Origin of the sequence: Domibacillus aminovorans (genome assembly GCF_001643235.1) — a bacterium.
Classification (GTDB): domain Bacteria; phylum Bacillota; class Bacilli; order Bacillales; family Domibacillaceae; genus Domibacillus; species Domibacillus aminovorans.
On record NZ_LQWY01000009.1, the window covers coordinates 1 to 47153 of the forward strand.

A 47153-nucleotide genomic window follows, 5' to 3' on the forward strand; every position below is an offset into this window, starting at 1 on the left:
GAAAAGGGATTCCGTCATTTACACAAAATTCTTGACGCTCCCTAAAATAGACTTCAATATCTAATAATAATTAATAAATATTATTAGATATTTATTAATTATTATTTATAAAGTTCTTTTACATTTTATTATTTATGTTGTACTTTATTGAACTAACACATCCGTTAGTTCAATAAGAAAATCAACAATAGTCGCTAACAGAGGCTTTGTTTAAAGAAGAGCATCCCGTCTCATTTTTTCTTGAATTGCCTCGATAATCCACGAACTTTTTGAAATTTTTCGGTCTTTTTTCGTTACAGCATCGTATTTTGTTACGCCCTGACGCTTTAGCTGAATGACGATATCCTCGACTTTTTCATTGAGCGATGAAGGCAGGCTGATGCTTATATTTGTATGCGTTTCTTCTTTTTCTTCCTTGATAGATGAAATTCCCTGTTTGGCTAGTTGCAGTGTTTCTTTTGCCGTTAGCGCCTTCTGAACATCTTCAAAGGCAGGCTTCTTTGCTGTTTTCATTCCCTCTTTGTTCATGACCATCATACGCCCACTCCTTGTTTTATTAATTGAAAGACTTCTTCTAATTGTGCCATGACTGCTTTTGCATATCGACTATTGCTTTCATCAAGGTTTTTTTCTGTGAAATCAGAGTCTTCGACCAGTACAGACCGTTGAATCGTAGGAGCAGAAACGATATTCAGCTCTTTCAAATATTGTTTCAGTTCTTCGAGTCGCTCTTTTCGTTTCGTCATATCGACGTTCATAATGACGACTTGATAGTTTCCTTTCATACCGATTTGCTCGGTTTCTTTCACCAGTGCAATCGTTCTTTCCATTGCTGCAACAGAACTATAATCCAACTCCACCGGAATCAACACCAATTCCGATGCGACCAACGCCATGCTCAGCATTGAATTCGCTTCACTTGGATGTGTATCGATGAAGATATAATCGTATAAATGTTCAATCGTTTTGATTTTTTCTGCTAGTGCCAGGTAAAACGTGTATCTCGATTTCTCCTTCACATAAGGTATAAACGACTCGATTTTATCATTGGCTGCCACGAAATGAATCCCTGTGCGTTCATCGCTTAATACAACATCCTGAAAACTGCATTCATCTTTCATCCAGTCCTGAACGTAATATTCAAAAGAATTGTACTGGTAACCCAACCTGACAGCTACGTCTCCGTTCTGACAGTAATCCACAATGAGAACTTTCGCGTCTTCTTTCCGGGCAAGTATTGCCATGTACTTTACCAGCGTGGTTTTCCCAACCCCGCCTTTCGTAGATGCGGCAGTGATGATTTTTGCCATTGTTTTCCCTCCTCTTCGTCGTCTTATTCATTTTTTTATGTATTCTGCACAAACATTCAAGATCCTTTTTTATTATTTATTTTTTATTAACTATTATTTCTTATTGAAAAAATCCTTTTAAAACGTACTTAAATACCAAATAATAATTAATAAATATTATTTAGTATTTATTAATTATTATTTATTAGGTTTTTTTACATCTTATTATTGATTTTCATCCGAAAAAAAGACCGATTTTTATCTCGATCTTTTTTGTATGGTTTCTTAAACTAATACACCCATTAGTTCAAGATCAAAGTCTGTAAATAAACTCCCTTGAAACAAGTGAGGTTTAAATAAGTCAAATATGAGCAATCGAAAAAACGCTCCAGATTCTAAAAATCTGGGACGTTTCCAATACAACATATTTTCTATTATGTTGCGTTAAACAGGCAGACGATCAAAATTAAAATTAATTTGGAGATATAGTTAACCGTTACCTTACCTGCATATTTATCCTTTACAGAATAATTATTCCGAATATTACAATATATACAAAATTAGATCGAATATAATCAAGATACATCATAGGACTAATGACAACTTATTATTTTGTAAAATGTAAGAGACTATAGCTATATTGAAATATACCAAAGTCAATTGAAAGCGTTTTCGAAAAAGATAAGAAATGAGGAATTTATGATGGAAACACAGGAACTAGTAGTAACTGGTATTCAAATTAGAAAAATAGAAGAGAAAGACATACCACAGTTATTGCCACACATGTATGAATACATTGTTGATTTTTATAAGCAACCTCGCCCTAGTGAAAGCTCATTAAAAGGATTAATAAATTATATATTGGAAAACCCCCATGAAGGCATCCAGTTTGTTGCAGAAACAACAGATACGAAAGAAATAGTAGGATTTGCAATTCTATATTTTTCTTTTAATACATTGGCGGTTAAACGAAACGTTCATTTACATGACTTATTTGTTGCCCCAAGTAGGAGAGGGAAAAATATTGGTGAATTACTTATCAATCATTGTATAGCCCATACTAGAGAAAATGATTATTCTCACATGTTTTGGGAAACGGCTCATGATAATTTAGTTGGTCAATCCTTATACGATAAAATCGGTGGAAAACGGAATGTATGGGTAAACTATGAAATAAGTTAAGTATATCAATTTCCATGTAAGATCTTTGTTCATGGTTAGATACAAATATACTATAAAAACAAAAGAGCCCCCTCAATTATGTGATGGGGGCTTGTTTTGTTTGTCCTGATTAAAGCAACCAAGGGTTATTATAGATAAGTAACGATACTACTACTTTCCCAAAAAGCAAGGTACATAAATCTATATCCCACCATATCAAACTATCTTGTCCACTTTTTAATGTAGGGGTAGCGTCACATGCCCATCAAGGGAAAATTGTCAGCGATCTGCGTTAAAATATTGCTGAATTGGAAATTCAACTGCCGGTTTACACTCCCGTTTACTCAAAACAACTAACGTTACCGTGCTCTTTTTCCAAACTTCATTTATATTTTAAACAAAGGAAGTGAGACAATTGGAATTAGGTGACAAATTAAAAAAGCTTCGTCAGGAAAATGGATATTCCCAAAACCAATTAGCAGACAAACTCCATGTCACTGCTCAAGCCGTTTCTAAATGGGAAAATAATAAGTCCGTCCCAGATGTAAATTTGTAATAAAGTTTGATTAAACTAACGATATTAACCTTGATATGAGAACAAATTTAAAGAGCATGTTTTGAAAAAAAATTGATCAAAGCATGCTCTTATTGTATTTAATGGGACATTCTTTTATAAAAAAGTTCGCTCAATTTGAAACTCCCTAGTTTTTCTTTCATTGATTCGAAGATGTTCCGTATTCCTTGCGTCCTAGACCCGGAGTGACACGATATCGCTGATCCCAGGCCCAAATTGATGCCGAATATAAACAAAAAGGAATCCCGATACGACTGATGCAGCAAATATTCTTTCATCGTCCGGATCTGTTCCGGATCACGAATCGGTTCTACACTGTTTTGTCCCTGGTTTGCTGCCATAAGAAGTCCCCTTCATTCTATAACAGCTTCAGTGGTTTGAATGACAGGGCAAACAGGAGTTGAATTTAAAGCTAACTTACCATGATGATTTAAAGGAGTACTTGAAAAATGAAGATATGAAACCGTTGAGAAAATTACCTTTTAGCAATCGTTTGTACACATCTTTTCATAACAACAACATATACATCACTTGTATGTTTTGAAAGGAGGAGTACAGCATGAGTGATTATTCTAGTGATTGTTCTAGTGATAATAAGCATGATTCTATGAGTAAAAGACACAAGCAGGGGTGCCTTGAAGGTCTTAAAGAACGTTTAAAGGAGCACAGAGGTGATTTTGTAGGTATCTATGAAAAAAACGGCCACGCTGTTTTTGGGAAATTAGCAAAAGTCGATGATAACGTTGTTAAAATAGTAGGAATACCTTATTTTATTCCCGAACCTTTGAAATTTTGGGCTTCAGGTGAATGTGCTATGATTCAAGAAGCAGACGTTTATTTTATCTCTCTGTGTGCTATCACAGAATTTGCCATTAATCCTGATTTTCCAGAAGCTTCCGATGTATGTAATGGCGGTGGCGGCACTCCTACGCCAGGCGGTAGTAACACTGCTTGGGTTACTGGGGCTAAAAAACCATCTGACGATTGAAAATAAACTAACTATTAAGATAAGAAAGATACCATAAGAATTACTACTAAAAACGGCTTAGCTGATACTACACCGTTTTAGATTTTGGATAAAAAACACCTAAATTCACTGAAATCTAGGTGTTTTTCGTTTTTTTACAGTCTTTCTTATCTTTATTACCTTCTTGATGTCCTTTATGACTCGATTTAATCACTCCCTTTCCAACCTTAATCCCTAACTTTATTGTTAGGACACTGATTTGATGACATAAATATCCTGCTTGTTAAGAAGCAAAAGTCCTTTGGGAAACCTTCATATCTCACTAATGATCAAGTACAATCGCCCACATCTTTTTCTTACTCACCTTTGCACTAAAAGAATGTAGAAACATAGAATGAAACAAAGAGATTCACTTTTCTCGTCCTATTAAAGAGACTTCTTTTAACCACAACAAGCCCCAGTCCTTGATACTAAAGGGCTGGGGCTTGTTTTATCCATTCCCAATACAACATAATTATATTTATGTTGCATTGGGTACTGAATTTTATGTTTCATTTTCTTGAACTAACGCAGCTGCTAGCCATGCATTCAGCATCTTAGTCCACGTAGAATGTTTTACTGCTCTTCTTTATGCTTACCATCTCCATACCAAGAACTTTGACTAACTTCTCCGTTTTAACATCTCGACTAGGGTTACCGCCAACATTTCGCTTTTGCTCTTCTTGTTTATTCGTCTATGTTTTTTCGTATTATTCTTCGTTTTGAATATAATTTTATAACTTAAATTTTCCAGTAAGTAATTTTAACTTGGCTGACATTTCAGAAAGACGTTCAATTGAATGAGACATATCGAGAATAAGGCCCTCTTGTCTATCTGTAATGGAAACAGTCTCACGTGTACCAATTACAGCTTGTTCTGCAATCTGTGCGGTTTCTAAAACATCAGAAGTAATCTCTTCTGCAGCAGCTGACATTTCTTCTGATGTAGAAGTGACTTCCTGAATCTGACTTGCAACTTCCTCAATTGAAGACAAAATAGACCTAAAGACTTTTCCTGTCTCCGATACATCTAACATTCCTTGTTTTACATCACCAAGAACAACATCCATCGCATTAGTTGTATTGACTGTATCCTCATTAATTCTTTCTATAAGCCCTTGAATATTTTCTGTTGATTTTCTAGACTGCTCAGCAAGCTTACGAATTTCGTCAGCCACTACTGCAAACCCTTTGCCTGCTTCACCAGCACGTGCTGCTTCAATAGCAGCATTCAATGCTAGTAAATTGGTTTGTGAAGAAACCGCCCTAATCATTTCCACAATGTTTGATATTTTATCGGAATGCCCTTTTAGCGTCACGATTAATGATGAAGAATGATTGACAGAATCACTAATAGTCTCCATTTGGTTAATCACTTTTTTCAACTTTTGATTTCCCAGATTTACTTCCTTTAAATTAAGAACAGATAATTCAGAAGCAGTTGAAGATGATTCTGCAATATGATTGACCCCTTTTGCCATTTCCTCCATAACATTTACACTTTCATCTAAGCTTTGATGTTGTAATGATGAGTTTCCAGATAACTCTTCCATTGCACTTGCAATCTTTCTACTTGCAGAATTTGTTTCATCTGCATTTGACAAAAGCGTGGAAGCTGCTTCGTTTAACTCTAAACTGTATTGATTTATAGTTTGAATAATTCCTCTCAAATCCTGCAACATTTTGTTAAACGATTTTGTTAGTTTTCCAATTTCATCTTGTCGCTTAGATACGATGCTGATAGATAAATTTCCTTCTCCTATGGCTTCAGCATTTTGGGATAATTGTTGGATAGGCTTTGTAATTGAAAAAGTTGCTAAGATCGTAACAATAAAGCCAATTATTAAAATAACAGCAATAATGAGAAGTAGTTTAATTTTATTAGATGCAAGTGATTCATAAACGTCAGTTACATCGGAATCTGAGCCTACAATCCCAATAATTTCTCCTGATTTTGATTTTATTGGGATGTAAGTAGAAACAAGACCACCGTATTCTTCTGTATCAGACATTTCTGTTTCTATTTTTCCTGTTTCAAAAGCACGAGCGATTGCTGGAAAATCACCTTTCTCTTCTTCGCCAAATTGTGAAGCATCCTCTGAACCTTCAGGCATACCGTCTACTATGTAGTAATATTTATATCCTTCATCTGTTTTTTCCCTTTTCATCGTATATAAATAAATTAGACCATTAGATTCCCTCATCTCATTTAATTGCTTACGGAGATCCTTATAATAAGTCGTTTTCCCCTTTTCTAACATATCCTGATAATCGTCCACATTTATGATACTTACTGCACGATTAACAATCTCTACATCCTGTTTGCTAACTGTCTCCTTAATCAAATCCTCTGAATTTCTACTAGATACAAAACCTATTAATGCCCCCGAAAGCAAGATTAATCCTGAAAAAATCAATAGCATTTTAAACTTGATGCTCTTTACCATATTGTATCTTCTCCTTTACATTACGAAAACTCATGTTATACCCAAGTACCATCTCACTGTTAGCAAAATACTGTCAGGTTGATAATGTTTTGCTTTGAATAAGTTTGGGTTTTCCATACCGATTACACACCTTTTTTGATCAAACATAATAACATTTATTTTGTATTTGAATTTAAACTTTATATTTCACTTTCTTGAACTACACACCCATTACCATTAGTTCAAGAAAGTGAATCTAGATTTTCGGCAATCTTTTTTAGTTCCTTTGCACGAGAAACAATAAAGGTCCTCATGTACTTCTCCAAAATCAATTTATCTATCATGATGGTTCCATCTGCTTCTTCGATAAATTCATGTGTATGAACAAAGGAATGGAATGCTCCCTTCACCATAATATCTATAAACTTATCGGGTTTTTCCATCTCTGTCACTCTTGCTGTCAGCCTTTGCTTAATACCAAAGTGAACGGCTTCCCAAGTAACTGTATCCCCTTTCTCTAATAACCCTTCTGTGACTCCGCCAACAACTTTTTCCTTTGTTTTAGAAGTCGTTTGAGTATGAATATCTACGTTTCTTGCAAGGTCAAAACATACTTCAATAGGTGCTTTAATAAATTGTTGATGCTCAATGATAGGCATTTCATAATCTCCCTTTATAAGCATTTTCTAACACCCTATTAATCAAACCATTTACGTGGATAATCTTACAAAAAAACAGCCAAGAGATTTAGTCCTCTTGGCTGTTTGCACTAAATGCTGCATCTTTCTAGAATCAACTAAATAAACGTGCAAAGAAGCCTTTTTTCTTTTCTTCCTTCTCTTCTTTTTCTGCCAGCATTATTTTTTTAATTTCTTGTGTTTCATTTAAAGCCTGCATTAAATTACGATCCCTTGCTTCTAGCTTATCGTTGATATATTTCTGTTGATCTTCCATTTTTGTCACCATGGCTTGATTAAATTGCTCTTGCTTCTCTGCATTTTCCCTTAAAAAATAAAGTTCTTCCCTCATTTCTCTGAGTTCTTGGGCCAGTAGTTCATCGGGACCTTTCTCAGGAAGTGGCTGAAAAGCTTCTCCACCCGTTGCAAATTAATGTTTGATCTGTTTCATCGAATAATTTTGCTGCCGATGCATCATTTTGATAGACTTCATCTTTTCTAAAGCCTCATGGTCAAATACGTTGTAGCCACTTTCATTTTTCTTTAAGGGAATATATTCACGAAGCTCTTTTACCCAGTTACGAATGACATTTGGTGATTCATCTAGCCAATTTGCTACTTCTTTTATAGTGAATTCACCTGATACTTGATCATCACCTAGCATTTCCTCACCTTGATAATTACTTTTATCCATGTTTATACCCGCCTTATAAACGTATATAAAAATCTAAGTAATTTAAATACTTAGGGTTAGTATTCACTATTATGAAGGAAAATACTTAGGTTTGAAACCTAGATATTTATCAATGCCTGATTTATACACCTTTTCATTTTAATCTAAGATCGAAAAGCAACATATTGAACGTATGTATATAAAAAATTCCCGATTAAACTTTTGCGAAAACACAAGCAAAATAAACGATCAAATTGAGATTAGGCAAGCAAACGGAAAAGGATTTTTTCTGCACGTCTTGAAAAATGAGGTTCCTATCTTGAGTGGTTGTAAGTTATGCTTCGACCAAATAAAGAGGTTAAAACTAAAAAAGGTATAAGACTTTGCAAAAAAGCGAGAATCGCTTAGATGCGTAAATAAATCGAATCTAAGAGTGCAGAAAAGAAAGAGTACCATGCATTTTTTCCTCATGCTGATCCTTCTCTTTTAAAAAAACGAATCAATTTTTTATTTTTTGAAATCAAGAATGTAAGGCTTTATTTCCATTTAACGTTTAAACTGAAAAGTCGAACCATCATTATACATACAGTCCTGTGACGTAGACAGACGTGATAGTTTTAGCGACCTCTTCAACAGAAACAGTATGTTCGTCCCGGACAATTTCCCATAGGTACATTTCATTCGTAAAAAACCAGCCTCGTGCCACAATCTCATGATTTAATTCAGCTCTGGCTAGCCCATTTTGTTGTGCGTAGGCAACGTCCTTTGAAATTCGCTGAATAAATTTTTCCCGAATCGCTTTCCATTTATCTGAAACTAAAGAAGAAACCCCAATTGCCTGTTCAAAGACTTGCAACATATCCCGTTCAGCTTCTGCCATTAATATAAAAGCATTCGCTTGTTTACTAATGATATCCTCTGCTTCTTGTTTTGATTTTGGTAGGAAGGAGATCTCGGCAATTTCATAAAATCGCTCCATGACATCCTCCATCAATACAATTAAAAGATCTTCTTTTCCTTCAAAATGAACATAGGCAGTTCCATATCCGATGTTCGCTTTTTTAATCATTTGCGAGATCGTTGCTTTTTGAAAACCTTCTTGAAGAAAAACTTCCTTTGCAGCTTCTAATAATTTTTGCCGTGTCATCATCGAGCGTAAATGTCGTTTATCTTCTACTTTACTTTGATTCATTTTTATTCCTCCACTACTCATTATCTCTAGAATATATGGATTTTTATAAAAATGGAAGGGATGTCTCAAGGTATTAACATTAATAATACTCTGAAAAAATAATGTTGACATCATGTCATATTCAATGGATAATGATGTTGACATCATGTCATATTCATTAAAGAAAGCGCTTTAAAATAATTTTATTAATCGTAAAGGGGAGAATCATGATGCTTTTAAATAACTTTCAAGCAACTTTAGAATACGCAAAAGAATTGGATAAGGAAGATTCTCTTAAGCATTTTCGAGAAGAGTTTTATTTAAAACCTGGATCTATTTATATGGATGGAAATTCATTAGGACTTCTTTCGAAAAGAGCAGAAAGGACACTCTTAGAATCCTTAGAGGATTGGAAAGAATATGGGATCGATGGCTGGACACAGGGGAATCATCCATGGTTCTTTATGGCAGATGAATTAGGTAAGAAGCTTGCGCCGTTAGTAGGAGGTTCTGCTGAAGAAGTAATTGTAACTGGTTCTACAACCGTTAATCTGCATCAGCTTGTATCTACGTTTTACAAGCCAGATGGAATACGCTCAAAAATTTTAGCAGACGAACTAACATTTCCATCCGATATTTATGCTCTTCAAAGCCAGGTAAGAATTCATGGATTTGATCCGGATACACATCTTATCCGTGTGAAAAGCCGCGATGGCCGCTTTTTAGAAGAGGATGATATTATTGCAGCAATGACCGATGAAATTGCCTTAATCGTTTTGCCAACTGTCCTTTATCGCAGCGGTCAAATATTAGACATTAAACGATTAACCGATGAAGCACATAAAAGAGGTATTTTAATTGGATTTGACGGTTGCCACTCAGTTGGTTCGATGCCGCATTCCTTCAGTGAATGGGATGTTGATTTTGCGTTTTGGTGTAATTATAAACATTTAAACGGCGGTCCTGGCGGTGTTGGAGGCTTATTTGTCAATCGTAAACTTTTTGGAAAGATGCCTGGACTCGCTGGATGGTTTAGTTCTAATAAAGAGAAACAATTCGATATGGAGCATACATTAACACCTGCTCATTCAGCAGGAGCATTCCAAATTGGAACACCTCATGTACTTAGCGCTGCCCCTTTGATTGGGTCTTTAGAAATTTTCACAGAAGCTGGCATTGAAAATATTCGCCAAAAATCACTTAAAATCAATCAATATTTAATGGATTTAATTGACAATGAACTAGCAGATATGGGCTTTGTCATTGGAACGCCAAGAGAAGATGCACGTCGCGGCGGGCATGTGAGCCTTGAACATAAAGAAGCAGCACGAATTTGTAAGTCATTGAAGGAAAACGGAATCATTCCAGATTTTCGGGCACCAAACATCATTCGTCTTGCACCTGTTGCCCTTTATACTTCCTACGAGGATGTTTGGGAAGTGGTTCAAATTCTTAAAAAAATCATCATTGAAAAACAGTATGAGAAATTTAAGAATGAACGTGAAGTAGTGGCTTAATGTGAAACTCCATTAGAGGGGTTTTTCCTCTAATGGTTGCAGATTGGCAGGCATTGATTATGGAATGGTCGGACAAAGCCTTATGGTTAAAGAAGGGGATGAAATAGATGAAGAATAATAATAGCGGAGAGGGATTAAAACGAGAATTAACAACAAGTCAGCTTTCAATGATCGCGATGGGTATGGCGATTGGGACGGGGTTATTCCTTGGAAGTGGACTAGCTATTGGTGCTGCAGGACCTAGTGTATTGCTTAGCTATACAATAGGTGCTTTCATCGTTTTATTATTAATGGGATGTTTGGCAGAAATGACGGTTGCCTATCCAACTTCGGGATCTTTTGGAACGATTGCTGATAAATATCTTCATCCCATGGCAGGCTTTCTTGTCCGATACTCATATTGGATTGCTCAAGTTCTTGCTATTGGGGTTGAAATTAGTGCAATCGCAATCTATATGAAATATTGGTTTCCAGGGGTTCCTGGGGTCGTTTGGATCATCGTTTTTGCAGCAGTCCTCATTTATGTAAACGCTACCAGTGTTAATGCGTTTGCAACATTTGAGTATTGGTTCTCCATGATAAAGGTTAGTGCAATTGTTGCTTTTATTCTTCTTGGAGCGTATGTTCTATTTGGAACTTCTGGTCATGAAAATGTGGGTGCTAAGAACCTAGTTGATCATGGAGGTTTTCTGCCGTTTGGTTTAAAAGGTATGTGGATTGCCGTCTTTATTTCGCTTTTTAGCTTTATAGGTACAGAATTGATAGCGGTTACGGCAGGTGAAGCAAAAGAGCCGGATGTAGCTGTACCGAAAGCATTGAAAGCAACTGTATTCCGTTTGACTGCTTTCTATGTGTTGACTATGGCGATCATGTTGATGATTGTGCCATGGCAATCGGCAGGAATTGAAGAAAGTCCGTTTGTAAAAGTAATGGAAATCTTAAATATACCTGGTGCCTCTGGAGTAATGAATTTTATCGTTTTAACAGCTGCTTTATCATCCATGAACGGACAGCTATATGCTTCATCACGAACCATGTTTTCATTATCAAGTGAAAGGTTTGCACCAGCAGTTCTAGGTAAACTTAATAAAAAAGGTGTTCCAACAACTGCTCTTACCGTTTCAACAATTGGAATTGTTCTTGCTGCAGTTGTCAATGCACTGCTGCCTGAATCATCCTATGCATTCATGATGGGTATTTCCATGTTTGGTTCACTTTTTACCTGGTTAATAATCTTTATTTCTCATTTATTTTTCCGAAGGGAATGGGAGAAAATGGGCGGGCGCAAATTACCCGTAAGAATGATTGGCTTTCCCTATTTAACGATATTGGGAGGACTTCTTCTGCTAAGTTTAATGATCACAGCATGGTTCACTGATTTTAAAATTATGCTCCAATTTGGTATCCCTTGGCTGCTGTTTTTATCTATTGCTTATTTTGTTATAAAAAAAAAGAATCCAAATAGGGCAGAAAAATCTGATGTTTTGCAGGATAAAGAGACTATCTAGAATGTTAGTTAGATTTTTTCGAAAAACAGATTGAGAAAAATATGAGAGTTTAAAGACCATAAAAATAATAAAAGGAGAGATCATATCATGATCATCGGTATACCTAAAGAAATTAAAAATAACGAAAATCGTGTTGCTTTAACTCCAGCTGGAGTCGTTTCATTCGTAAATGCCGGGCATAAAGTGTTAGTTGAGAAAAGCGCTGGTGTAGGCAGTGGTTTTACAAATGAAGATTACTTAAATACTGGTGCAGAAATTATTGAAGATGTGACAGAGGTATGGGCTAAATCAGATATGATTATGAAAGTGAAAGAGCCGCTTCCAAGTGAGTATGGTTATTTCCGTAAAGGCTTAATTTTATTTACTTATTTACATTTGGCCGCTGAACCTGCTTTAGCTCAGGCGCTTAAAGAAAAGGGAGTTCTTGCTATTGCCTATGAAACAGTTTCAGTGAACCGCACTTTACCGCTGCTTACTCCAATGAGTGAGGTTGCTGGCCGGATGGCAGCACAAATCGGCGCACAATATTTACAAAATTCGAACGGTGGTAAAGGAATTCTCCTTGGCGGTGTTCCTGGTGTGAACCGTGGGAAAGTGACTATTATTGGCGGCGGTATCGTAGGTATGAATGCAGCGAAAATGGCAGTAGGACTAGGTGCTGATGTAACAATTATCGACTTAAGTACTGATCGGTTACGTCAATTAGATGATATCTTTGGCAATCAAATTAAAACACTAATGTCCAACCAATTCAATATCGCAGAGGCAGTAGCAGAAGCTGACCTTTTAGTTGGTGCCGTATTGATTCCTGGTGCAAAAGCTCCTAAACTGGTAACAGAAGAAATGATAAAGGCAATGAAGTCTGGTTCTGTTGTCGTTGATGTGGCAATTGACCAAGGTGGTATCATTGAAACGATCGATCATATTACAACACATGACAGTCCGACATATGAAAAGCATGGCGTTGTTCATTACGCTGTAGCCAACATGCCAGGTGCGGTTCCAAGAACCTCTACCATTGCTTTAACGAACGTTACTCTTCCATATGCATTACAGATGGCAAACAAAGGTGTATATAAAGCAATCGCTGAAAACGAAGCATTAAAACTTGGAGTAAACGTAGCAAATGGTGAAATTACGTTTGAAGTAGTTGCCAAAGACCTTGGTTACGACTATGTAAGAGTCGAAGATGCTTTAGAAAAAGAACTGGTTGCACGATAAAGCTATTATTTTATATGAATTAAAATAGAGTGAAAAAACTCCCGAAAATAATTTCGGGAGTTTTCTTAATGAGCCATGTAAATACGTGTTACCTCATCTCGTTCATGCCCAAGAAGCCGTGAGACCTCCAGCCGTGCATCCCGGTCTCTCAGTCCTCTTTCTTTCGCTTCTGCATACCGATCCTGCGCATAGGCATGCCGTAACCCATGAAAGGTTATATTCTCCTTGATCGGATCTCCAGCTGCATATTGTTCAGTCCTGCTTTCATCCTGGAACTTCTCCCGGTGACGATTAATAAAGTTCTGGCACGATTTAATCACCAAATGCGTTTTTTCTCCTTCAGCCACAAATAGTTTCTGTCCACGCTCCACATCTTCAATCCACCGGCTCAATAATTGCTTTGATTCGCTTGAAATTGGCACAAGGCGGACTTTACCACCCTTTCCCTTAGTTGTTATCTCGCCAGTCTTAATTGCCTTCTCAGCAGCATTACGGTCGATTTTAAGAGTTTCGTGGATTCGTAGTCCTTCATTCCGAGCTAGCGTCGTGATCGCTGCCATCCGTTTATTCCCCATTTGCCCGCAAACCTCTTGGAATCTATCAACTTCCTGGTGGCTCCACGCCTTGTTTATTCCGCCATTCTTGACTTTCTCGGTCCCGAAAATTTTGTTTCTATCTGAAAGACGATTCCTTGTCCGTTCTGTTTTGTCATGAAAAAAACGAATTGCCGATAAGTCCGTATTAATCGTTTTCGCAGCCAATCCTTGATTCTGCAAGTGTTTCACATATGCTTTTAAGTGCTTATCACCTATGTTTGCAAATTTCTGTAAAGAAAATTCTTTTGATAAAAACCGGCAAAATCGATCGGTCGCTTCAAAATAGCGTGTCTTTGTTTTAAAAGCACCCTGCCGGTTATGCCGTGCTGTTTTTGATATCTGATTTCGCAAGTTTAGATATACATTTTGCTGCCGATCATCCAGTTCAATTCCTTTTCTGGCCATGTATTCATTCCTCCTAAAAAGTGCATAGCAAAGCTGCGGTATCGCCTCATCCGATACCGCATTTCTGCCTGTTTTCCCCGTACTGACGGGGAAAATCAAAACCAAAACCCTATAACAACGCCTTTTCATGGTGCAAAGTAGATGGCTTAGCTAGCCGTCTCCGTATAGTCGAAAAAAACGCAAAGCGTTTCGGCAATACGGAGACGGCTCACGTTCTGCCCCGCATTCTGCGTGTTTAGTTCTTATCCGGGCATTACCAGTTTCGCTGGCGAAATGCTTTGCATTTCATGCCCACGCCCCAACCTGCTTCGCAGGTGATCCAGCTAAATAAGCTGAATCCGATGCGTTAGTGTTGCACTCTTCCCGTCCGCGCTGCGCGCAGCACGCGTCCGGACAGCCGTGCCAGCTGTTTCCTGTATCAAAGGATTTCACATGACCCTACGCCCCGCGTCTGGTTCACTAAAACTGCTTTCATACGTATCCATTGACTGACCTTATCAACTGCTGAAAACACAAAAAAGACATGAACCCTTACGGGCCTGCCTTTTCGCACATTTTGATCCTGCTTCATCTTAAAAATTTTCGCAAAAGTTCTCCATTCATTTCGCCATGTTGATGTTCATTTCATTCTCTTTTTTTGATATTCAACCTCTCCTCTTTTTAATTTTAGACACAAAAAATAGCCTATTCACTTTGTGGAATACGCTTTTCGTTTTGATCTTGCTGCTTATGTAATTTTTCGACGTCCCAAAAAATCGAGACTTATCCCTCTGCTCTGATATCGTCTCTCGTAAGGCTCCGTGCCAGTTCAGAATATCTCCGACCCACATTTTAAACTCTCATAAGGCTATATTGCTTTGTTTCACCAGTTCAGAGGGTATTCAACATTAGTGTCCATCTTTTGCTCGTTATCTCTTAAAAAAGGGAAGGTTGGCACGCTACGGACTTTCAAGGATAATTTAAAATACTAGGTACAGTGTACCATAAATTGTACCAAATGGATAATGCTTTATAATTTATTCATTGTTTTAGATACGATCTAAGACCAGCGTTGCAAGGGTTACAGCGTTTAACTATCACATTTTTGATTCCAACTATCACATCTTCCAAATGATACTTAAATCTTCGTTATATCCTCATTTTTTGCTTTTTCTGCGAGAAACATTTCGTCATGGTCGATGTCAGATTCCAGTTGTTCCTTGCCTTGCTTTTGCTGCACAAACCATTCCGGTAGTTGTTCTGTCCGAATAGATTTTTTACACGTCATAAAAACAGGATACTCTTAACACTTTCTGTTCTTTGTTCGAATGCAAGCAAAACCAGTACCCTTTGTTGGCCAGCATCGACTAATCGACTAAGATGCATTTTCATTATATAGAGAATGTTCTTAGCAAAACGTGTAGCAAAACTCAGTAAATTTCCTGCTGGTTTAATAAAAGAATGAAAACTACATCTCAAGTTTTTCAGAAGCTGTATATGAGTTGACAAGTTCCGTTAGACAATTTTTTTCAATCCCCCATGCTTTAACCTGTGCAAAGATATCTTCTAAATTCATTTATAATGTCTTCAAAATAGGTAATCTCCCAATCTTTCTAAAAAAATTTGAATAATAATAGGTTTAGAATTGGTATTATCATGAGTACTAATATTGATGACCAAGTCAAAATTAGTAAAGACATTAAGATCAACGTTGAAATTTAATTTCATATGAATATTGTTGCTTACTCTCTAATATCATATATTAGTATTTTTTTTAAATAAGAAAATGATTTAGTAAAACAGTCTTATTTCTTCCTTAATTAGAATTAGTCATATCTATTTTCACCTAAAAGCTATTCAACGAGATTGTTAGTTAAAGTCTTGGGAACAATATATGATTTTAAACACAATTTAATCCTTTTTTAAAGGGATTGGGGGGCAATAAAGACGATGGATAATAATAAAATTGATAATGAAACTAGCGACAATCATGATATTCATGTAAATAGTAGTCTTAATGACATTCTTGACTCAGTTACGAATAAACCAAAGGCCATAAAAAAGGAAAAATTAGTGCTTATATAGATGAAGATGTTGCTCAGAAATTAGATGAGTTTGGAAAAACACACGGAAAAGGGGCTAAGTCGGAGCTGATCAACAAATTTTTAAAGAGCATTTTAAAATGACTATCCATTTTTTGTTTAAAAAAAGAACAAAAGGCTATACCTGTTAATAATATTTATCGAATATAACGAATGGAGACAATTAAATGCCCTACTTAACAGTCAATGGATATGGAACGTTTGAAATTGAAAAAGGAAAAAAGCTCGTATTAGCACTAGAAGACAGCGGCGTTAACATTCTTCACAGATGTGGAGGTAAAGCGAGATGTACAACCTGTCGAGTAGAAATATTAGAAGGGGACTATTGTGAACCAACTAATACAGAAAGCCATGCATTTTTAGAAAAAGGGATTATTGACGATAACTTGCGTTTATCCTGTCAAATCCGTGTGGACGGAGATATAAACGTTCGCCCCATTATGACAGTGGAAAATTCCAGTATAGGCGTAGGACCAAGACCAATAAATTAATACTGCTCCCTGTCGATGCTCCTATAGCTATAGTAGTTGTACTGTCCTATAGTAGTTGTACTGTCCTATCGAAGCTGATCCATCTATTTATCAAAGCAAAATGCACCTTTAATAGAATTTCTAAGCAACAAATCTGTATTATCGTGTGCTTTAAGAAATTGATAAAAAACGCCTGAAATTAGGTCCTAAGCCACAAGTTTGAAGGCGTGGTTCATCAAAATGAATAAAGAGGAACAGAGTAGAATAGAATGAAGCATAATAGAGTAGACTTCTTTCAATCTTTAAGCTTCGTGTTTACTGATCGTATAAAATAAACTGTCTATGGCCATCTTTACTATAAAAAATAATTTTTTATAAAAAGGAGCGATGATGAGTGAAACAGCGTCAAGATGCTTGGTCTAAAGAAGATGATCTATTGCTTGCTGAAACTGTATTACGGCATGTTCGTGAAGGAAGCACACAGCTAAATGCGTTTGAAGAAGTTGGGGACCAACTAAACAGAACTTCTGCAGCTTGCGGTTTTCGATGGAATGCGGTCGTGCGGCAGCAATACGAGAAGGCGCTGGACTTAGCTAAAAAACAACGAAAACAACGCAATCGTCTGCTTAAGACTGAACAAAAGAAAGAAAAGGAAGAGTTATATAAGATACCAGAGCTGACTGAAACAGTAACTGCACAATCTATTCGACTTCATCAAGATCAAACACCGCTCACAATCGACGAAGTGATTAGTTTTTTACGTAGTATGGACGCAACGTATGATATAAAAAAAGAGAATGACAAGCTGCGCAGTGAGTTAGAAGCAGTAAAAAATGAAAAGATTGTTTTGGAAAAGAAGCTATGTCATCTTGAAAAATCGGCCTTAACCATGCAAGAAGACTATGAAACAATGATGAAAATTATGAATCGCGCACGCAAACTCGTTGTATTAGATGAAGATGATTCATCACGTGCAACTTTTAAAATGGAGAGTAATGGAAATCTAGAAAAAATAGCTGAATAAAAGCGCTTAACAAGTGTTCATAGTAAACTCTTTTTTTCTTTCCCTGCCCTTTTTAACAACTTTTTGAAAGAAGACCCCCCATCCACAAGGAATATGAAGGGCATAGCTCGATGAGTAGGGTGGGGATGAATTTTGAGTAGGCGTTAGCCTAAATTTGTAGTACAATATATATGTATAGATTGCTCTTTGAAAACCGATTTTTTAATGTGAAATCAGGTGATTTCAATAAATGAAAGCGTTTCCAAATATAGAGATTATTGATCATTGCTCCAAGAAGTTTCAATGGAAAATAGGAGATTATTCATAGTGATGGATAAGTCCTTGTTTTAACTAGTACAGCCAAATAAAGAATTGACAGGTGACATAGAGTAAATGTAGGAAGGAGCCAGTAACATGTTGAAAAATGGAGATTGGATTATTACTCAGATCGATAATTATCACGTGATTGGTTTTATTGAGAATATTTCTGTAGCACGCAATGAAGTGTTTATCACAAAAGTAGCGAATTATGTTGATGGTGTGACGCAATCGATAAAACCAACACCGAGACTATTTACCGTAGATCGTGTTGAAAAATTCAATTTAACACTTGAAAAAGAAGATTGGGATTGTTTGATTGACCTGGCCATTCAGACCGGTGACGAGAAATGGTTCGATCAACTAGCTGAGAGAATGTTGCTCGATGTACAAGAAAAAATAAAAACACCGTCAACTCCCTCTAAACCTAATAGCTTTTGAAGTAAGAGCTTGTAAATGGTTTGCTAGTACATGATTCGTCATGCTCGGTTAGAAAAAATAATTACAAAAAATCCGCTTTTATCAATTTTTAAGATAAAAGCGGATTTTTTATTTCTATTCTCATGCAATTTTATATGGAATACGGATCAGCTGGCCATATCATTTATCATTATGCTCGATGACTTTCTGGAAGAGCATGGTCTGTCAGTCGATATTTATGAAACTTATCAAGTGGTGGAAAAACAATGGATTGATATTTTCCAAAATTCATCTGCTTACTATAGTGAATAGTACAAAGAGGTAGAAGAACACTACTCAGATACTAAGTGGAAAGAGAATGTTCGTGAATGGGCATCCACTAATCTATTTAATCAATCAGAAGCATCTTATATTTTGTAAGGTATGTGCAAGTCATAGAAAACAAAAACAGTCTGATCGTCGAAAATTAACGGATCAGATTGTTTTTTTAAGGGAACTTGCTCAATCGTTTTTTCCCACATTAATACTTCGTTGATTATCTGCCGTCAAGGGTTTCATATCAGGACCCAACCCGACATCGGAAATCACGCTCTTTCGTGTTCTCTCTTTGCTTGCCTCATCAGCATAAGCGTGCATCGAGCTTACATAAGTGGATGGGCCAAGTAAGCCAAGCAGCGTATCACGCTCTTTCATCCATTCTCGGAGAAGATGGGCAATCTCACTCTCCTTCACCTCACCGGCAAGTATCATCCGCTGGGCGTTTGCCAGTACTTTCTCATACGTCTGAATCGCGCCGTAAATAAATTTGTCGGACTTTCCTTCCAATTTTAAATACTTCTTGTCCTTTTTCATCTGTGAGCACCTCTTTTTTGTAGAGTGGAAAAGAAATAAATCGCCCCGTAAGCTGAAGGCTTTTATCTTTTGGTATAATACTGCCGTTTATTTATAAGTCAGCACGGGTTTAAAAGTGCCTTAGTTAGATTATGGCCATAAATCAAGCAAATCTTACAATTTAAACAGATATATGTCGGAATTTGATGATCGATAATTCTTTATTTGTAAGCGCTTTCCGTTTATAATAATAGTGGGTTGGATGGCACGTGTGGCCGTCACGGTATCGAGCGTAGGCGGGGCTCATACTATGTTATTAGGTAGACCAGTGATGTTCTGATTTCTATTTCAGTAGTAAGATTTGTTTGTTCAGCTACTGGCGGAAAGAGTTCGTCCATCTTCACATATTCTATCGAGCGATTAGAACATGTGAAGATGGATGAGCGCTCCATAGACACTTAATAAGCATATAAAATATTTTTAAAAAGGAGCAAACAAAATGAATATTAAAGATGGTTTAATATGTTCTACTTGTAGAAAGCGGATTTTAGAAAAAGATTTGGTCGCTTGGACTGAGAAAAACGATGTTGTGCACCTCATATGTGATACCATCCAAATAAGAGAAGGTGTAAAATTTATGGGGCGAGCAGAAAAGCTAAAAGAACAAATCGCCTTACATGAGAATATCGCATAATCATAAAAACTCCCTTGAGGAGCTTTTTTTATTTACTAAAAAAGAACAATTATGGTCTTTCTTTGACCCTTTCCCAGTGCCCAATTATGTAAAATAAGCAAAAAAGCGATATAGCGGTTATCAATGTTCTTGTCACGGAATAAATTAATGACAAAGAGTTAATAAGAGAACAAATCGAATGATTAAAAGTACGCTGCCGAGCGCTTTCAATGATCAAGTACGGATGGAAACGAAATAGAATTTCAAAAAAAGAAAACTAACTTTGAAAAAAATGTCTATTCTAGAAAGCTTCAAATGACCATGAACTTTTTGAAATAAAAAGATATTCCAATACTAACTGAATGGATAAAATTTTCGTAGCTCCTGGATACAGCTGCAAAGAGGGCGACATTCCGTATGGGCGAGCAATCCATAAAAATGAAAGCGTTTCCATAAAAGATTGTTATTGTTGTTAGCGGAATTGAGTGTGTTTTATTTTTAAGTAATTTAAGAGACAACGTACAGATAGGGAGGTTGCTGATTGGACTTCACCGTTTAAGGCGGAGAAATTTCTATTTAAGCAATTGGAAAAGTATTCATCTAAGGGGAAAACTTGTCGTCGATAAATAGACAAATGATGTACTAGTTATTCATATAATCACAGAAGGCGCACTTCATGGAGAGTGACTAAAATGATTCATTCACAATCTTCCTTATCAGAAATGTTCGGGGAAGATGGACTTTCGTTGAAAAAGTCGTTATTCATTCATAAATCCTCACATTAAAAACGCGGGAGGTCTTAGTATGGGAGACTCACGTACTAGTCAAGTCGAAAACAAGCATAAAAAACTTGGGCTGTCAGATGAGCAAGTTCTAAGCATGTATCAAGATATGCTTTTGGTACGAAAAATTGATGAACGGACGTGGATTTTAAATCGAGCTGGAAAGATTCCTTTTGTACTTTCTTGTCAAGGACAGGAAGCAGCACAAATTGGAGCAGCCTATGCCCTCGATAAAAACAAAGACTACTTATGCCCCTATTACCGTGACGCGGGCGTTGTCATTGTCTTTGGAATGACGGCAAAGGATTTAATGCTTAGTTCGTTTGCTAGAGCAGAAGATCCAAATAGCGGCGGCCGTCAAATGCCAGGGCATTTTGGTGGAAAAAAATACCGGATTTTATCGGGGTCAAGTCCAGTAACGACCCAAGTTCCACATGCAGTCGGTCTGGCTCTGGCAGGAAGGTTAGAAGGAAAAGACCTTGTAACTTTCGTTTCTTTTGGAGAAGGATCAAGCAATCAAGGGGACTTTCATGAAGGGGCCAATTTTGCCGGTGTCCACAAGCTTCCTGTTATCTTTTTCTGCGAAAACAATAAATATGCGATTTCAGTGCCTTACTCAAAACAAGTCGCATGTAACAGCATCGCTGATCGAGCTTTAGGTTATGGTTTCCCCGGCATCAGTGTAGATGGAAGTGACGTTCTTGAAGTATACAAAGTGACAAAAGAGGCAGCCGATAGAGCAAGAAGAGGTGAAGGAGCTACGTTGATTGAGGCTCGTTGCTTTCGCTATATGCCGCACTCCTCAGATGACGATGACCGGACATACCGACCAGAAGGAGAAGTGGCTGAAGAGAAGAAGCAAGATCCCATTCACCAATTCAATCATTACTTAAAAGAGGTTGGCGTGTTAAACGAAGAAAAAGAAAAAGAGATTCTCGAATGGGTAACCAAAGAAATCGATGAAGCGACTGAATATGCTGAAAACGCACCGTCTCCAGCACCAGAAGATACATTAAAGCACATATATGCAGAATAGGAGGCATAACCAATGACAATCATTACTTATATTGAGGCCATCAATCAGGCCATGCGTGAAGAGATGGCACGTGACCAAAAAGTCTTTGTACTGGGAGAAGATGTTGGATTAAAAGGAGGCGTCTTTAAGGCAACACAGGGTCTGTATGAAGAGTTTGGAGAAGCACGAGTCATGGACACACCCCTTGCCGAATCAGCGATTGCCGGTGTAGCAATAGGCGCAGCAGCATATGGATTGAGGCCGATCGCTGAAATGCAGTTTGCCGATTTTATTATGCCGGCCGTCAATCAAATTGTCAGTGAAGCCGCCAAAATGAGATACCGTTCGAACGGAGACTGGAACTGTCCGCTCGTGATTCGTGCTCCCTATGGTGGAGGCGTTCACGGGGGGCTTTATCATTCCCAATGCGTTGAAGCGATGTTTTGTAATATTCCAGGTTTAAAAGTCGTCACACCGTCAACACCCTATGATGCAAAAGGATTATTGATATCAGCTATTCGTGATGAAGATCCTGTCTTGTTTTTTGAACATAAACGTTGTTACCGGTTCATTAAAGGAGAAGTACCAGACATAGAATACACTGTTCCAATCGGAAAGGCGGATGTGAAAAGAGAGGGCGAGGACATTACAGTCATTACGTACGGACTCACGTTGCACTTTGCTCTACAAGCCGCCGATAAATTGGAGAAAGACGGGTACAGTGCCCATATTTTAGATTTGCGAACTCTTTATCCACTGGATAAAGAATCGATTGTGCAAGCGGCCCGCAAAACGGGCAAAGTTTTAATCGTTCATGAAGATAACAAAGAAGGCGGTGTTGGAGGAGAAGTAGCGGGTATTATTGCGGAAGAGTGTTTATATGAGCTTGATGCACCTGTGAAGCGACTTTGCGGTCCTGATGTCCCGGCTACTCCTTATAACGGAGTAATGGAAAAATTCTTCATGCTAAATCCGGATAAAGTATACAAGGCAATGGCAGAATTAGCCGCATTTTAAATAGATTGAGGTGGGGATCATAGTGGAGAAGTTAATCATGCCCCAGCTTGGGGAAAGTGTAACGGAAGGCACTGTGTCCAAATGGTTAGTTAGTATAGGAGATACTATTAAAAAATATGAACCGGTTTGTGAAGTGACGACTGACAAAGTGACGGCAGAAGTGCCCTCCTCTTTTAACGGAACCATTTTGGAAATTGTAGCAGAAGAGGGTGAGACCATTCCAGTAGGGGGATTAATTTGTTACATTCTTTCTGAAGATGCAGGCAGTACACTTAAGGCACCTGCACCTGACTCCGTCCAACAAACTGAACATTCAAGTCATTTGGCTATTCCTATGGATGACAAACAACGCTATTCACCTGCCGTTTTGAGGCTGGCACAAGAACATAATGTAGACCTTTCTACTATCAATGGAACGGGAAATGGCGGACGTATTACTAGAAAAGACATCTTGCACGCAGTGACAATCAAACAGCAAACAGTGGCTCCAGCTGTTCCAGAACCCTCCAATATTCCTTTCTCAAAACCAATAGTTAATGAAAAGAAGAAACGAACAGGAGAAACACATATAGAAAAAGAACTCCAACAGTATAAAGAAGACCAAAGGGTTCCAATTACGGCCATTCGAAAAGCGATTGCTAGACGTATGGTAACAAGTAAACATGAAGCCCCGCATGCATGGTTCACGATCGAATGTGATGTGACAAATCTTGTCCGCTATCGTAATCAGGTAAAAGATGAATTTAAGCAAAAAGAAAACATGAACCTTACCTACTTACCTTTTTTTATTAAGTCAGTAGTCGAATCGTTAAAAGAATTCCCCATTCTCAATTCACAATGGACCGATGAAGAAATTATCATCAAAAAAGCGATCAATATCTCAATCGCTGTTGCAACAGATCGTGCGCTATTTGTCCCAGTTATCAAAGATGCCGATCACAAAAGCATTTTTGGTCTCGGAAAAGAAGTCGATAAAATGGCGAAGAAAACGCGAGATGGGAAGTTAACAGTGGAAGATATGTCTGGCGGTACGTTTACTGTTAACAATACAGGCTCTTTCGGCTCCGTGCTATCTAACCCGATTATAAACCATCCACAAGCAGCTATTTTAAGCATTGAAGCGATTGTAAAACGTCCAGTTGTTATCAATGATATGATCGCCATCCGGGATATGATGAACATTTGTCTATCCTTTGATCATCGGATTATAGATGGATTGGTTAGTGGGCGTTTTCTTCGAGCGGTTAAAAACAAAATTGAAGCTTACGGTTCTGAAACAACTATTTATTAACTACCCCATGTCTTTTATTTACTCTTATTCCATAATCATTATAAAAATAATTTTTTGATACTCTTAAAAAAGGATAAAAACTAACTTTTTTTTATCCTTTCTCTCTCTCTTAGATTAAAAACTATTCATGTTTTGTAGGGTCTACGTCTACATAAAAATTTAAAGGTGAAATTGAGGTTTTTGAAAAAAGGAAACGTAAAGAATGGCCATTCATGTATATTTGACAAAATAAAAAGGTGGGGAAATACAATGAATTTTCAAGTATCAGAAGAGCACGAAATGATCCGAAAGATGGTACGGGATTTTGCAAAAAAGGAGGTAGCACCAACAGCGGATGAACGGGATGAAGAAGAGCGCTTTGATATGGAGATTTTTCGTCAGATGGCGGAGCTTGGTTTAACGGGTATTCCTTGGCCTGAAGAGTATGGAGGTATTGGCAGTGATTATATCTCTTACTGCATAGCAGTGGAAGAATTGTCCCGTGTGTGCGCCTCAACAGGGGTAACACTCTCCGCACATACTTCATTAGCAGGATGGCCTGTTTTCAAATTTGGAACAGAGGAACAAAAACAAAAATATTTAAAACCGATGGCACAAGGAGAAAAAATCGGTGCCTACGGATTAACTGAACCTGGTTCAGGTTCAGATGCAGGTGGTATGAAAACAACCGCCCGATTAGAGGGTGACGATTATATCTTAAATGGATCCAAAATCTTTATTACAAATGGCGGTATTGCGGATACGTATATTGTTTTTGCTTTGACAGATCCTTCCTCTGGAAAATATGGTATAACCTCTTTTATCGTCGAAAAAGATTTTCCTGGCTTTTCTGTCGGAAAAAAAGAAAGGAAACTGGGTATTCGCTCCTCCCCAACGACAGAGATTATATTTGAAGATTGCCGTGTCCCTAAAGAAAATATTTTAGGCAAAGAAGGAGAAGGATTCAAAATAGCTATGATGACACTTGATGGTGGACGAAACGGCATTGCGGCTCAAGCTGTCGGAATTGCCCAAGGCGCAATGGATACCGCCATTTGGTATGCAAAAGAACGTAAGCAATTTGGCAAGTCTATTGCTGTAAATCAAGGTATTTCTTTTAAGCTGGCTGATATGGCAATAGCAATTGAAGCTTCCCGCCTTTTAACCTATCAAGCTGCGTGGCTGGAATCTAATGGTTTGCCGTATGGAAAAGCGTCTGCTATGTCAAAGCTGTTGGCTGGTGATACAGCGATGAAAGTAACAACAGAAGCGGTTCAAATATTGGGCGGTTACGGTTATACAAAAGATTATCCAGTAGAGCGCTATATGCGTGATGCAAAGATCACACAAATTTATGAAGGTACACAAGAAATCCAACGATTGGTGATTGCAGGGTATCTTATAAAGGACTAATAAAAGGATGAAGTGAGGCGAGATAGCGTTTGAAAACACAAATTTTAAGACCAAAGCATCATGTTCGCTTTATAACAGCGGCAGCCCTATTTGACGGCCATGATGCGGCCATTAATATTATGCGGCGTATTCTCCAAGCTTCAGGCGTAGAAGTGATTCATTTAGGTCATAACCGCTCCGTGGACGAAGTCGTGAATGCGGCCATTCAGGAAGATGTACAAGGGATTGCTATAAGTACCTATCAGGGTGGACACATAGAATATTTGAAATATATGTATGATTTACTTCGAGAAAAAGGAGCCGGTCACATCAAAATTTTTGCAGGTGGTGGTGGTGTCATCGTTCCAGCTGAGATCAAGGAATTGATGGAATATGGCATTGCTAAAATCTTTTCACCGGATGATGGTCGGGAACTTGGAATGCAAGGCATGATTAACCATATGATTCGGGAAACCGATTATCCAACGCCGAAACATATGGATCAAGGGATGACTCAGTTACAAGAAAAACATTGGGGTTCAATCGCAAAATTAATTACGATTGCTGAAGAAAATCAAGTGATGAATAAGACAAAGAGTTCCAATTCTTTAAAAGAAAGGCTGGAAAAAGTTTCAAATGTACCACCCGTCTTAGGGATAACAGGAACTGGAGGGGCAGGAAAAAGCTCATTAACCGATGAATTGGTGAGACGTTATCTTAGGCAATTCCCAAATCGCTCCATTGCGATTATCTGCGTGGATCCTTCTAAAATGAAAACAGGAGGGGCATTACTTGGAGACCGTATTCGAATGAATGCGATTAACAATCCACGTGTTTATATGCGAAGTCTAGCAACTCGGGGATCTAATACAGAATTAAGTCTTGCCACAAAGGAAGCCATCGATGTAGTCAAAGTAGCTGGCTATGATTTTGTCATTATTGAAACAAGTGGAATCGGACAAGGGGCTTCTGGCATTGTTGATCTATGTGATATATCCATGTATGTAATGACAAGCGAATTTGGTGCCACCACCCAGCTTGAAAAAATCGATATGATTGATTTCGCTGATCTAATTGTCATCAACAAATTTGAACGCCGTGGATCTGAAGATGCGCTGCGTGATGTTCGTAAACAATTTCAGAGAAGCCGTCAGTTATTTGAACTTCCGGATGTGGATTTGCCGGTATTCGGAACCATTGCCAGCCAGTTTAATGACCTAGGAACCAACATACTCTTTGCTAATTTAATGAAGGTGGTCGAGGAGAAAACAAATAGCAGTTGGCCAACAGACTATGACACTGAATTTAAAAAAGTGACAAAGCAAAACCTTGTTATCCCACCTGACAGAACAGCTTATTTAAGTGAAATTGTCCAAACGGTTTATCAATATCAGAAATTTTTAGAAGAACAAGTGGATTTGATCCGAAAACGATTTCAATTGCGAGGGACAAAAGCACTTATAGAGAAGGACAATGGACAAATAATTTCTCAGGAAGAAGCTCAAGCTTTTGTGGACAAGTTAGATGACATGATTGCTGATTATGAAGAGAAAATTCATCCAGAATGCAAAAAAATGGTGGATGAATGGTCAAAAATCCGTGAGATCTACCAACAAAATCAACTCGTTACGAATGTTCGTGGGAAAGAAATTATCACGGAATTATATACAGAATCACTAGCTGGAAATAAAATTCCACGCGTCAGTGTTCCGAAGTTTGAAGATCCTGGGGAAATTCTCCGCTGGCTGATGAAAGAAAATCTTCCTGGATCTTTTCCATATACAGCCGGTGTGTTTCCATTTAAGCGCACTAATGAAGACCCAAAACGTCAGTTTGCCGGAGAAGGAACACCTGATCGAACTAATCGGCGCTTTCATTATCTCTGCGAAAATGATGAGGCAAAACGATTATCTACCGCTTTTGACAGTGTTACGTTATATGGTCAAGATCCGGATTATCGACCTGATATTTATGGGAAGATTGGAAATAGTGGCGTAAATATATGTACAGTGGATGATATGAAAAAGCTCTATAAAGGATTTGATCTGTGCCATCCATCCACTAGTGTATCTATGACTATAAATGGACCAGCGCCTATTATACTGGCCATGTTTATGAACGCAGCTATTGATCAGCAGGTTGAGAAGTTTGCAGAGAAAAATAGAAGACGGCCAAATGAAAAAGAATTTGAGCAGATTAAAGAATGGACGCTGCAAACAGTGCGCGGCACCGTGCAAGCCGATATTCTAAAAGAAGACCAAGGCCAGAATACTTGCATCTTTTCTACCGAGTTTGCACTTAAAATGATGGGCGATATTCAGCAATATTTCATTGATCATAAAATACGCAACTACTATTCTGTCAGTATTAGTGGATATCACATCGCCGAAGCAGGAGCAAACCCGATTTCTCAATTGGCTTTTACTCTCGCAAATGGCTTCACGTTTGTGGAATATTACTTGAGTCGCGGAATGAATATTGATGATTTTGCACCGAATCTTTCCTTCTTTTTCAGTAACGGGTTAGATCCTGAATACACAGTCATGGGGCGTGTCGCACGTCGAATTTGGTCCACTGTTATTAAAAATAAGTATGGTGGGAATGAACGAAGCCAAAAGCTTAAATACCATATCCAAACATCAGGCCGCTCCCTTCATGCACAAGAAATGGACTTCAATGATATCCGTACGACACTGCAAGCATTGATTGCGATTAATGATAACTGTAACTCTTTGCATACGAACGCCTATGATGAAGCCATCACAACACCGACAGAAAATTCCGTACGCCGGGCCATGGCCATTCAAATGATCATCAATAAAGAATTCGGAATCGTGAAGAATGAAAACCCGCTGCAAGGGGCTTTTATTATTGATGAGCTGACCGATCTTGTCGAAAAAGCGGTATTAGCTGAATTCACGCGTATCCATGATCGGGGGGGCGTACTCGGTGCGATGGAAACACAATATCAACGTGGAAAAATCCAAGAAGAATCGCTTTATTATGAACATAAAAAACACTCTGGAGAATTGCCGATTATCGGAGTCAATACTTTCATCAATCCAAATGCGGATGATAACGCATATAAAATTGAATTAGCACGTTCAACAGAAGAAGAAAAACAAACCCAGATCCGCCATCTGAATGATTTCTGGTCTCGACATAAAGAGGAAGCACCAAAAGCACTGAATCGACTAAAGCAAGTAGCTCTAAAACATGGCAATATTTTTGAAGAACTAATGGAATGTGTAAAAGTAGCATCCCTTGGTCAAATTACAGCAGCTCTATATGAAGTTGGTGGACAATATCGGCGGAATATGTAACTTGAAACTCAGTCTTAAGATATTAAACAAGAATTAAATGAAAGTAGCTTCATATTAAATAGGGGGTCCCTAGTCAGTGATCACTGACTAGGGACCCCCTATTTAATATGAAATTCTTCTTTTGATTAATTGAACAACCTGGTTGACATCTTGAATGGAAGACACTTAAATAGTAAATAGAACGTACCTATTCGTTCATTAAGAAAATCAACAGTAATTTTAACAGATGCAAACAAATAAAAGATTCTAATTTAATTTGAAACCGTGAAAAGTTTCATTAAGGCTTTTATAAATTTCATCCACCCCTGATCTCTCGTAAGAATTCATAAAAATGAACAAAATCATAAGTATTTACTAATGGTTTGTATAAATAAAACCAACTTGACTTATGGGAATAATATAGCTACGATAAATCTAATCATTTTTGCACTGAGAAGTGAATGGCGAGAATTGTTGAAGCCAGTCAATTATAAATAAAATGACGTACAATAAATTTATATTCTTTTGTGAGGTGGATATCGATTGCAACTTCAGGTAATAAATAGTCCTTTTAATCAGGAGCAGGCAGAGCTCCTTAACCGCATTCTGCCGACCTTGACAGAATCACAAAAAGTCTGGCTGAGCGGTTATCTAGCCGCATCCCAGTCTGCTTCCATTCCAGGAACACCAGAAGCGCCGGTGGCAGAACTTCCTGCGGAGAACACCAGACAGACAATCTCAAAAGAAGTGACCATTCTTTACGGATCACAGACGGGCAACGCGCAGGGGCTTGCGAATAATGCGGGCAAGACGCTTGAAGGGCGTGGCTTTCAAGTAACTATCTCGTCCATGAGCGATTTTAAACCTAATAATTTGAAGAAAGTCCAAAACTTGCTTATTGTCGTAAGCACACATGGAGAAGGCGATCCTCCAGATAACGCGCTGTCATTCCATGAGTTTCTTCATGGCAGACGGGCACCGAAACTGGACGATCTCCGCTTTTCCGTTTTGTCGCTTGGTGACAGTTCATATGAATTTTTCTGCGAAACAGGAAAACAATTCGATAAGCGTCTTGAAGAGCTTGGCGGCGATCGCATTGCATCGCGTGTCGACTGTGACCTTGACTTCGATGAACCTGCAGCGGAATGGATTGAAAGTGTCCTAAATGGTTTAAGTGAAGCACAGGTAGAAGGAAGCGCTGCTGCTCCAGCAGCAGCAGGAACAGCAGCAGCTGGCGAAACGATTTATTCGAGAACAAATCCGTTTTATGCAGAAGTACTCGAAAACTTGAATTTGAACGGCCGCGGCTCAAATAAAGAAACGCGCCATCTTGAAATTTCGCTTGAAGGCTCCGGTCTTACTTATCAGCCTGGCGATGCGCTTGGCATTTACCCGCAAAACGATCCGGAACTTGTCAACGAGCTTATTCAAGCATTGAATTCGAATCCGGATGAAACCGTAACGATTAATAAACAAGGTGATATTCGTTCATTGCGGGAGGCATTTACATCGCATTATGAAATTACCGTTTTAACAAAACCGCTTTTGGAAAAAATTGCTCAACTGACTGATATCGATGAATTACATGAATTAATCAGTTCTGGCAATGAAGATAAACTGAAAGATTATATTGAAGGACGCGATTTGCTTGATGTTGTCAAAGACTTCGGTCCGTTTGGCATATCTTCGCAGGAGTTTTCGGATCTTTTACGCAAGATGCCGGCACGTCTTTACTCGATTGCAAGCAGCTTAACGTCGAATCCAGATGAAGTCCATGTGACAATCGGCGCGGTCCGCTATACTACACATGGACGCGATCGAAATGGCGTCTGCTCCGTTTTATGTGCAGATCGTCTTGAGCTAGGAGACACATTGCCGGTTTACATTCAGCATAACCAAAACTTCAAACTGCCGGAAAATCCGGACACGCCGATTATTATGGTTGGACCGGGAACAGGTATTGCGCCGTTCCGTTCCTTTATGCAAGAGCGTGAAGAAATCGGTACAGAAGGAAAGTCATGGTTATTCTTTGGCGATCAGCACTTTGTGACCGATTTCTTATATCAAACAGAATGGCAAAAATGGTTGAAAGACGGCGTGCTGACCAAAATGGATGTGGCATTCTCACGTGATACAGATGAAAAAGTGTACGTTCAGCACCGTATGCTTGAACACAGCAAAGAATTGTTCGAGTGGCTTGAACAAGGCGCGTCACTCTACGTCTGTGGCGATGAGAAAAACATGGCACATGACGTTCAAAACACGTTGATCGATATTATTGAAAAAGAAGGCAATATGAGTCGTGAAAAAGCGGAAGCGTATGTTGCCGATATGCAGCAGCAAAAACGTTACCAGCGTGATGTGTACTGATTTTGGATTGAAAGGAGATAATCAATATGGTGAAGAACACACTATTAAAAGCGCCGGAAGGCCCTCCAAGTGATGTTGAGGACATTAAAGAAAAAAGCAACTATTTGCGCGGCACACTGAAAGAAGTGATGCTGGATCAGATCAGCGCCGGAATTCCAGATGATGACAATCGTCTGATGAAACATCACGGCAGCTATTTGCAAGATGACCGGGACCTCCGCAACGAGCGTCAAAAGCAAAAATTGGAACCCGCGTATCAGTTCATGCTGCGTGTCCGTATGCCAGGCGGTGTGGCACAGCCTGCTCAATGGCTTGTCATGGACGATCTTGCCCAAAAATACGGCAACGGCACCTTAAAATTGACAACACGTCAGACGTTTCAAATGCATGGTATTTTAAAATGGAATATGAAAAAAACCATTCAGGAAATCCATGCATCTATGCTGGATACGATTGCGGCGTGCGGCGATGTGAACCGTAACGTTATGTGTATCTCGAATCCATATGAATCAGAGATCCATTCTGAAGTGTATGAATGGTCAAAAAAATTGAGTGATTATCTATTACCTCGGACAAGAGCGTATCATGAAATTTGGCTGGATGAAGAAAAAGTAGTAGGCACACCGGAAGTAGAAGAAGTGGAACCAATGTACGGACCGCTTTACTTGCCGCGTAAGTTTAAGATTGGTATCGCCGTTCCGCCATCGAATGACATTGATGTCTTTTCACAGGATCTTGGCTTCATTGCGGTTGTAGAAGATAGCAAGCTTGTCGGTTTTAATGTAGCGATCGGCGGCGGCATGGGCATGTCACACGGTGATACAGCAACATATCCGCAGCTCTCCAAAGTAATCGGCTTTTGTACGCCGGACCAAATTCTTGATGTGGCGGAAAAAGTCATTACGATTCAGCGCGATTACGGAAATCGTTCCGTCCGCAAAAATGCCCGGTTCAAGTACACCGTTGACCGCCTCGGGCTGGAAACGGTAAAGGCTGAACTGGAAAACCGTCTTGGCTGGAGCTTGGATGAAGCGAAACCGTATCATTTCGACAATAACGGCGACCGTTATGGCTGGGTAAAAGGTATTCAAGGTAAATGGCATTTTACGCTGTTTGTCGAAGGTGGCCGTGTTGCGGATGTTGATGATTACAAGTTGATGACCGGTTTACGCGAAATCGCTAAGATCCATACTGGTGATATTCGTCTGACGGCCAATCAAAATCTGATCATTGCCAACGTATCAAGTCAGAAAAAGAAAAAAATTAGCGAACTGATCGAACAATACGGCTTGACGGATGGCAAGCATTACTCAGCACTACGACGCAGTTCAATCGCATGTGTTGCTCTTCCAACATGTGGATTAGCGATGGCAGAAGCAGAACGCTATTTGCCGGTTTTACTTGATAAGATCGATGCCATTGTCGATGAAAACGGCCTGCGGGACAAAGAAATTACCATTCGTATGACTGGATGTCCGAACGGATGTGCTCGTCATGCGCTCGGAGAAATCGGTTTTATCGGCAAAGCACCTGGCAAATACAATATGTATCTCGGTGCAGCCTTTGACGGCAGCCGCTTAAGCAAAATGCACCGTGAAAACATCGGTGAAGAAGAAATTTTGAACGAACTGCGTGAGATTCTTCCACGCTATGCGAAAGAACGGCAGGAAGGCGAACACTTCGGTGACTTTGTCATTCGCGCCGGCATCATCAAAGCAACGACAGACGGCACGAATTTTCATGCTTAAATTAAAGAAAGCCTAATAATTTGCTACCATCTTTAAACTATTAAACTTTATAACTTGAAAAAGTGTATAGTATAAATGAATGTTAAAGAACTATTGCAGTTGAATTAGAAGAGACAGGGACCGCTCAAGGTACCCTGCTTTTTTATAGTCAAAATATTGACTTAAATCCATTCGTACGTTTAGAATGAGCATGAGTACATAATTCATTAAAAGGGGATGCTAACAATTATGTCGAAGATTGTTGTTGCTTACGATGGATCTGAATTAGGTAAAAAAGCATTGGCAAGAGCTATAAATCTAGCAAAACAAGATGAAAAAATTGTATTAAATGTGATCACAGTTGTGGACAGACCTGTAGCGCCCGTTTATTACGGTGCAGCTGATGCAACGCATGAAGCTAATCTCGAAGCGGCGAAGGAAATGATGATTGAAGTAGAACAAGAATTGAAAGCGGTTCCAAACGAGACAAAAACATTTATTATAGAAGGAAACCCTGCTCCAGTGATTGTAGATTTTGTACAACAATCTGGTGCTGATCTTATCGTAATGGGCAGCCGGGGACTAAGTGGATTAAAAGAGATGTTCTTAGGCAGTGTTAGCCATCATGTAGTGCAAAAAGTCACGTGCCAAGTATTTATTGTTAAATAAATTTTAAAAAACGGATTTGTTCTTCTTGTAATCAGAAAGTAATCAACTTCTTTTGATTAGTTAAATTCAAAAGGGTTGTCTCTATTCAGTGAAAACTGACTAGAGACAACCCAACTATTATAATGTGAATTTTCCTTCTAAATCATCAAATCCCTGATCACTATCTTTTCTTATTTCGAACGTCGAGCCATCATGAGAAAACACACTGACTTCATAATTATTACCATTGAAAGTTCCTTTTACATCGTAGATAAATCCGATGTATTGATCTCCTTCTCCCGGTAAAAACTCTTTCTCAATAAAATGAACCTCTTTATAACCAAATTCTCCGTTTAATAATTCATTTGTAATTTCTTCTACCGAATACATTTAACCATTCCTTTCTTTTTGAAATTTTTCACTATAATTGAAATTTTATTTTCATTTTAATTTCGTTTGTTCAATGACAATTCCAAGCTTGCATGTTTTTGTAAGTTCTTTTCCAGAACGGATTATTTATCCAATTGGGATGATTATATTGTCTTATATAAGTAGCGTTTAATCAAAGTGAATGTAAGCGAGAACATTGGCCATGTAAGCGAGAAACATGGCCCTTTTTCTCACTAATTCACTTCTTTTCATAAAATATCGACCTGTTTTAAAATTGTGAAAGTACCAGAGCACCAGTTTTAGGTAATAAAGAAATGGGTGTTATAGGTGGACTCTCGATTAAAAATTATTTACATAGATCTAGTCGGATTTAATAAAAAATGACTAAAACAAGTCCTTATTGGGGACAGTTCATTAGTAAAATAACCAACTCTTAATTCATGATAAATTTTTCAAAATAAGTATGATTCATCCATAAAGCTGATTAGCTTTTTATGTTTTTGATGCATATCCCGATCATCAAAATGCACAAAAGAGTAGAAAGTTTGACATTTTTTGATTTTTCCCCACTGATTAAGTTATCAAGATAGCCTCAAACCCAACTATTATAAAAAACCTGTTTTTTTCGACATTTTTCGGGTAAAATAGACTGGTTATTCATATAAAAAACAGGGGGCCTTTTAGATGTTTAAAAATAAAAAAGATAAATTTTCTATTCTGCTTGAATCCATTTCTTTAAATTTAAAAGAAGGAGCTTATTATTTCGCAGACTATAAATTGAAAAATGCCAGTGATTTAAAAATATTTTCAGAAGAAATGAAAAGATTTGAAACTCAAGGTGATGAGTATATTCATCAAACCATTAAAGAATTAAATAATTCATTTATTACACCGATTGAGCGGGAAGATATTTTAGCGCTGGCGATGAGTATGGATGATGTATTGGATGGGTTAGAAGAAACAGCAGCTATTTTCGAAATGTATTCTGTGATGCAAGCAGATGAATATATGCTAAAGTTTGTGGATGCGATTCGATCATGCACGGATGAAATTGTAAAAGCAATTGAATTGTTGTCCACAAAAAAATTACAAAATATTCGTACACATGCAATTAAAATTAAAGATTATGAAACCATTTGTGATGGGGTCTTACGCCAGTCCATTAAACATATTTTCACTATTGAAAAAGATCCGATCCGGTTAATTAAAATTAAAGAAATTTATGAGAATCTTGAAGAAATTGCAGACTCATGCCAAGACGTTGCAAATACGCTGGAAACCATTATCATGAAAAATGCGTAAGGAGTATTAGACAATGGATACTTTACTTATAATCACTATTCTTATTGTTTTTTTCGCTCTTGCTTTCGATTTCATCAATGGATTTCATGACACAGCAAATTCGATTGCAACAGCCGTTTCAACGAAAGCACTCACGCCACGCCGTGCCATTATTCTTGCTGCGGTCATGAACTTCGTCGGCGCATTGACATTTACAGGAGTTGCGAAAACCATCACTAAAGATATTGTCGATCCCTTTATGCTTGAAAATGGATCGATCGTCATTTTAGCTGCTTTACTTGCCGCAATTTTTTGGAACTTGCTAACATGGTATTATGGCATTCCAAGTAGTTCATCGCATGCACTGATCGGGTCAATTGCCGGTGCTGCGATTGCATCTGCGGGATTTCAAGCACTCAATTACAGTGGTTTCTTCAAAATTTTACAGGCATTGATTCTTTCTCCTCTACTTGCATTTGCAGTTGGATTTATTATGTATAGCCTGTTCAAAATCATTTTTAAAAACAATAATCTATCGAAAACGAATCGGAATTTTCGTTCATTTCAAATTTTTACGGCTGCCCTACAGTCCTATACACACGGTACAAATGATGCACAAAAAGCAATGGGTATCATAACCTTGGCGCTGATCGCGAACAATTATCAACAAACCACTGATATCCAGTTGTGGGTACAAGTTTCCTGTGCGCTAGCTATGGGGCTCGGAACATCGATCGGCGGCTGGAAAATTATTAAAACAGTTGGCGGTAAAATTATGAAAATTCGTCCGGTTAACGGTGTGGCAGCTGATTTATCATCTGCTTTGATTATTTTCACGGCTACACTAATTCATTTGCCGGTTAGTACGACTCATGTGATCTCTTCTTCTATTCTCGGTGTCGGTACTTCACACCGGGTAAAAGGCGTGAAATGGGATACAGCACAGCGTATGCTTATCACATGGGTGATTACACTTCCTATTTCTGCGACAGTTGCAGCGATGTTTTACTATATTTTGATGTTATTCTTTTAAGGAGCTGCCTCATAAGCCCTCCAAATGAAGAAAAAGGGGGTGTCCCAAAAGTCAGCGAAAACTGACTTTTGGGACGCCCCCTTTTTGTAAAAAACAAATGATCCGTTCTTATATCCGTTTATGATATCAGAAGCTACTAGCGCTGAAATAGCTGTCCTCTTTTCTCACATTGGTAAACGATACATTCCCTTCACTCGTTGAACCAAGTTCATGTGATTTCTGAATCAATTGTACAAATTCTCCACTTACGGGGTACCATCAACTTTTTTCATATTTACCATGATAAGGTAATTAATGTAAACGGTTTTATGTCTTTTTATAGGGATTTTGAATAAGGGAAGCATTTAAAGACAAAGAAACATTCGAGGAGGAAGTAAAAGCTCCATAAAGAAAATCGGCTGTAGCCAATGGGGATAGCTGGTTTTAAAAATATTTAGAAAATCCAGTTGACAGTCCACCTACTACGCGTTACAATATACCTGTAGTATGTCACACCGGATACCGACACCACTGAATAGTGAGGTTGAAAAAATATTTTTAAGAAAAATAGTTGACACCTCTGCTACTCGGTGTTACATTGTACATGTAATAAGCAATACTTAATAGCATGATTTCCCAAAAGCTATTCAGTAAAAATTTCCCTTAGTACTAAGTTATACTGAATATAAGTCAGACGAAATAGAGGAGGCTCTGAACATGGAAAATTTAACTGAAATGCTGAAGGGTTCACTGGAAGGCTGCGTGCTGGAAATCATCAGCCGCCATGAAACCTATGGCTACGAGATTACCCGTCGCCTGAACGAGCTTGGGTTTACTGAAGTCGTGGAAGGGACGGTCTACACCATCCTCGTGCGATTAGAAAAGAAAAAACTGGTGAACATAGAAAAGAAACCGTCAGATATGGGGCCGCCCCGCAAGTTTTACTCACTTAATGAGGCTGGCCGCCAGGAACTTGAATTGTTTTGGAAAAAATGGGATTTTGTATCATCAAAAATCAACGTCTTGAAGTCAATCTAGCTTCATAAAATATTCCGTACGATATTTTTGGAGTGTCTTGTTCAGCTTTATAAAAAAGGAGGAAAAATAACATGATGGAAATGTTCAAAAAAATGATTGGTGATAAAAAAGAGTACAAGATGATGATGGCACGGGTTGAAGCCCTGCCAGAGGACTACCAGTTTGTATTTAAGAAAATTCAAAACTACATGTGGAATTTCTCAGCGGGCAACGGGATGGATATGCTGCACATGCAGTATGAATTAATAGAGTTGTTTGAAGCCGGTGCGGCGGAAGGCAGACAAGTGCTGGAAATCACTGGGGACGACGTGGCGTCCTTTGCCGACGAACTAGTGGCAAACGCTAAAACCTATGTCGCCAAGTATCGTGAAGATTTGAATCAGAGTATCATGAAGCGATTGGGAAAAAATAAATTCAATAAATAATACCGACTGAATAGCTGGTTACAAATGTGAATTGCCACCTTCGCTATTCAGTTATATTTTCAACCCGGTAGTAAGTTATACAGATTATCAGTCAGACTAAATAGAAGAGTATAGGCAATCTAGCTCCGCAAGGCCGCTTTTTATAAGGAGGAAAAAAGTATGAGCAATGCAGCGATTTCTGTAAAAGGGTTAAAAAAATCCTTTAAAGACAAGGAAGTCTTAAAGGGGGTGGATTTTGAGGTGCGGCGTGGCGAAATTTTCGCACTGCTGGGCTCAAATGGAGCGGGCAAGACGACGACGGTCAACATCCTCTCGACGCTGATGAAGGCCGATGGCGGCGAAGTAGGTATTTGCGGCTTTGACGTCCAGCGTCAACCGGATCATGTTCGCCAGAGTATCAGCCTGACAGGGCAGTTCGCAGCTTTAGACGGCATGCTTACCGGGCGGGAAAACCTGATGATGATCGCCAAGTTACGGGGAGTTTCCAATCCTGCTCAAGTCGCCGACAATCTGCTTGCAAGATTCAGCCTGACCGATGCGGCCAACCGCCGGGCGGACAAATATTCCGGCGGGATGAAGCGCCGGCTTGACATCGCCATGAGCCTGATCGGGACGCCAGCAGTCATTTTTCTCGACGAACCGACGACAGGGCTTGACCCCGAAGCGCGGATTGAAGTCTGGGATACCGTCAAGGAGCTTGCCGGCGGCGGCACGACCATCTTGCTGACGACCCAGTACCTGGAGGAAGCCGAACAACTGGCGGACCGTATCGCCATCCTGCATGGCGGAAAAATCATCACGACCGGTACCCTTACCGAACTCAAGGAGATGTTCCCACCAGCGAAAGTGGAGTACATCGAGAAGCAGCCGACATTGGAGGAAATTTTCCTCGTGATCATCGGCAAAAAGGAGGAGATGTAAATGAAAAGCAAAACAGGGGTATTACTAGGGCGTTTAATGCGCAACATCATGCGCAGCCCGGATACGATTATCACGGTGGCGATTACGCCGATTATGATGCTGCTGCTGTTTGTCTACGTATTTGGCGGCGCCATAGAGACAGGCACGGACAACTACGTCAATTATTTATTGCCGGGAATCTTGCTGATGGCTATCGCATCCGGCGTCGCTTACACTTCCGTGCGGCTGTTTACGGATGTAAAGAGCGGGCTGATGGCGCGTTTCATTACCATGCCCATCAAGCGCTCGTCGGTATTGTGGGCTCACGTGTTGACCTCGCTTGTTTCCAATGCGCTTACTGTCGTGGTGGTTATCCTCGTCGCGCTCTTGATGGGCTTCCGTTCCAGCGCTGATATCCTGGATTGGCTCGCGGTAGCTGGGATACTCGGGCTGTTTACGCTGGCGCTGACATGGCTGGCGGTCATTCCCGGATTGACAGCGGGGTCTATGGAAGGGGCGACAGCCTACTCGTACCCGCTGATTTTCCTGCCTTTTATCAGTTCGGCCTTTGTCCCCACCGAAACCATGCCTAAAATTGTCCGTGCGTTCGCTGAGAACCAGCCCGTGACTTCAATCGTGAATGCGATTCGTGCCCTCTTGTATGAAGGGTCTGTTGGAAACGGTATCTGGATCGCGCTTGCCTGGTGCGTCGGCATCATGGTCATCGCTTACTTCTTCGCCTGTAAAGAATTTAAACGCCAGTTAGGGTAAGTACACCATTATGGGATTAGCCATATCAATAGTCAGCCGCTGCGATGAATGCATTTGCTATCACATGGAAGGCTGCTTAAATGCCGGGGCAACCATCGATGAAATCATGGAAACCCTCAAAATTGGTGTGATTGGTGGCGGCTCGATCACTTATCCCAACGCGAGGTTTGCCATGCATGCTTTAGAAGAATTTACAGCGGGTAGTGCTCTTTCGCAGGAGGAGAAATTAAAAGAATAAAGCCCATAGATATAATTGACAGTAAAAGAGTAGAATCCGAAGCAAAACCGCTTTGGTAATCAATGTCATTAACTTAAGGAACTATGGATTACATTTCAGTTGGAATGTGATTCATAGTTTTTTTTCGATTGAAGGAAAAAATTTTAAGGCAGCACGAAAAGAGAGAATTTTTCTCCCTTAAATCGGATTTTAAGTTGTTTTATTCTATCTTATCCATAGAATCATAGTCTTTTTAAGATAAATTCGTTATATCAACACCGGTAACAATTATCAAAATCAATTATTATATTAATTTCTCATATTTCTTTGTCTTATCTCATCGTTAAGTAAGGTTATAAAATAAAAGAATGAATAGATTCATTTTTTTATAATGGAATGACAAGAGAGATATGTAGAAAAAAATAAAGATTTTTGGAAAGATAGTAAGACTTTTTTAAATTTCAAAAATTCTTTTAATAAATGATTTTATATATGGAAAAGCCCTCTGAATAGGCTAAAAGAAACATTTTTCACTTCTTTTTTAATTTTTTGTGACAAATTCGTAAAAACATTTTGAACTTTCTGTGAATTTGTAGTATGATAACTTTACAAACTACTTATGAGGTGATTAATATGGATCAAGTATTGATGAAGCGTTTAAATAAACAAGGACTTATTTTTGCGGCGGTCCATACGGTATTTTTCTTAAACCTCGCAGTCGAGTTCATTTTCTCTTCTTAATTTTAAAATAAACATCGGTTCACTGCTCAGTGCAGTGACCTTTTTTATTTTGTATGTGTAATTGCCGAACTATAATAGGCTAGGTGTATACATAATGAAGACAAAAGAACACTTGGCTTTTGGCGTTATCATATTTATTTAACGTACTATCCGATAAAAGACTAAAGATGGGGCTCAATACTTTCACAACGCGTCTGATGATCGCATCAAAAACTGCAGCAGAGAGATTCTGCTGCAGTAAGATCAATCGTTAATAGCCAGAGTCCTCCGATGTAAGATTGTCCAGCATCGTATGATCATGTCGCTGTAACGGTTTTTCTGCTGGACCTTCAATGACTTCTCCGGTATATGAGAACCTAGAGCCGTGGCATGGGCAATCCCAAGTTCGATCGCCATTGTTCCATTCAACTTCACATCCTATGTGAGTGCAGGTTGTATCTACAATATGTAGTTTCCCTTCATCATCTTTATAGGCCCCTTTTCTGTGCCCTTCGATAGTAATAACTGCACCCTCGCCGTTAGATAAGTCATTTGCATTTTTAGCAGGCAATTCAAGTTTTCCTTTAATTAAATGGGCGGCAACATTAGCGTTCTCTACTAAGAAATTTTTCAAACTTGGATGCGCATAGAATCGCGACGGCGTATACAAATTTTGATAGGCATTTTTTTTGTCTAAAATCATATCCCGAAATAATAGAGCAGCGACCGTTCCGTTTGTCATTCCCCATTTTCTGTAACCAGTAGCAATCAAGATATTTGGTTGGCCAGCAGTTATCTCCCCAATATAGGGGATTTTGTCAATTGTAATCAAGTCTTGGGCAGACCAACGGTAGACGATATCATCGATCCCAAAAACTTGTTCACTAAAGGTCTCTAAAGCTTTGTAATGTTCCATCGTGTCTTTTCCCTGACCGGTCTTATGACCTTCACCGCCAATAAGTACCATTTCTTCTCCGTTAACCATTGCAGAACGAAGGGAACGCGTTGGCTGATCGGCACTAATGTACATCCCTCCTGGAAAAGACTTCTTTGTTTTCACGGCAAGGATATAGGAACGATCTGCGTACATTCTTGTAGAGTAAAAACCTAGTCCCTCATAAAATGGAAAATGCGAACAGGAAAGAACATGGCTGCCGGTGACACGTGAGCCTTTACTGGTAAGAACGGTTGGCTGCTCGCCAGTTTCAATATTCACTGCCGTCGTATGTTCAAAGATGAGCCCGCCTTTTTCCTTAATGATTTGAATGAGATGGGTCAAATATTTAATCGGATGAAACTGTGCCTGGTTTTTCATGACAAGTGCATTTTTTATATCTATATCAAAGGGTATGTGATCAACTAGCTCGCCATCAATACCAAGCCTTTCATAGGCCTTCTTTTCTATTTCAAGCTTGCTTGCGTACTGCTCAGTGGTTGCATATATGTAAGCGTCTTGTATGCTTAAATCACAATTAATTTGATGCTGATCCACGGTTTTTTTGATAAAGCTTAATGCTTCCATATTGGCTTCATAATACAATCTGGCTTTGCTTTTCCCCATAGTTTGAATGAATTCATCGTATATTATGTCATGCTGGGCCGTAATTTTTGCAGTTGTGTGCCCCGTTGTACCGTTCAATAATTTCCCTGCTTCTAAAATAGCGACCTTCAAGCCTTCATTTGCTAAAAGATAAGCAGATGTGATTCCAGTAATACCGCCTCCTACAATAACAACGTCCACATGAATATCTTTATCTAAACGAGGAAATTCTGGCAAATCAATAAAGTCTCTCCAATAGGGCTTAGGGACCTGTGGTAATTTTCCTTTTGATCGATCATTATGGGTCACAATAAATCCTCCATTTGACACTATGATAACAGTAGGCTTTCCATTCATCAGAGAACTATACATAGCTCATAATCAAGAGTCTGAAGTATTTTTAAGCTTTCTACTAAGTATATTCTATTGCGTAAAAAGACCTTAGGTTTTTCTGAAATCTGAAGGCTTTTTGTGCTTCGTATCTTGATATTCAAAACACATATTAGGGGTCCTACCACATGCCCATCAAGCTAACAATGTAAACGGCTAGCGACGTAATGATTCTTGCATCGAATTTGGCAAGCGCTAGAAAAATAGACATGACAAAGAAGCCTTGTAAAAAGGCACTTTTTTCGCTAGGCTGCTCGTCTTTGATGCACCGTCGTTTCATATACGACACCGAGAATGTCAAAGACCGTCATCTTCTTATACCGATGGGACTTACGTCCATTTTTCTTAAGCAGTTGATAGAGGCGATTCAGTATGGTGATAAGTTCACTTATCCCACTTACCATTGCTTGAAACAGTAATGGAAAGTAGTCTTTAATCATGTAAATCGCTCTATATTCGCTTAGCTCTTGCTTCTTCTTTTTGAGCAGGAGTTGCCGCATGTGAAACATGGTGGAAGAACAGAGAAGAATGCCAATGAGCTGCCCATATAGATGACATTCAAGGCGTTCTTTTTTGATGTTTTTACATTCGTCGATTTCAAAGAACGACTTCCATGTTTTAAACAAAATCTCAATCTGCCAACGTAATGAATACAAAGGATGCACATAGTCAGTTGACACTTCTTCTAGCGATGTATTCGTCATATACACATTCATCCCCATCAAACGCTTGCTTTTGTCTTTCATAATCGTGCCTTTTTTCTTCTCACGGATTGCTTGGTTTTTCAGACGTGTTTGCATTTGAGTGTCTGTTAACCGATGGATGATGACACGTACCCTGAGCTTCTGATTTTGGCCGATGTACGCCTCCGAAATCTCCATCGTCTCACCGTATGCTAACCTGCTCATCATGTGTGCCATATCGAGTTGAATGTATTCGGTTTGCTTTTTGAGCGTACCGTTTTTGAAGTACTCTGGCTCAGGGTTCTGGATATAAATGCGTGTATTCAACTTCAAACGAGAAATATAGTAAGCCCCTTNNGTATTCTAATTGAATTTTCACACCTGCGGTGTTACTACTTCCGCTAAAGGGCCAGATTGTGGAGGTATGGATTTTCTTAATCATATAATTTATTGTAAACTGAATTCACACAGCTATTTAAACGATTTATTATAAAACAAATAGTTATATATACTTAAACCATTATGAGTAAAAACAATAAGGGGGAAACTAACATGACAAAGAGAAATAACACCAGCAATAAAAAGGAGTTGTCACTAGAACAACATGAAGAATTACTCAGAGCATTGAAAGCCCGTTTTGAGAAAAACATGCACCGCCATAAAGGTCTTGAATGGGCTAAAGTCCAAGCAAAGCTGGATGCTAATACTGAAAAACTGTGGTCGCTCAATGAAATGGAAATAACCGGCGGTGAACCGGATGTTGTTGGTCATGATAAAAAGAAGGGCGAATACATTTTTTATGATTGTTCAGCGGAAAGTCCTAAAGGTCGCAGAAGTGTTTGTTACGACCGTGAAGGGCTGGAGTCAAGAAAAAAACATAAACCAGAAAATAACGCGATTGATATGGCAACTGCCATGGGCATTGAACTATTAACGGAAGAACAATATCGAGCGTTGCAGAAACTTGAAAATTTCGATATGAAAACGTCGAGTTGGGTGCAAACACCCTCTGATATTAGAGAACTCGGCGGTGCCCTTTTTTGCGATTGTCGCTTCGGGCACGTCTTCGTGTATCACAATGGAGCAGAATCCTACTATGCCGCCAGGGGTTTTCGTGGCTCGCTAAGGGTCTAAATTTTGCACAGACAGCTAAATTTGAATTTGAGAACGGATCACCTAGGGAAAAGCTTTAATTTCATTCTTTAACTATCGGGCGCTTTAATAGAATAAGGATTATAGAAATGATAGAACTTTTTATAAAAGAATAATTCAATTGAATACATTAAGAGCATGTTTTGATCAATCATTAGTCCAAAGCTACACTTAAATGAAGGAGCCTGCTTTTGATCAATCTTTTTCAAAAGCAGGCTCCTTTACCAGAACAACATCACCACTTCAGCTTATTCACTCACCTGAAATATTCGCCCAAAAAACCCCTTTTTTCTATTATTCACTTCAGCTTTTCGGGCTTCTTGTGATGCTTTAAGTGATTCAAGCAGCATTTGGTCCCGTTTAATGAGAGAATCTTTGATGTATTGCTGCTGTTCGTCTAGTTTCGTGACCAACGCCTGATTGAATTGCTGTTGCAGTTCCAGACGATCTACAATTGTTTTTAAATCCTCACGAATGTCATTAGAGACTACATGGACTGATTCAGGCTGGATCCGTGTCTCACCATTGGAAAAGTAATAATCAATTTGTTTAATCGAATAATTCTGATCTCGGTTTAGCTGGCGGATCAATATTAACTTTTCTAATGCCGGTTGATCAAAGTAGTGATAGCCATTTTCGCCTTGTATGGTGGGAATATGAGATTTTAATTCTCTCATCCAATTCCGAACAACACCAGGACTTTCCTGAATATGTTTCGCGGCTTCTTTGACGGTTAAGCGTAAATCATCAAGGTTTTCAGTACGTTGATCTTCCGTTTGATTCATCGTTTGATTCATGTTTTCAATCATCCTTTCAAGATAAGTTTCAATGACTGTGTCTGATAAAGAAACCTAATACAACGCTCTTCAAAGGTGTATGATCGTTTTTTTCAAGTTTTCGAGCAGGTTTTTTCGCTTATGTGTAAAGTTCGGTGTGTTCAAGGGAATGTCCTTTGACGAATATTGTTGCATTTTTTCTTTTTTCTGAATGTACAAATCTACTTTCCGAGCAAGTAAAACTGTTAAGTAATCGATGGTTGGACACCGACTTTTATGAGTATTAATATGATAATGATTATTATTTTTAATTAAAAAGGTATCCATTTATCAAGGTGTTCAACATGAAATTTTTAGATAAAATGGAGAAATTTATCGTTTTATCTGAATGTAACTCTTTCATGGAAACTGCAAAAGGGTTGTATTGTTCTTAGCCTGCGATCAGTCACCATATTCGTTACTTGGAAGACATGCTTAGTTTACAGCTTTTTCATCGCAAGGGAAAGTCAGTTAACAAAACAGAAAGAAATTTTTTGGGAGTATGCTAAAAGCAGGTAAAGTGGTTGACGGAAGAAGCATCTATGAAAATAAACAAGATAGATGAGAAAGAACAAACTCTCTCTATCTTCGTAAGCAACTATATTACAAAACAAGAAATTAAAGAAGACTTATCCGTATTAGATCAGGTGCGGGAAAACAACTTGTCCATTATTCAAAACTTGCAAAAACTATGGATTGAAAAAATCGTCATGTTAACGGGTGATAACCAAGCGACGGGACAATCGATCGGCACCCAATTAGGATTAAGTCAAGTAAAAGCCGAATTAATGCGGTAAGCTATTAAATCGCTCAGGGAACAATACGGAAAAGTAGCGATGGTCGGCGATGACATCAATCTCTTACAAGTGACACAGTTGGGATCTTGATGAGAGGTGCTGGTACCCGTACAGCTTTAGAAACAGCCGATACTGCCTTAATGGCTGATGACCTCGAGAAACTGCCATACACGATCGTTCTGAGCCGCAAAACACTCAATGAAATTAAGCAAAATATCACGGGTTAAAATTGCTAGCTTTACTTTTGATCATTCCCGGATGGATGGCGATCTTCGCTGATATGGGTGCCACATTGATTGTTGTACTCAACTCACTGCGTCTATTGAAAATGAAATACTTTTAAATCAGTAATACTGGTCCTCTTTTATCTCAATCGACAGGGGGCTTAAACAGATGCAGACTTCTAACACTTTACATCAGGGCGACTAATATTTAAATGAAAAAGAATAAACAACGACTAGTACATGTGCTGTCATTTTAGCTATTTTAACTGTCCCAATAATATCAGAGGTTTAAACATTTCAGATGCTTAAACCTTTTTAAAATTCCAATTGAACATTAATCTAACCTTCAAAACCTGCCTGAATACCTTAATGAAACAGATCACATATCCTCGAAAGAGCTTAATATTGGCTTCCTTGAAATATATAAACGAAATTTATCTTTCTAAATATTACACGATTTTCTATGTGATCTTGTTTTATTATAGTTTGTTTTTGCTTTATAGAACCAATCCTTCTGAAAAAAAGAAATAAGCTGCCGAAATTCGATAAAGAAGTTAGCTTAAATACACTAAGCTGTAAACTTAGATGAAAACCTTGATAAGGTATACATAATAGTCAATGAAGCTGCTAAATATATTCATGAAAATCCTGGTATTGTATGAGGAGAATTAAGTAGATTGGGATCAGAATGATTTGATTAAACAAATTGAGTATTACTTTGCCATCGGAGGGGAAACAGATCAAACCTGAACCTATGCATAAAATCTCTGATAACATTTATTCAGATAAATGGATATCCCTGCTTTAGTTGAGGAGGAAGCGACTGAAAATAATATAGGCTGGTATGAAGGTGATGGAATTGAGCTGTCTAGTGGGAGCTATTTAGATTATTTGGCGCAGGATGCCTATCGGGGTATTTGTTTCCGTTTGAGTAGAAACATTCTAGCGGTGATTACTACGTATCTAGTATCTGGGCGAAGTAAAGTTGTTTTTCAATGGCTTTTTACGACCTTGGCTTGACCACTTGGTTATGCTGTATTAAATTATGTATCAGAAGACAAGTTTCAAATTCGAACTCGCTGCCTGGGCAAAGTAGAGTTCTATCTTTGAACTAATTCTGCTTAAAATGGCTGGGCTAGCTGGATTCGAACCAGCGCGTGACGGAGTCAAAGTCCGTTGCCTTACCGCTTGGCTATAGCCCAATAAAAATTATGGGGCGATCGAGGGGAATCGAACCCCCGAGTGTCGGAGCCAC

Annotated in this window: 45 protein-coding genes, 1 tRNA gene and 2 pseudogenes; 30 read left to right on the plus strand and 18 right to left on the minus strand. The window is 38.7% G+C overall.

Annotation, left to right across the window (positions count from 1 at the left end; all coding sequences use genetic code 11):
- Positions 1-210: 210 nt before the first annotated feature.
- Positions 211-537 (minus strand): hypothetical protein, encoded by a 327-nt coding sequence (locus AWH49_RS04650; RefSeq protein WP_211268380.1) that lies wholly within the window; start codon positions 535-537, stop codon positions 211-213.
- A complete protein-coding gene (locus AWH49_RS04655) occupies positions 534-1310 on the minus strand; it encodes a ParA family protein (RefSeq protein WP_063964816.1) in 777 nt (258 codons plus the stop codon). The genes AWH49_RS04650 and AWH49_RS04655 overlap by 4 nt, the downstream gene beginning before the upstream one ends.
- 681 nt (positions 1311-1991) lie before the next feature.
- Between AWH49_RS04655 and AWH49_RS04660 the strand changes: the two genes are divergently transcribed.
- Together AWH49_RS04660 and AWH49_RS18955 are read left to right on the plus strand one after the other, a co-directional pair.
- The gene (locus tag AWH49_RS04660; RefSeq protein WP_063964817.1) at positions 1992-2471 is read left to right on the plus strand and encodes a GNAT family N-acetyltransferase; all 480 of its coding nucleotides are present in this window, start codon (positions 1992-1994) and stop codon (positions 2469-2471) included.
- A 394-nt stretch (positions 2472-2865) separates the two neighbouring features.
- Positions 2866-3006, plus strand: a complete 141-nt coding sequence (locus AWH49_RS18955) for a helix-turn-helix domain-containing protein (RefSeq protein ID WP_082862675.1) — start codon at positions 2866-2868, stop codon at positions 3004-3006.
- Between the two features lie 98 nt (positions 3007-3104).
- Here AWH49_RS18955 and AWH49_RS04665 read toward each other — a convergent pair whose 3' ends face one another.
- The gene (locus AWH49_RS04665) at positions 3105-3365 is read right to left on the minus strand and encodes a site-specific integrase (RefSeq protein ID WP_063964818.1); all 261 of its coding nucleotides are present in this window, start codon (positions 3363-3365) and stop codon (positions 3105-3107) included.
- A gap of 218 nt (positions 3366-3583) precedes the next feature.
- Between AWH49_RS04665 and AWH49_RS04670 the strand changes: the two genes are divergently transcribed.
- Positions 3584-4012, plus strand: coding sequence for a hypothetical protein (locus AWH49_RS04670; protein ID WP_063964819.1), 429 nt, complete (start codon positions 3584-3586; stop codon positions 4010-4012).
- 752 nt (positions 4013-4764) lie between these two features.
- Here the strand turns inward: AWH49_RS04670 and AWH49_RS04675 are convergent.
- From AWH49_RS04675 to AWH49_RS04690, 6 genes and pseudogenes are all read right to left on the minus strand, one after another.
- On the minus strand, positions 4765-6477 hold the full coding sequence (locus AWH49_RS04675; protein WP_063964820.1) for a methyl-accepting chemotaxis protein: 1713 nt from the start codon (positions 6475-6477) through the stop codon (positions 4765-4767).
- Position 6478: 1 nt separating this feature from the next.
- Positions 6479-6594: pseudogene (locus AWH49_RS21170) on the minus strand (IS6 family transposase); the annotation flags it as partial.
- A gap of 104 nt (positions 6595-6698) precedes the next feature.
- Positions 6699-7115 carry an SRPBCC family protein gene (locus tag AWH49_RS04680; protein WP_063964843.1) on the minus strand — a complete coding sequence of 139 codons (417 nt, stop codon included), beginning with the start codon at positions 7113-7115 and terminating at the stop codon, positions 6699-6701.
- A 133-nt stretch (positions 7116-7248) separates the two neighbouring features.
- A complete protein-coding gene (locus AWH49_RS20650; protein WP_244886772.1) occupies positions 7249-7485 on the minus strand; it encodes a DUF3967 domain-containing protein in 237 nt (78 codons plus the stop codon).
- Between the two features lie 78 nt (positions 7486-7563).
- A complete protein-coding gene (locus AWH49_RS20655; RefSeq protein ID WP_244886773.1) occupies positions 7564-7827 on the minus strand; it encodes a MerR family transcriptional regulator in 264 nt (87 codons plus the stop codon).
- A gap of 556 nt (positions 7828-8383) precedes the next feature.
- Positions 8384-8998, minus strand: a complete 615-nt coding sequence (locus AWH49_RS04690; RefSeq protein WP_063964821.1) for a TetR/AcrR family transcriptional regulator — start codon at positions 8996-8998, stop codon at positions 8384-8386.
- Positions 8999-9207: 209 nt separating this feature from the next.
- Here AWH49_RS04690 and kynU point away from each other — a divergent pair, with 209 nt between their 5' ends.
- From kynU to ald, 3 genes are all read left to right on the plus strand, one after another.
- On the plus strand, positions 9208-10494 hold the full coding sequence (gene kynU, locus AWH49_RS04695) for a kynureninase (RefSeq protein WP_063964822.1): 1287 nt from the start codon (positions 9208-9210) through the stop codon (positions 10492-10494).
- A gap of 107 nt (positions 10495-10601) precedes the next feature.
- Entirely contained in the window at positions 10602-12002 is a 1401-nt protein-coding gene (locus AWH49_RS04700) for an amino acid permease (protein WP_063964823.1), read from the plus strand.
- Positions 12003-12089: 87 nt separating this feature from the next.
- Complete coding sequence (gene ald / locus AWH49_RS04705; RefSeq protein WP_063964824.1) at positions 12090-13223, plus strand: alanine dehydrogenase; 1134 nt, start codon at positions 12090-12092, stop codon at positions 13221-13223.
- 65 nt (positions 13224-13288) lie between these two features.
- Here ald and AWH49_RS04710 read toward each other — a convergent pair whose 3' ends face one another.
- The 3 genes from AWH49_RS04710 to AWH49_RS19880 all read right to left on the minus strand — a co-directional run bounded on the left by AWH49_RS04710 (position 13289) and on the right by AWH49_RS19880 (position 15491).
- On the minus strand, positions 13289-14224 hold the full coding sequence (locus tag AWH49_RS04710; RefSeq protein ID WP_063964825.1) for a tyrosine-type recombinase/integrase: 936 nt from the start codon (positions 14222-14224) through the stop codon (positions 13289-13291).
- Positions 14225-14509: 285 nt separating this feature from the next.
- Positions 14510-14656 (minus strand): hypothetical protein, encoded by a 147-nt coding sequence (locus tag AWH49_RS19875; protein WP_157723662.1) that lies wholly within the window; start codon positions 14654-14656, stop codon positions 14510-14512.
- Positions 14657-15341: 685 nt separating this feature from the next.
- Positions 15342-15491 (minus strand): hypothetical protein, encoded by a 150-nt coding sequence (locus AWH49_RS19880; RefSeq protein WP_157723663.1) that lies wholly within the window; start codon positions 15489-15491, stop codon positions 15342-15344.
- A gap of 981 nt (positions 15492-16472) precedes the next feature.
- Here AWH49_RS19880 and AWH49_RS04715 point away from each other — a divergent pair.
- From AWH49_RS04715 to AWH49_RS04730, 4 genes are all read left to right on the plus strand, one after another.
- Positions 16473-16796 (plus strand): 2Fe-2S iron-sulfur cluster-binding protein, encoded by a 324-nt coding sequence (locus AWH49_RS04715; RefSeq protein ID WP_018395739.1) that lies wholly within the window; start codon positions 16473-16475, stop codon positions 16794-16796.
- A gap of 373 nt (positions 16797-17169) precedes the next feature.
- Positions 17170-17799: an RsfA family transcriptional regulator gene (locus tag AWH49_RS04720; RefSeq protein WP_063964826.1), complete on the plus strand. Its 630-nt coding sequence runs from the start codon at positions 17170-17172 to the stop codon at positions 17797-17799.
- Between the two features lie 393 nt (positions 17800-18192).
- Positions 18193-18537 carry a hypothetical protein gene (locus tag AWH49_RS04725; protein WP_018395741.1) on the plus strand — a complete coding sequence of 115 codons (345 nt, stop codon included), beginning with the start codon at positions 18193-18195 and terminating at the stop codon, positions 18535-18537.
- A 30-nt stretch (positions 18538-18567) separates the two neighbouring features.
- Positions 18568-18828, plus strand: a complete 261-nt coding sequence (locus AWH49_RS04730; protein ID WP_063964827.1) for a hypothetical protein — start codon at positions 18568-18570, stop codon at positions 18826-18828.
- A 189-nt stretch (positions 18829-19017) separates the two neighbouring features.
- Here AWH49_RS04730 and AWH49_RS04735 read toward each other — a convergent pair whose 3' ends face one another.
- Entirely contained in the window at positions 19018-19368 is a 351-nt protein-coding gene (locus AWH49_RS04735; RefSeq protein WP_063964828.1) for a hypothetical protein, read from the minus strand.
- Positions 19369-19846: 478 nt separating this feature from the next.
- Here AWH49_RS04735 and AWH49_RS04740 point away from each other — a divergent pair, with 478 nt between their 5' ends.
- From AWH49_RS04740 to AWH49_RS04780, 9 genes are all read left to right on the plus strand, one after another.
- Positions 19847-20041 (plus strand): hypothetical protein, encoded by a 195-nt coding sequence (locus AWH49_RS04740; RefSeq protein ID WP_018395743.1) that lies wholly within the window; start codon positions 19847-19849, stop codon positions 20039-20041.
- A gap of 783 nt (positions 20042-20824) precedes the next feature.
- Entirely contained in the window at positions 20825-21838 is a 1014-nt protein-coding gene (locus tag AWH49_RS04745; RefSeq protein ID WP_063964829.1) for a thiamine pyrophosphate-dependent dehydrogenase E1 component subunit alpha, read from the plus strand.
- Positions 21839-21850: 12 nt separating this feature from the next.
- Positions 21851-22834 carry an alpha-ketoacid dehydrogenase subunit beta gene (locus AWH49_RS04750; RefSeq protein ID WP_063964830.1) on the plus strand — a complete coding sequence of 328 codons (984 nt, stop codon included), beginning with the start codon at positions 21851-21853 and terminating at the stop codon, positions 22832-22834.
- Between the two features lie 19 nt (positions 22835-22853).
- Positions 22854-24125 (plus strand): dihydrolipoamide acetyltransferase family protein, encoded by a 1272-nt coding sequence (locus tag AWH49_RS04755; RefSeq protein WP_094777142.1) that lies wholly within the window; start codon positions 22854-22856, stop codon positions 24123-24125.
- A gap of 249 nt (positions 24126-24374) precedes the next feature.
- A complete protein-coding gene (locus AWH49_RS04760) occupies positions 24375-25517 on the plus strand; it encodes an acyl-CoA dehydrogenase (RefSeq protein ID WP_063964831.1) in 1143 nt (380 codons plus the stop codon).
- Positions 25518-25546: 29 nt separating this feature from the next.
- On the plus strand, positions 25547-28819 hold the full coding sequence (gene icmF, locus AWH49_RS04765; RefSeq protein ID WP_063964832.1) for a fused isobutyryl-CoA mutase/GTPase IcmF: 3273 nt from the start codon (positions 25547-25549) through the stop codon (positions 28817-28819).
- Between the two features lie 522 nt (positions 28820-29341).
- Positions 29342-31168, plus strand: coding sequence for an assimilatory sulfite reductase (NADPH) flavoprotein subunit (locus tag AWH49_RS04770; RefSeq protein WP_063964833.1), 1827 nt, complete (start codon positions 29342-29344; stop codon positions 31166-31168).
- Between the two features lie 26 nt (positions 31169-31194).
- Entirely contained in the window at positions 31195-32916 is a 1722-nt protein-coding gene (gene cysI, locus AWH49_RS04775) for an assimilatory sulfite reductase (NADPH) hemoprotein subunit (RefSeq protein ID WP_425305693.1), read from the plus strand.
- Positions 32917-33144: 228 nt separating this feature from the next.
- Positions 33145-33564, plus strand: a complete 420-nt coding sequence (locus tag AWH49_RS04780; protein ID WP_244886774.1) for a universal stress protein — start codon at positions 33145-33147, stop codon at positions 33562-33564.
- Between the two features lie 117 nt (positions 33565-33681).
- On the opposite strand, the gene AWH49_RS04785 is transcribed toward AWH49_RS04780, so the two are convergent.
- Positions 33682-33933 carry a hypothetical protein gene (locus tag AWH49_RS04785; protein WP_063964835.1) on the minus strand — a complete coding sequence of 84 codons (252 nt, stop codon included), beginning with the start codon at positions 33931-33933 and terminating at the stop codon, positions 33682-33684.
- Positions 33934-34617: 684 nt separating this feature from the next.
- On the opposite strand from AWH49_RS04785, the gene AWH49_RS04790 reads away from it, so the two are divergent.
- From AWH49_RS04790 to AWH49_RS04820, 7 genes are all read left to right on the plus strand, one after another.
- Positions 34618-35235 carry a DUF47 domain-containing protein gene (locus AWH49_RS04790; protein ID WP_018395754.1) on the plus strand — a complete coding sequence of 206 codons (618 nt, stop codon included), beginning with the start codon at positions 34618-34620 and terminating at the stop codon, positions 35233-35235.
- Positions 35236-35248: 13 nt separating this feature from the next.
- Positions 35249-36247 carry an inorganic phosphate transporter gene (locus AWH49_RS04795; RefSeq protein WP_063964836.1) on the plus strand — a complete coding sequence of 333 codons (999 nt, stop codon included), beginning with the start codon at positions 35249-35251 and terminating at the stop codon, positions 36245-36247.
- Between the two features lie 696 nt (positions 36248-36943).
- Complete coding sequence (locus AWH49_RS04800) at positions 36944-37264, plus strand: PadR family transcriptional regulator (protein WP_016131412.1); 321 nt, start codon at positions 36944-36946, stop codon at positions 37262-37264.
- A gap of 71 nt (positions 37265-37335) precedes the next feature.
- Positions 37336-37689 carry a DUF1048 domain-containing protein gene (locus AWH49_RS04805; RefSeq protein ID WP_063964837.1) on the plus strand — a complete coding sequence of 118 codons (354 nt, stop codon included), beginning with the start codon at positions 37336-37338 and terminating at the stop codon, positions 37687-37689.
- A gap of 159 nt (positions 37690-37848) precedes the next feature.
- Entirely contained in the window at positions 37849-38610 is a 762-nt protein-coding gene (locus AWH49_RS04810; RefSeq protein ID WP_063964838.1) for an ABC transporter ATP-binding protein, read from the plus strand.
- Entirely contained in the window at positions 38611-39360 is a 750-nt protein-coding gene (locus tag AWH49_RS04815) for an ABC transporter permease (protein WP_063964839.1), read from the plus strand.
- Positions 39361-39370: 10 nt separating this feature from the next.
- Positions 39371-39598 (plus strand): carboxymuconolactone decarboxylase family protein, encoded by a 228-nt coding sequence (locus tag AWH49_RS04820; RefSeq protein ID WP_082862677.1) that lies wholly within the window; start codon positions 39371-39373, stop codon positions 39596-39598.
- A gap of 970 nt (positions 39599-40568) precedes the next feature.
- Here AWH49_RS04820 and AWH49_RS04825 read toward each other — a convergent pair.
- Positions 40569-42146, minus strand: a complete 1578-nt coding sequence (locus AWH49_RS04825; protein WP_063964840.1) for an FAD-dependent oxidoreductase — start codon at positions 42144-42146, stop codon at positions 40569-40571.
- A 326-nt stretch (positions 42147-42472) separates the two neighbouring features.
- A pseudogene (locus AWH49_RS04830) lies at positions 42473-43261 on the minus strand (IS4 family transposase); the annotation flags it as partial.
- A gap of 201 nt (positions 43262-43462) precedes the next feature.
- Between AWH49_RS04830 and AWH49_RS04835 the strand changes: the two are divergent.
- Complete coding sequence (locus AWH49_RS04835) at positions 43463-44044, plus strand: DUF4256 domain-containing protein (protein WP_063964841.1); 582 nt, start codon at positions 43463-43465, stop codon at positions 44042-44044.
- A 266-nt stretch (positions 44045-44310) separates the two neighbouring features.
- Here AWH49_RS04835 and AWH49_RS04840 read toward each other — a convergent pair whose 3' ends face one another.
- Entirely contained in the window at positions 44311-44859 is a 549-nt protein-coding gene (locus AWH49_RS04840; protein WP_157723665.1) for a MerR family transcriptional regulator, read from the minus strand.
- 419 nt (positions 44860-45278) lie between these two features.
- Between AWH49_RS04840 and AWH49_RS21175 the strand changes: the two genes are divergently transcribed.
- From AWH49_RS21175 to AWH49_RS21185, 3 genes are all read left to right on the plus strand, one after another.
- Positions 45279-45386: a hypothetical protein gene (locus AWH49_RS21175; RefSeq protein ID WP_425305695.1), complete on the plus strand. Its 108-nt coding sequence runs from the start codon at positions 45279-45281 to the stop codon at positions 45384-45386.
- Between the two features lie 15 nt (positions 45387-45401).
- A complete protein-coding gene (locus tag AWH49_RS21180) occupies positions 45402-45674 on the plus strand; it encodes a hypothetical protein (RefSeq protein ID WP_063964842.1) in 273 nt (90 codons plus the stop codon).
- A gap of 89 nt (positions 45675-45763) precedes the next feature.
- Positions 45764-45901, plus strand: coding sequence for a hypothetical protein (locus AWH49_RS21185; RefSeq protein ID WP_425305694.1), 138 nt, complete (start codon positions 45764-45766; stop codon positions 45899-45901).
- A gap of 1124 nt (positions 45902-47025) precedes the next feature.
- Here AWH49_RS21185 and AWH49_RS04850 read toward each other — a convergent pair.
- Positions 47026-47100 (minus strand) — tRNA-Gln (locus AWH49_RS04850).
- Positions 47101-47153: the final 53 nt, after the last annotated feature.

Bases quoted from the DNA above. Each gene is read 5' to 3' on its own strand.
- AWH49_RS04650 (WP_211268380.1), bottom strand. From the start codon at position 537: ATGATGGTCATGAACAAAGAGGGAATGAAAACAGCAAAGAAGCCTGCC.
- AWH49_RS04655 (WP_063964816.1), bottom strand. From the start codon at position 1,310: ATGGCAAAAATCATCACTGCCGCATCTACGAAAGGCGGGGTTGGGAAA.
- AWH49_RS04660 (WP_063964817.1), top strand. From the start codon at position 1,992: ATGGAAACACAGGAACTAGTAGTAACTGGTATTCAAATTAGAAAAATA.
- AWH49_RS04665 (WP_063964818.1), bottom strand. From the start codon at position 3,365: ATGGCAGCAAACCAGGGACAAAACAGTGTAGAACCGATTCGTGATCCG.
- AWH49_RS04670 (WP_063964819.1), top strand. From the start codon at position 3,584: ATGAGTGATTATTCTAGTGATTGTTCTAGTGATAATAAGCATGATTCT.
- AWH49_RS04675 (WP_063964820.1), bottom strand. From the start codon at position 6,477: ATGGTAAAGAGCATCAAGTTTAAAATGCTATTGATTTTTTCAGGATTA.
- AWH49_RS04680 (WP_063964843.1), bottom strand. From the start codon at position 7,115: ATGCCTATCATTGAGCATCAACAATTTATTAAAGCACCTATTGAAGTA.
- AWH49_RS20650 (WP_244886772.1), bottom strand. From the start codon at position 7,485: ATGAGGGAAGAACTTTATTTTTTAAGGGAAAATGCAGAGAAGCAAGAG.
- AWH49_RS20655 (WP_244886773.1), bottom strand. From the start codon at position 7,827: ATGGATAAAAGTAATTATCAAGGTGAGGAAATGCTAGGTGATGATCAA.
- AWH49_RS04690 (WP_063964821.1), bottom strand. From the start codon at position 8,998: ATGAATCAAAGTAAAGTAGAAGATAAACGACATTTACGCTCGATGATG.
- kynU (WP_063964822.1), top strand. From the start codon at position 9,208: ATGCTTTTAAATAACTTTCAAGCAACTTTAGAATACGCAAAAGAATTG.
- AWH49_RS04700 (WP_063964823.1), top strand. From the start codon at position 10,602: ATGAAGAATAATAATAGCGGAGAGGGATTAAAACGAGAATTAACAACA.
- ald (WP_063964824.1), top strand. From the start codon at position 12,090: ATGATCATCGGTATACCTAAAGAAATTAAAAATAACGAAAATCGTGTT.
- AWH49_RS04710 (WP_063964825.1), bottom strand. From the start codon at position 14,224: ATGGCCAGAAAAGGAATTGAACTGGATGATCGGCAGCAAAATGTATAT.
- AWH49_RS19880 (WP_157723663.1), bottom strand. From the start codon at position 15,491: ATGACGTGTAAAAAATCTATTCGGACAGAACAACTACCGGAATGGTTT.
- AWH49_RS04715 (WP_018395739.1), top strand. From the start codon at position 16,473: ATGCCCTACTTAACAGTCAATGGATATGGAACGTTTGAAATTGAAAAA.
- AWH49_RS04725 (WP_018395741.1), top strand. From the start codon at position 18,193: ATGTTGAAAAATGGAGATTGGATTATTACTCAGATCGATAATTATCAC.
- AWH49_RS04730 (WP_063964827.1), top strand. From the start codon at position 18,568: ATGATTCGTCATGCTCGGTTAGAAAAAATAATTACAAAAAATCCGCTT.
- AWH49_RS04735 (WP_063964828.1), bottom strand. From the start codon at position 19,368: ATGAAAAAGGACAAGAAGTATTTAAAATTGGAAGGAAAGTCCGACAAA.
- AWH49_RS04740 (WP_018395743.1), top strand. From the start codon at position 19,847: ATGAATATTAAAGATGGTTTAATATGTTCTACTTGTAGAAAGCGGATT.
- AWH49_RS04745 (WP_063964829.1), top strand. From the start codon at position 20,825: ATGGGAGACTCACGTACTAGTCAAGTCGAAAACAAGCATAAAAAACTT.
- AWH49_RS04750 (WP_063964830.1), top strand. From the start codon at position 21,851: ATGACAATCATTACTTATATTGAGGCCATCAATCAGGCCATGCGTGAA.
- AWH49_RS04760 (WP_063964831.1), top strand. From the start codon at position 24,375: ATGAATTTTCAAGTATCAGAAGAGCACGAAATGATCCGAAAGATGGTA.
- cysI (WP_425305693.1), top strand. From the start codon at position 31,195: ATGGTGAAGAACACACTATTAAAAGCGCCGGAAGGCCCTCCAAGTGAT.
- AWH49_RS04780 (WP_244886774.1), top strand. From the start codon at position 33,145: ATGTCGAAGATTGTTGTTGCTTACGATGGATCTGAATTAGGTAAAAAA.
- AWH49_RS04785 (WP_063964835.1), bottom strand. From the start codon at position 33,933: ATGTATTCGGTAGAAGAAATTACAAATGAATTATTAAACGGAGAATTT.
- AWH49_RS04790 (WP_018395754.1), top strand. From the start codon at position 34,618: ATGTTTAAAAATAAAAAAGATAAATTTTCTATTCTGCTTGAATCCATT.
- AWH49_RS04795 (WP_063964836.1), top strand. From the start codon at position 35,249: ATGGATACTTTACTTATAATCACTATTCTTATTGTTTTTTTCGCTCTT.
- AWH49_RS04800 (WP_016131412.1), top strand. From the start codon at position 36,944: ATGGAAAATTTAACTGAAATGCTGAAGGGTTCACTGGAAGGCTGCGTG.
- AWH49_RS04805 (WP_063964837.1), top strand. From the start codon at position 37,336: ATGATGGAAATGTTCAAAAAAATGATTGGTGATAAAAAAGAGTACAAG.
- AWH49_RS04810 (WP_063964838.1), top strand. From the start codon at position 37,849: ATGAGCAATGCAGCGATTTCTGTAAAAGGGTTAAAAAAATCCTTTAAA.
- AWH49_RS04815 (WP_063964839.1), top strand. From the start codon at position 38,611: ATGAAAAGCAAAACAGGGGTATTACTAGGGCGTTTAATGCGCAACATC.
- AWH49_RS04820 (WP_082862677.1), top strand. From the start codon at position 39,371: ATGGGATTAGCCATATCAATAGTCAGCCGCTGCGATGAATGCATTTGC.
- AWH49_RS04835 (WP_063964841.1), top strand. From the start codon at position 43,463: ATGACAAAGAGAAATAACACCAGCAATAAAAAGGAGTTGTCACTAGAA.
- AWH49_RS04840 (WP_157723665.1), bottom strand. From the start codon at position 44,859: ATGAATCAAACGATGAATCAAACGGAAGATCAACGTACTGAAAACCTT.
- AWH49_RS21185 (WP_425305694.1), top strand. From the start codon at position 45,764: ATGAGAGGTGCTGGTACCCGTACAGCTTTAGAAACAGCCGATACTGCC.